Source organism: Rhodoferax sp., from assembly GCF_023700745.1.
In the GTDB taxonomy this organism is placed as follows: Bacteria; Pseudomonadota; Gammaproteobacteria; order Burkholderiales; family Burkholderiaceae_C; genus Rhodoferax.
This window is the reverse complement of sequence record NZ_JAMPYG010000020.1, coordinates 1-44,753: the sequence shown is the minus strand read 5'-3', so window position 1 is coordinate 44,753 and position 44,753 is coordinate 1. Positions and strand designations below refer to the sequence as shown.

The 44,753-nt window shown below is 62.3% G+C and carries 39 protein-coding genes and 1 pseudogene; 33 read left to right on the top strand and 7 right to left on the bottom strand.

Annotation, left to right across the window (positions count from 1 at the left end; translation table 11 throughout):
• The first annotated feature begins 78 nt into the window (after positions 1 to 78).
• From NDJ10_RS13670 to gspF, 33 genes are all read left to right on the top strand, one after another.
• The gene (locus NDJ10_RS13670) at positions 79 to 1,128 is read left to right on the top strand and encodes a GTP-binding protein (RefSeq protein ID WP_296163219.1); all 1,050 of its coding nucleotides are present in this window, start codon (positions 79 to 81) and stop codon (positions 1,126 to 1,128) included.
• Positions 1,129 to 1,303: 175 nt separating this feature from the next.
• The gene (dksA, locus tag NDJ10_RS13665; protein ID WP_296163218.1) at positions 1,304 to 2,119 is read left to right on the top strand and encodes an RNA polymerase-binding protein DksA; all 816 of its coding nucleotides are present in this window, start codon (positions 1,304 to 1,306) and stop codon (positions 2,117 to 2,119) included.
• A gap of 120 nt (positions 2,120 to 2,239) precedes the next feature.
• Complete coding sequence (locus NDJ10_RS13660) at positions 2,240 to 3,850, top strand: STAS domain-containing protein (RefSeq protein WP_296163215.1); 1,611 nt, start codon at positions 2,240 to 2,242, stop codon at positions 3,848 to 3,850.
• Between the two features lie 16 nt (positions 3,851 to 3,866).
• Entirely contained in the window at positions 3,867 to 4,412 is a 546-nt protein-coding gene (gene hslV, locus NDJ10_RS13655; protein ID WP_296163213.1) for an ATP-dependent protease subunit HslV, read from the top strand.
• 3 nt (positions 4,413 to 4,415) lie between these two features.
• Positions 4,416 to 5,747, top strand: coding sequence for an ATP-dependent protease ATPase subunit HslU (gene hslU, locus NDJ10_RS13650; RefSeq protein WP_296163211.1), 1,332 nt, complete (start codon positions 4,416 to 4,418; stop codon positions 5,745 to 5,747).
• A 380-nt stretch (positions 5,748 to 6,127) separates the two neighbouring features.
• Entirely contained in the window at positions 6,128 to 6,556 is a 429-nt protein-coding gene (gene mraZ, locus NDJ10_RS13645; protein WP_296163210.1) for a division/cell wall cluster transcriptional repressor MraZ, read from the top strand.
• A 9-nt stretch (positions 6,557 to 6,565) separates the two neighbouring features.
• Positions 6,566 to 7,540, top strand: coding sequence for a 16S rRNA (cytosine(1402)-N(4))-methyltransferase RsmH (gene rsmH, locus NDJ10_RS13640; RefSeq protein WP_296163208.1), 975 nt, complete (start codon positions 6,566 to 6,568; stop codon positions 7,538 to 7,540).
• Positions 7,537 to 7,872 (top strand): cell division protein FtsL, encoded by a 336-nt coding sequence (gene ftsL / locus NDJ10_RS13635; RefSeq protein ID WP_296163205.1) that lies wholly within the window; start codon positions 7,537 to 7,539, stop codon positions 7,870 to 7,872. Before rsmH ends, ftsL begins: the two co-directional genes overlap by 4 nt.
• A complete protein-coding gene (locus NDJ10_RS13630; RefSeq protein ID WP_296163203.1) occupies positions 7,869 to 9,602 on the top strand; it encodes a penicillin-binding protein 2 in 1,734 nt (577 codons plus the stop codon). The genes ftsL and NDJ10_RS13630 overlap by 4 nt, the downstream gene beginning before the upstream one ends.
• A complete protein-coding gene (locus tag NDJ10_RS13625; RefSeq protein ID WP_296163200.1) occupies positions 9,602 to 11,122 on the top strand; it encodes a UDP-N-acetylmuramoyl-L-alanyl-D-glutamate--2,6-diaminopimelate ligase in 1,521 nt (506 codons plus the stop codon). The genes NDJ10_RS13630 and NDJ10_RS13625 overlap by 1 nt, the downstream gene beginning before the upstream one ends.
• A 5-nt stretch (positions 11,123 to 11,127) precedes the next feature.
• The gene (gene murF, locus NDJ10_RS13620) at positions 11,128 to 12,549 is read left to right on the top strand and encodes a UDP-N-acetylmuramoyl-tripeptide--D-alanyl-D-alanine ligase (protein WP_296163198.1); all 1,422 of its coding nucleotides are present in this window, start codon (positions 11,128 to 11,130) and stop codon (positions 12,547 to 12,549) included.
• The gene (gene mraY / locus NDJ10_RS13615) at positions 12,543 to 13,721 is read left to right on the top strand and encodes a phospho-N-acetylmuramoyl-pentapeptide-transferase (protein ID WP_296163196.1); all 1,179 of its coding nucleotides are present in this window, start codon (positions 12,543 to 12,545) and stop codon (positions 13,719 to 13,721) included. Before murF ends, mraY begins: the two co-directional genes overlap by 7 nt.
• 2 nt (positions 13,722 to 13,723) lie before the next feature.
• A complete protein-coding gene (murD, locus tag NDJ10_RS13610) occupies positions 13,724 to 15,238 on the top strand; it encodes a UDP-N-acetylmuramoyl-L-alanine--D-glutamate ligase (protein ID WP_296163194.1) in 1,515 nt (504 codons plus the stop codon).
• A gap of 26 nt (positions 15,239 to 15,264) precedes the next feature.
• Positions 15,265 to 16,500, top strand: coding sequence for a putative lipid II flippase FtsW (gene ftsW / locus NDJ10_RS13605; protein ID WP_296163224.1), 1,236 nt, complete (start codon positions 15,265 to 15,267; stop codon positions 16,498 to 16,500).
• Complete coding sequence (gene murG, locus NDJ10_RS13600; protein WP_296163192.1) at positions 16,497 to 17,582, top strand: undecaprenyldiphospho-muramoylpentapeptide beta-N-acetylglucosaminyltransferase; 1,086 nt, start codon at positions 16,497 to 16,499, stop codon at positions 17,580 to 17,582. Before ftsW ends, murG begins: the two co-directional genes overlap by 4 nt.
• Complete coding sequence (murC, locus tag NDJ10_RS13595) at positions 17,579 to 19,021, top strand: UDP-N-acetylmuramate--L-alanine ligase (RefSeq protein ID WP_296163191.1); 1,443 nt, start codon at positions 17,579 to 17,581, stop codon at positions 19,019 to 19,021. The genes murG and murC overlap by 4 nt, the downstream gene beginning before the upstream one ends.
• The gene (locus NDJ10_RS13590) at positions 19,018 to 19,965 is read left to right on the top strand and encodes a D-alanine--D-alanine ligase (protein ID WP_296163189.1); all 948 of its coding nucleotides are present in this window, start codon (positions 19,018 to 19,020) and stop codon (positions 19,963 to 19,965) included. Before murC ends, NDJ10_RS13590 begins: the two co-directional genes overlap by 4 nt.
• Entirely contained in the window at positions 19,962 to 20,765 is an 804-nt protein-coding gene (locus NDJ10_RS13585; RefSeq protein WP_296163187.1) for a cell division protein FtsQ/DivIB, read from the top strand. The genes NDJ10_RS13590 and NDJ10_RS13585 overlap by 4 nt, the downstream gene beginning before the upstream one ends.
• Positions 20,766 to 20,769: 4 nt before the next feature.
• Positions 20,770 to 21,999 (top strand): cell division protein FtsA, encoded by a 1,230-nt coding sequence (ftsA, locus tag NDJ10_RS13580; RefSeq protein ID WP_296163185.1) that lies wholly within the window; start codon positions 20,770 to 20,772, stop codon positions 21,997 to 21,999.
• Between the two features lie 141 nt (positions 22,000 to 22,140).
• Entirely contained in the window at positions 22,141 to 23,394 is a 1,254-nt protein-coding gene (gene ftsZ / locus NDJ10_RS13575) for a cell division protein FtsZ (protein WP_296163183.1), read from the top strand.
• A gap of 69 nt (positions 23,395 to 23,463) precedes the next feature.
• Positions 23,464 to 24,387, top strand: a complete 924-nt coding sequence (lpxC, locus tag NDJ10_RS13570; RefSeq protein WP_296163181.1) for a UDP-3-O-acyl-N-acetylglucosamine deacetylase — start codon at positions 23,464 to 23,466, stop codon at positions 24,385 to 24,387.
• 12 nt (positions 24,388 to 24,399) lie between these two features.
• Positions 24,400 to 24,576, top strand: coding sequence for a hypothetical protein (locus NDJ10_RS13565; RefSeq protein ID WP_296163179.1), 177 nt, complete (start codon positions 24,400 to 24,402; stop codon positions 24,574 to 24,576).
• Positions 24,577 to 24,672: 96 nt separating this feature from the next.
• Positions 24,673 to 25,116 carry a type II secretion system major pseudopilin GspG gene (gene gspG, locus NDJ10_RS13560; RefSeq protein ID WP_296163177.1) on the top strand — a complete coding sequence of 148 codons (444 nt, stop codon included), beginning with the start codon at positions 24,673 to 24,675 and terminating at the stop codon, positions 25,114 to 25,116.
• Complete coding sequence (locus NDJ10_RS13555) at positions 25,088 to 25,624, top strand: prepilin-type N-terminal cleavage/methylation domain-containing protein (RefSeq protein WP_296163175.1); 537 nt, start codon at positions 25,088 to 25,090, stop codon at positions 25,622 to 25,624. The genes gspG and NDJ10_RS13555 overlap by 29 nt, the downstream gene beginning before the upstream one ends.
• Complete coding sequence (gene gspI / locus NDJ10_RS13550; RefSeq protein ID WP_296163174.1) at positions 25,621 to 25,980, top strand: type II secretion system minor pseudopilin GspI; 360 nt, start codon at positions 25,621 to 25,623, stop codon at positions 25,978 to 25,980. Before NDJ10_RS13555 ends, gspI begins: the two co-directional genes overlap by 4 nt.
• Entirely contained in the window at positions 25,980 to 26,702 is a 723-nt protein-coding gene (locus NDJ10_RS13545; RefSeq protein WP_296163172.1) for a prepilin-type N-terminal cleavage/methylation domain-containing protein, read from the top strand. Before gspI ends, NDJ10_RS13545 begins: the two co-directional genes overlap by 1 nt.
• Positions 26,699 to 27,664: a type II secretion system minor pseudopilin GspK gene (gene gspK / locus NDJ10_RS13540; RefSeq protein ID WP_296163169.1), complete on the top strand. Its 966-nt coding sequence runs from the start codon at positions 26,699 to 26,701 to the stop codon at positions 27,662 to 27,664. The genes NDJ10_RS13545 and gspK overlap by 4 nt, the downstream gene beginning before the upstream one ends.
• Before the next feature lie 16 nt (positions 27,665 to 27,680).
• Positions 27,681 to 28,913 (top strand): type II secretion system protein GspL, encoded by a 1,233-nt coding sequence (gene gspL, locus NDJ10_RS13535; RefSeq protein WP_296163166.1) that lies wholly within the window; start codon positions 27,681 to 27,683, stop codon positions 28,911 to 28,913.
• Positions 28,910 to 29,392: a type II secretion system protein GspM gene (gene gspM / locus NDJ10_RS13530; protein WP_296163163.1), complete on the top strand. Its 483-nt coding sequence runs from the start codon at positions 28,910 to 28,912 to the stop codon at positions 29,390 to 29,392. The genes gspL and gspM overlap by 4 nt, the downstream gene beginning before the upstream one ends.
• The gene (gene gspN / locus NDJ10_RS13525; protein WP_296163161.1) at positions 29,389 to 30,171 is read left to right on the top strand and encodes a type II secretion system protein N; all 783 of its coding nucleotides are present in this window, start codon (positions 29,389 to 29,391) and stop codon (positions 30,169 to 30,171) included. The genes gspM and gspN overlap by 4 nt, the downstream gene beginning before the upstream one ends.
• 75 nt (positions 30,172 to 30,246) lie before the next feature.
• Entirely contained in the window at positions 30,247 to 32,274 is a 2,028-nt protein-coding gene (gene gspD, locus NDJ10_RS13520) for a type II secretion system secretin GspD (RefSeq protein WP_296163222.1), read from the top strand.
• Positions 32,275 to 32,296: 22 nt separating this feature from the next.
• Positions 32,297 to 33,754, top strand: coding sequence for a type II secretion system ATPase GspE (gene gspE / locus NDJ10_RS13515; RefSeq protein WP_296163159.1), 1,458 nt, complete (start codon positions 32,297 to 32,299; stop codon positions 33,752 to 33,754).
• A gap of 23 nt (positions 33,755 to 33,777) precedes the next feature.
• Complete coding sequence (gene gspF, locus NDJ10_RS13510) at positions 33,778 to 35,010, top strand: type II secretion system inner membrane protein GspF (protein ID WP_296163156.1); 1,233 nt, start codon at positions 33,778 to 33,780, stop codon at positions 35,008 to 35,010.
• Between the two features lie 8 nt (positions 35,011 to 35,018).
• On the opposite strand, the gene NDJ10_RS13505 is transcribed toward gspF, so the two are convergent.
• The 7 genes and pseudogenes from NDJ10_RS13505 to NDJ10_RS13475 all read right to left on the bottom strand — a co-directional run.
• On the bottom strand, positions 35,019 to 36,155 hold the full coding sequence (locus NDJ10_RS13505) for a phospholipase A (protein ID WP_296163154.1): 1,137 nt from the start codon (positions 36,153 to 36,155) through the stop codon (positions 35,019 to 35,021).
• A gap of 145 nt (positions 36,156 to 36,300) precedes the next feature.
• A complete protein-coding gene (locus tag NDJ10_RS13500; protein WP_296163152.1) occupies positions 36,301 to 38,460 on the bottom strand; it encodes a UvrD-helicase domain-containing protein in 2,160 nt (719 codons plus the stop codon).
• A 112-nt stretch (positions 38,461 to 38,572) separates the two neighbouring features.
• A complete protein-coding gene (locus NDJ10_RS13495; protein WP_296163150.1) occupies positions 38,573 to 40,045 on the bottom strand; it encodes an RNB domain-containing ribonuclease in 1,473 nt (490 codons plus the stop codon).
• Between the two features lie 39 nt (positions 40,046 to 40,084).
• On the bottom strand, positions 40,085 to 41,050 hold the full coding sequence (gene gshB, locus NDJ10_RS13490) for a glutathione synthase (RefSeq protein ID WP_296163148.1): 966 nt from the start codon (positions 41,048 to 41,050) through the stop codon (positions 40,085 to 40,087).
• A gap of 122 nt (positions 41,051 to 41,172) precedes the next feature.
• Positions 41,173 to 43,041: a potassium transporter Kup gene (locus tag NDJ10_RS13485; RefSeq protein ID WP_296163146.1), complete on the bottom strand. Its 1,869-nt coding sequence runs from the start codon at positions 43,039 to 43,041 to the stop codon at positions 41,173 to 41,175.
• Positions 43,042 to 43,114: 73 nt separating this feature from the next.
• Positions 43,115 to 44,410, bottom strand: a complete 1,296-nt coding sequence (gshA, locus tag NDJ10_RS13480; RefSeq protein WP_296163144.1) for a glutamate--cysteine ligase — start codon at positions 44,408 to 44,410, stop codon at positions 43,115 to 43,117.
• 82 nt (positions 44,411 to 44,492) lie between these two features.
• Positions 44,493 to 44,753: pseudogene (locus NDJ10_RS13475) on the bottom strand (gamma-glutamyl-phosphate reductase); the annotation flags it as partial.

Sequence of the window (44,753 nt, the reverse complement as noted above, 5' to 3'; positions counted from 1 at the left end):
CTTAAGGGATTGGTGGTGATGCGCAAATGAGTTTCAGCCCGGGGTCGTTACACTCGCTCCCTTTCGATATGCCTTGCTATGAGCCTTATTCCTGCCACCATCCTCACCGGTTTTCTCGGCTCCGGTAAAACCACGCTGCTCAAACGTGTCCTGTCCGAGGCGCATGGCCAGAAGATTGCCATCATCGAAAACGAGTTTGGCGAAGAAAACATTGACAACGACATTCTGGTGACCGACTCCAAAGAGCAGATCATCCAGATGAGCAATGGCTGCATTTGCTGCACCATCCGCGAAGACCTGCGCGAAGCGCTGCAACTGCTGGCGGCCAAAAAACGCCAGGGCCTGCTCGATTTCGACCGCGTGGTGATCGAAACCACCGGGGTTGCCGACCCCGGTCCGGTGGCACAGACGTTTTTCATGGACGACGAAATTGCCGAGAGCTACCTGCTCGACTCGATCCTGACGCTGGTCGATGCCAAACATGCCGACCAGCAGCTCAATGACCGTCAGGAGGCACGCCGTCAGGTCGGTTTTGCCGACCAGATTTTCATCAGCAAGACGGATCTGGTGTCGGCCGAAGCCACCCAGGCACTGATGCACCGGCTCAAGCACATGAACCCGCGTGCGCCGCAACAAGCGGTGCATTTTGGCGAGGTGGCGCTCTCGGAAGTGTTTGACCTGCGCGGTTTCAACCTCAATTCCAAGCTCGACATTGACCCCGATTTCCTCAAGGAAGACGAGCATGCAGGGCATGACCATGCGCATGATCACGAACATGGCGAGCATTGCGACCATCCGTCCCACCAAAGCGGTCACCATCACCACCATGATGACGATGTCAAAAGCTTTGTGTTTCGCTCGGAACGGGCCTTTGACCCGGCCAAGCTGGAAGACTTTCTGGGCGCCATTGTCAATATTTACGGTCCGCGCATGTTGCGCTACAAAGGTGTGCTGTACATGAAGGGCACTGATCGTAAGGTCATTTTTCAGGGCGTTCACCAGTTGATGGGCAGCGATCTGGGGCCGGTGTGGGCCCAGGACGAGAAGCCGTGCAGCAAAATGGTATTCATTGGCATTGATCTACCCAAGGATATTTTTCTGCAGGGCATGGAGCAAAGCCTTGTGTGAGATTGTTTTTTAACCAGCAGTCGGGTGTGTCATGTTTGTCTCGCTTTTGCAACTGATGGGGTTTCCACTGGCCAAGCCTGTACACTCGCGCGCCAGTGAAAAACCCTTGCCTGAGCTTGCCAGCATGACAAATCAGACGCCAACCATTCAGGATAAACCTGTCAGGAGGTCACCCGTGAAAGCGCAAACTGTCAAATCAAAAGCGACTGCCAAAAAAGCCGCTGCCGTTGTTGAGGCTGTCAAACCTGTGGCTGTCAAGCAGCCAGCCGCCAAAGTGGCCAAGCCTGTTGTATCCGTACCCAAGAAAAAGCCTCAAGAAGTGACTACTCAAACCCCCGTATCCCCCAAAGCTGCCGCACCCGCCACCCAGATGACGCCCTCAGGCGTACCGGTGCGTACCGGTCGTCCTTCCTCTCGCCTGGCCCAACTCACGGTGCCCTCCATGGCCCAGACAGTGGCCTCTACGGCCGCCAAGGCCAGTTTTACCCAAATGACGAGCGTGGCGCCGATCGTGTCACCCTTGGCATCGTCTGTCAAAAAAGACAAGAAGCTGGCCAATAACTGGAAAACCAAGCCCGTCAACGAACTCTCCGATGCCGAGATCCTGGCCATGTCGGACGATGACTACATGAACGACACGCAGTTGGCGTATTTCCGGCTGAAATTGGTCAATCTCAAAAACGACATGCTCAACAATGCCGGTGAGACAACCGAGCATTTGCGCGAAGACACGGTGGTGGTGCCTGATCCCGCTGACCGGGCCACCATCGAAGAAGAGCATGCCCTGGAGTTGCGCACCCGGGACCGCGAGCGCAAACTGCTCAAGAAAATTGAACAGTCGATCACGCGTATCGATGCCGGTGACTATGGTTACTGTGATGAGACCGGTGAAGCCATCGGTGTTGGCCGGCTGCTGGCACGACCCACCGCGACGCTTTCCCTGGAGGCCCAGCAGCGCCGCGAGCTCAAGCAAAAAATGTTCGGTGACTGAGCATGTCGCCTGACGGTATCCCGCGTCGGTTGGACTGATATGGCCACGCTACCCAATAGTTCACGACTACTTGCCAAAGTTGCCAAGTTTGTTCGTAACCCAAGCGTTCATTGGGGCGATTTGGACAAAATCGAGACCCAAACCGGACCTGATTGGGATCGCGACCCTGACCCCCTGCTGGAGCCGACGCTGGCAAAAAACCGGCAAATGCTCAAGGACATGATCGATCGCAAACGTCGTGAAGATGCGATCCGCAAGTCCGAATTCAATCAACTGCGCCAATTGCGCCATCAGGCCGCGCTGGCCAAGCCTGATCTGAGCGACAAGTCATCCACCTTGGGTGCTGCCACGGGCATCACGGATCTGGATGATCGGGCCCAGACCATCCGCAAAATTGACGAGATTGAAGCCCAGATGTCAAAGCAATGGTGGAAGGGGCAAAAGCCAGCACCTCAGGCTGAGTCTGTGCCAGCTCCGCCCAGCGACCCTGTACCGGCCATTAGCACCAGTGACGACAGCCTCTTTGCCTCGACCCTGGTGAAAAACAGCCAGATTGATTTTGACGATTTTCCCACCATGATGGGGCAGGTGCCGACGCTTCAAATCAGCGCCTCCGGACATGAGGCTGACACCTCCGTCAGTGCCAGGCAGCAGCTCCCTTCGACCGATGACAGCCGCTTCGATTTCGCCACATTGCGGGCCCCGGAGCTCAGGGACAATTTGACCGATCCAGACCTGGAAGAGGCTGCAGTGCGCTTTGCCAACGGCGACGATGCGGGTGCGGAATCCGTTTTGCTGACCGCTTTGCGGACCCATGCCACGCTGACGGTCGTGGCGCAGGCGCAGGCCGAAGCCTTGTTCGATCTGTACCGAAGTTTGCGGATGCAAGCCAGTTTCGAGCGTGAAGCCTTGAACTTTTCGCAGCAATTTGGCGTTCCCGGACCGGTCTGGTTGCCCGCTGCAATGGCACCCGAGCCCCAGGCTGCGCTGGCGCAGGCCCGGGTCTGGTATTGCCCGGCACAACTTGATTTGCCAGCACTGGCGCCATTGCCAGACCATTTGCCCACGCAGGATTGCTTGACACTGGATTGGTCAAACCTGCAACAGATCACGCCGCCAGCGGCGCAGCAGTTGGCAACTTTGTTTGCCGCCTGGTGTGCCCAGCAGGGTTGCCTTGAATTTCAGGGTGAGCAGGTGCTGGTGCAGCTTGTGCGCGCAGCGACGCCCAGGGGGGGCCGTCAGACCGCTGAATTCTGGTGGTCCCTGCGCATGAACTTGTTGCGTGTCTTGCAATGGCAGGATGACTTCGAATTGGCTGCGTTCGAGTTTTGCTTGACCTACGAAACAGCCCCCAGTCCCTGGTCTGAGACAACGTGTGTGTTGCGCACGCAAGCGTCTTCTGGTGCGCCAAAGGCCAGTCCGGATGTAACGACGGGTGCACTGTCCGCAAGTCCGTTTGATGTGGCTTTGGCGGGTGAGCTTCAGGGTGATGTGGTCACCGGCTTGCCCGCGCTGGATGAGGCCCGCCAAAACAACCGGACGGTGGTCATTTCTTGCAGCGAGTTGATCCGGGTCGATTTCTCTGCTGCAGGCAGTATCTTGAATTGGGTGGCTCAGGGCCAGGCGCTCGGGTGCCAGATTGAATTCAGGGATGTGCCATTTTTGGTCGCAGCATTTTTCAATTTGATTGGCATCAATCAGCACGCGCAAGTGCTGACGCGAACCCATTAGTTAACAGAGGAATTTCATGGAGCAATTTCACGGCACCACCATCATCAGTGTGCGCCGCAAAACCCCACAGGGTGTGCAGGTCGCCATTGGCGGTGATGGCCAGGTGACGCTGGGCAACATCGTGGTCAAGGGCACGGCGCGCAAGGTGCGCAAGCTCTACCATGGCAAGGTGCTGGCCGGTTTTGCCGGCGCAACCGCCGATGCCTTCACGCTGTTTGAGCGTTTTGAGGCCAAGCTCGAAAAACACCAGGGTCATCTGGTGCGCGCCGCCATTGAACTCACCAAAGACTGGCGCACCGACCGGGTGCTGCGCCGTCTGGAAGCCATGCTGGCAGTGGCCGACCTGGACGCCTCGCTCATCATCACCGGCAACGGCGACGTGCTGGAACCCGAAAACGGCATCGTCGCCATTGGCTCTGGCGGCGCCTATGCGCAAGCCGCAGCCATTGCCCTGCTCAACCACACCGACCTGTCGGCCACCGACATGGTCAAAAAATCGCTTGAAATTGCGGGTGAAATCTGTATTTACACCAACATGAACCATACGATTGAATCGCTCTAACCTATGTCTTCTCTCACCCCCCAGGAAATCGTCGCCGAACTCGACAAACACATCGTCGGTCAGCAGCAGGCCAAGCGTGCGGTGGCGATTGCCTTGCGCAACCGCTGGCGCCGTCAACAGGTCGGCCTTGAGCTGCGCGGCGAGATCACGCCCAAGAACATTCTGATGATTGGGCCCACGGGCGTGGGCAAGACCGAAATCGCACGCCGTCTGGCGCGCCTGGCCGATGCCCCGTTCATCAAGGTTGAGGCCACCAAGTTCACCGAGGTGGGTTACGTCGGCAAAGACGTGGACGCGATCATCCGTGACCTGGCTGACATTGCGGTCAAGCAAACACGCCAGGCCGAGACCAGGAAAGTGCGCGCGCGGGCTGAAGATGCGGCCGAAGACCGGGTGCTCGACATTCTGATTCCGATGCCGCGCCAGGAGTTTGGCGTGGTCGCCGGCAATGAGCCCGAGAGCACGGCACGCCAGACCTTTCGCAAAAAACTGCGCGAAGGCCAGCTCGATGACCGCGACATCGAGCTCGATGTGGCACAAAATGTCCCGCAGCTTGAGATCATGGGACCCGCCGGCATGGAAGAAATGACCGAACAATTGCGCGGCATGTTTGGCCAGCTCAACCAGAACAAAACACAAAAACGCAAACTCAAGATTGCCGAGGCCCTCAAGCTGCTGGTTGAAGAGGAAGCCGCCAAACTGGTCAACGAGGATGAGATCAAGTTGCAGGCGCTACAGATGCTGGAGCAAAACGGCATCGTCTTCATTGACGAAATCGACAAGGTCACGTCGCGCTCGGAAGGCAGCGGCGCCGAGGTCTCGCGCCAAGGCGTGCAGCGCGACCTGCTGCCGCTGGTCGAAGGCACCACCGTCTCCACCAAGTACGGCATGGTCAAGACCGACCATATTTTGTTCATTGCCTCGGGCGCGTTTCACTTGAGCAAACCCAGCGACCTGATTCCCGAGTTGCAGGGGCGCTTCCCGATCCGGGTCGAGCTGCAATCGCTGTCGGTGGCAGATTTCGTCGCCATCCTGACGCAAACCACGGCTTCGCTGGTCAAGCAATACCAGGCGCTGCTGGCCACCGAGCAGGTGACGGTGGAATTTTCTGAGGCCGGTATCGGACGGCTCGCGCAGATTGCCTTTGACGTCAATGAACGCACCGAAAACATCGGCGCGCGCCGCCTGTCCACCGTGATGGAGCGCCTGCTTGATGAGGTCAGCTTCAATGCCGCCAACCTTGCTGGCCAGACCGTGCAGGTGGATGCCGCCTACGTCGATGCGCGCCTGGCCGAACTCAGCCAGAACGAAGACCTGAGCCGGTATATTCTTTAAACCTGAGACTTTGCGGGCCAGACCAAGATTTGCGCAGCAAATTTGCTCTGGCCCCAACTGATCAGAGGTGTTCTTCGGGGTCGGATCAAGAAACTTTTGCTTTTGCGTGGCAGACCAAGATTTGCGCTGACCCCAGCACCCTCATTTCCTCACGCATCACATTGACTTAGAACGCTAAGTACTTCATTTAGAACGATTTTTAGCCTGGAGCCAGGTTCGAAACCGCTTCTAAGTCTTTGATTTCATTGTAAAAATTTATTGCAAAGTAGTTTGCATGTGCTGTTTTTGCTGCTACAGTGCAAAAAAGTGCAATTTAGTGGTGAATTGTGCTTTTACACCACCATTTCCCGGTTTGTTTTGAAAATCAAAGGCTAGCTATCGTGTTTCAAGGGGCTTCCTCATTAAGTCTTGATGCAAAGGGTCGGCTGTCTGTGCCAACCCGGCATCGTGACGTCTTGAATGCGGTAGCTTCTGGCCAGATCACCATCACCAAGCACCCGCACGGCTGCCTGATGATTTTCCCCCGTCCCGAATGGGAAAAGTTCCGTGACCGTATTGCCGCGTTGCCGATGTCGGCGCAGTGGTGGAAGCGGATTTTTCTGGGCAACGCCATGGACGTCGAGCTCGATGGCACTGGCCGCGTGCTGATTTCGCCCGAACTGCGCGCCGCGGCGGGTATTGCCAAGGAATCTGTTTTGCTGGGCATGGGCAACTTTTTTGAGTTGTGGGACAAGGCCACCTACGATGCCCAGGAGGCACAGGCCATGCAGGGCGACATGCCCGATGTCTTCAAGGACTTCTCTTTCTGAAGGCCGACGGTGGAAACTGCATGGACTCACACTACCGTCTTATTGAGCGAAGCAGTCGATGCTTTGCTCGGTGCGACTGACGCTGCCGACCCGGCTGCCGACCCATGGCCCGCCAGCGCGGCACCGGTGTTTGTCGATGCCACTTTTGGCCGTGGCGGCCACAGCCGCCTGATGCTGTCCCGTCTGCCAGCGAATGCCCGTCTGATCGCGTTTGACAAGGACCCCGATGCGCTGACCGAGGCCGCCACCATCACTGACCCGCGCTTTTCCATTCGCCACCAGGGCTTCAGCCATTTGGGTGAGTTGCCGCCTGCCAGTGTGGCCGGGGTGTTGCTGGACCTGGGCATCAGTTCACCCCAGGTGGACAACCCGGCGCGCGGTTTCAGTTTCAGGGGCGAAGGCCCGCTGGACATGCGCATGGACACCACGCGCGGTCAAAGTGTGGCCGAGTGGCTTGCTCACGCCGAGCTTGATGAAATTCTGGAGGTGATTCGTGATTATGGTGAAGAACGGTTTGCTGGCGCCATTGCAAAGGCGATTGTTGCGCGCCGACAGGCAGGGTTCGCTATTTCAACCACCACTGAACTGGCCCGAATCGTGGCTGACGCGGTCAAAACCCGCGAGCCGGGCAAGGACCCTGCAACGCGCACATTTCAGGCTTTTCGGATTTACATCAATGCCGAACTTGAAGAGCTGCAACAGGCGCTAGCGGCCACACTCAAGGTGCTGCAGCCTGGCGGGCGCCTGGTGGTGATCAGTTTTCATTCGCTCGAAGACCGCATCGTCAAGCAGTTTCTGGCCAAACATTCGCGCGAGGTATTTGACCGCCGGGCGCCGTTTGCCGCGCCTCAGGTGATGCAGTTCAAGGTGCTGGCGCGCATCAGGCCCGGTGCGGCGGAAGTGGCTGCCAACCCGCGTTCGCGCAGCGCCATCATGCGGGTGGCCGAGCGCCTCGCGCCAGCGACCACGGAGCCACGCGCATGATGCGGCTCAATCTGATGCTGCTGCTGGGCGTGCTGCTTAGCGCGCTGTACCTGGTCAATGTGCAATATGAGTCGCGCCGGCTCTACTCGGAGCTCGATCGGGCCAAGTCGCAGGCGCTCAAGCTGGCCACCGAAAACGAGCGCTTGCAGGTCGAAAAGCGGGCTCAGGCCACTTCAGCAAGGGTTGAAAGCCTGGCCAGGTCGAAATTGCAAATGCGCGCGGCGACCCCGGCGGTGACCACCTATGTCAGCTACGCCAATCACACCGTTGTGCCAGAGGCCAGTCCTGGTGCGGCGCACCCGGCCAGCGCGGTCGAGGGACGCAAGCCATGAGCCGCAGCATTGCCTACACCTCCAGCCCCTTGCTGGCCAGCCCCACACCGGTGTGGCGCAGCAAGTTCATCGTGGCCGCCATTGCCTTGTCTTTTGCCGGACTGGTGGGGCGGGCGGTGTACATCCAGGTGATTGAAAACGAGTTTTTCCAAAGGCAGGGCGAGGTGCGTTTTGCCCGCACCCTGGCGCTGCCTGCCAGCCGCGGCCGCATACTGGACCGCAATGGCATCGTGCTGGCGTCGAGCATCCCGGTGCCCAGTATCTGGGCCATTCCGGAGGACGTGCCGCGCGACCCCGAGGGGCTGAAAAAGCTGGCCAGTCTGCTCGACATGCCGCTGGCCGAGCTCAACAAAAAGCTCGAAGATGAGGACAAGACTTTCGTCTGGCTCAAACGTCAGGTGGACGAGTCGGTGGGCAACGAGATTGCGGCGCTGGGCCTCAAGGGTATTTACCAGCGCAAGGAATACAAACGCCAGTACCCCGAGGGTGAAGCCGCCGCCCATGTGGTGGGCTTCACCAATGTGGAAGACCAGGGTCAGGAGGGGATGGAGCTGGCGTTCAACAAGGAGTTGGGTGGCCGCAATGGCTCAAGGCGCGTCATCAAGGACCGCATGGGTCGGGTGGTGGAAGATGTGCGCGAGCAGATTGCACCGGTGGATGGCCGTGACCTGCAACTCAGCATCGACAGCAAGGTGCAGTTCTTTGCCTATCAGACGCTCAAGGAAGCGGTGCTGCAGCACAAGGCCAAAGCCGGCAGTGTGGTGGTGCTGGATGTACAAACCGGCGAGGTGCTGGCACTCGCCAACTACCCCAGTTTTGTGCCCGACAAACGCCGCAACCTGAGTGGTGCCCAGTTGCGCAACCGGGCCTTGACCGACACCTTCGAGCCAGGCTCGACCATGAAACCCTTTGTCATTGCCACCGCGCTGAACCAAGGCATGGTGACGCCGGAAACAAAAATTCAAACCGCCCCGGGCCGCTTGAGCATTGGCAGCGCCACCATCAGCGATTCGCACCCCCAAGGCATGCTGAGTGTGACCGGCGTGATCCAGAAATCGAGCAACGTCGGTACCGTCAAGATCGCCATGCAAATGCCACCCCGAAAAATGTGGGAGATGTACACCCAGGTCGGTTTTGGCCAGAAACCCGAGTTGCCTTTTCCGGGTGCCGTGAGTGGCCGCCTGCGTCCTTACAAGAGCTGGCGTCCGATCGAGCAGGCCACCATGAGCTACGGTTATGGTGTCTCGGTGAGCCTGTTTCAGCTGGCCCATGCCTACACCATCTTTGGCCGTGATGGCGACCTGGCGCCAGTGACCATGTTCAAGATGAGCGAGCCTGCCGTGGGGGTCTCCGTCATTGAGGCCCGTCATGCCCGTGATGTGCGCCAGATGCTGCATCTGGTGACCCTTCCGGGGGGGACGGCACAGAAGGCGCAGACCATGGGTTACTCGGTGGGTGGCAAGACCGGCACCGCGCACAAGGTGGAGGGCAAGGGTTACGCTGACAAGAAGTACCGCGGTGTCTTTGCCGGTTTGGCGCCGATCGACGCCCCGCGCATTGCTGTGGCGGTGATGATTGACGAACCCAGCAATGGCAAGTATTTCGGCGGCGATACCGCGGCGCCTGTCTTCAGCCAGACGGTGCAGCAAACCCTGCGCGTGCTGGGCATTGCACCCGACCTGTCGGTGAAGCCGCAGGTGATCACTGATGCGGTGGAAGAAAGCTTCTGATGCTGCAACAATTTTTTACTCCACAGGATGCTGCCGGCTGGTTGCGTACGCGCGTCACCGGCACGCTGCGTACCGACAGTCGCCAGGTCCGGCCCGGCGATGGTTTTCTGGCCTGGCCCGGCGCGGCGGTGGACGCCCGTGCCCATGTGGCTGCGGCTCTGGCGGCGGGCGCTGCGGCCTGTCTGGTGGAACAGGACGGGGTGCAGGCCTTTGCCTTGAACGATGCACGTGTCGCCACCTATCCGGGCCTGAAAGCGGCCAGCGGCAGGGTGGCTGATGCCTGGTTTGGCGCACCCAGCCAGGACCTTGCGGTGCTGGCGGTGACCGGCACCAACGGCAAGACCTCCAGTACCTGGTGGCTGGCGCAGGCGCTTTCGAACCTGCCACAGGCACAAGCCATCCCCTGTGGCGTGGTGGGTACCCTGGGCGTGGGTGTGCCGCCGCACTTGGCCAGCACCGGCCTGACCACCCCCGACCCGGTTGCGCTGCAGGCGGCATTTGCCGAATTTGTCAAACAAGGCTTGCAAGCCTGTGCCATCGAGGCCTCGTCGATCGGCATCGAGGAGCAGCGACTCGCGGGCACCCGGATCCACACGGCGGTATTGACCAACGTGACGCAGGACCATCTGGATTACCACGGTGACATGGCCAGTTACTGGCAGGCCAAGGCCAGCCTGTTTGCCTGGCCGCACTTGCGCGCGGCCGTGGTCAATGTGGATGACCCTTATGGTGCCGATTTGGCCGGGCAGTTAGCGGCCAGCGCGCTGGACCTGTGGACTTTGTCGATCGCCCCCGGCTCGGCCAATCAGGCCCGTTTGCAGGCGCAGGACATTCGTTACGAAGCCCAGGGCGTGGCATTTGACGTGGTCGAAGGACCGCAACAACGGCGCTTGCAGACCCGGCTCATTGGTGCCTACAACGTAAGCAACCTGCTCGGCGTGATCGCGGCCATGCGCACCCTGGGTGTTACCTTGGCCGATGCGGTGCAAGCCTGTGCGCATTTGACGCCGGTGCCAGGCCGCATGGAATGTGTCAGCGTGCCAGGCCAGCCGCTGGTGGCGGTCGATTACGCCCACACGCCCGATGCGCTGGCCAAGGCGCTTGATGCCCTGCGGCCACAAGCGCAGGCCCGGGGTGGCCGTTTGTGGTGCGTGTTTGGTTGTGGCGGCAACCGCGACAACGCCAAGCGACCGCTGATGGGCGCTGTGGCGGGTGCGCATGCCGACCGCGTGGTGGTCACCAGCGACAACCCGCGCGCTGAGGCCATGGACGCCATCATCAGCCAGATTTTGCTGGGCCTGACAGGCGTGGCCGACGTGCAGGTGGAGCCTGACCGGGCCCGCGCCATTGCCCAGACCCTGGCGCAGGCCGGTCCGTCCGACGTGGTGTTGCTGGCCGGCAAGGGCCATGAGGACTACCAGGAAATTGCCGGTAAGCGCCTACCATTCTCGGACATCGAACAAGTGAAAAAAGCTTTTGCACAAGGTGCCGTCCCTCCAGCACAGGGGCCTGCCGCATGAGCGCCATGATGACCCTGCAGCAGGTTGCCATCTGGCTGGAACAGTCGCAGTGGGTGGGTAGAGGGCCGGAAACCCGCGCTGTGGCCATTCAACGTGTGCATACCGACACCCGCACGCTGGCGCCTGGTGACCTCTTTGTGGCGTTGCACGGCGAGCGCTTTGATGGCAACGACTTTTTGGCCGAAGCCCGGGCCAAGGGTGCGGTGGCGGCGATTTGTCAGGGTGACGCTGCCCTGGAAAAACTGCGCCAGGCCGGCTTGCCGGGTCTGGTGGTGCCGGATGCCAAACGGGCGCTGGCCAGCCTGGCCACGCACTGGCGCGCGCAATTCAGCCTGCCGCTGATCGCCGTGACCGGCTCCAACGGCAAGACCACCGTGACGCAGATGATCGCCAGCATCCTGCGCGCTGATCAGCCTGACGCTTGCCTGGCCACGCAGGGTAATCTGAACAACGACATCGGTGTGCCCCTGACCGTGCTGGGCTTGCGTGCCCACCACCGGATCGCCGTAGTCGAACTCGGCATGAACCACCCCGGCGAAATTGCAGTGCTTGCGGCCATTGCCCAGCCCACGGTGGCGCTGGTCAACAACGCCCAGCGCGAGCACCTTGAGTTCATGCAGACCGTCGAGGCCGTGGCGCAGGAAAACGGCGCGGTGATTGACGCCTTGCCGACCGACGGTGTGGCCGTGTTCCCGGCTGATGATGACTTCAGCGCGCTATGGGCTGACAAGGCCGGCGCGCGTGACCGTTTGTGTTTTGGTGCCACGCAGCAGGCCGGGGCGCAAGTTTGGGTCATACAGGCGCTGTGGTCAGGCGCGGCCTGGCAGGTCCTTGCCAGCACGCCGCAAGGTGAATTGCATTACGCCCTGCACATTGCGGGCGCCCACAACGTCAAAAATTCACTCGCCGCCGTGGCTTGCGCGCTGGCCGCCGGTGTGCCGCTGAGCGCCATTGCGGCCGGACTGGAAGCCTTCGAACCGGTCAAGGGCCGCTCGCGGGCACTGCTGGTACGCCACCGCGGTCATGACATGACGCTGGTTGACGATACCTACAACGCCAACCCCGACTCGGTGCGCGCCGCCATCGACGTGCTGGCGGCGCTGCCTGGGCCGCGCCTGCTGGTGCTCGGCGACATGGGCGAGGTGGGCGACCAGGGCCCGCAGTTTCATGCCGAGGCCCTGCGGTGGGCGCTGGCGCAGCAGATCGAAAAAATCATCGTTACCGGCGTGGCCTGTACCCAGGCTGCAACTGCCATGGACGCGATTGACGTGTATGCCGACATGGCGGCCGTGCAGATGGCCGTGCTGGCAGCGCTGCCTGAGGTGGCCAGCGTGCTGGTCAAGGGCTCGCGCTTCATGAAGATGGAGCGGGTGGTCGAGGCCATTGTGCAGGCCGCACAACAAGACAAGGAGAGCGCCCCATGCTGATCTGGTTGAGCCAATGGTTGCAGACACTGTCGCCTGATCTGGGTTTTTTGCGGGTCTTCCAATACCAGACCTTTCGCGCTGTGATGGCCGCGTTGACCGCGCTGCTGATGGGCCTGGCCGCCGGCCCCTGGGTGATCCGGCGTCTCACCGAGCTCAAGATTGGCCAGCCGATTCGCGGCTACGGCATGGACACGCACCATGTCAAAAGCGGCACGCCGACCATGGGTGGGGTGCTGATCCTGCTGTGCATTGCCCTGTCAACGCTGCTCTGGTTTGACTGGAGCAATCGTTTTGTCTGGATCGTGCTGCTGGTCACCTTGGGTTTTGGTGCGATTGGCTGGTCGGACGACTGGCGCAAGGTGGTCAACAAGGACCCCGAAGGCATGCCCTCGCGCGAGAAATACCTGTGGCAGTCGCTGATTGGCCTGCTCGCGGCGCTGTACCTGGTGTTCAGTATTTCCGAAAACACCAATTACCGCGTGCTGGAGTTGTTTTTTACCTGGGTGCAGTCCGGGTTCGATTTGAGCCTGCCGCCCAAGGCCGGGCTCATGGTGCCGTTTTTCAAGGAAGTCAGTTATCCGCTGGGGGTGCTGGGTTTTGTGCTGTTGACCTATCTGGTGATTGTGGGCTCCAGCAATGCGGTGAACCTGACCGACGGCCTTGACGGGCTGGCCATCATGCCAGTGGTGATGGTGGGCACCTGTCTGGGTGTCTTTGCCTATGTCACGGGTAACTCGGTGTTTGCCCGCTACCTGTTCCTGCCGCATATTCCGGGCGCAGGTGAGCTGATGGTGTTTTGTGCGGCCATGGCCGGTGCCGGCCTGGCCTTTTTGTGGTTCAACACGCACCCGGCGCAGGTCTTCATGGGCGACGTGGGCGCGCTGGCGCTGGGCGCGGCGCTGGGCACCATTGCCGTGATCGTGCGCCAGGAAATTGTGCTCGCCATCATGGGCGGCATCTTTGTGGTCGAGGCCCTGTCGGTGATGATGCAAGTGACGTATTTCAAATACACCAAGAAGCGCTTTGGCCAGGGGCGACGTGTCCTGAAGATGGCCCCGTTGCACCATCATTTTGAGAAAAGCGGCTGGAAAGAAACCCAGGTGGTGGTGCGTTTCTGGATCATCACCATGCTCTTGTGCCTGGTGGGTCTGTCCACCTTGAAGCTGCGTTGACCATGAACGTGCTGCAACATCACCATGTGCTGATCCTGGGCCTGGGCGCGTCCGGGCTGGCCATGGCGCGCTGGTGCGCGCGCGCTGGTGCCCAGGTGACGGTGGCCGACACGCGCAACGCGCCGCCGCAATTGGCGGTGCTGCAGCGTGACGTGCCGGCGGCACATTTTGTGACGGGGCCGCTGGATGCCGCGTTGTTGCAGGACGGCATCACGGCCGTGTTCAAAAGTCCGGGCCTGAGTCCGGCTGACATCGCGGTGCTTGCCGCAGCGGCCAAAGCCAGGGCCATTCCTGTGGCTGGTGAACTGGGCCTTTTTGGGCAAGCGCTGGCCGAACTGCGGGCCAGCCGGGACTATGTGCCCAAAGTGCTGGCCATCACCGGCACCAACGGCAAAACCACGGTGACTTCGCTTACCGGCCAGCTGGTCGAGCGGGCTGGCAAAAGCGTGGCGGTGGCAGGCAACATCGGCCCGACCCTGCTCGACACGTTGATGGCGCGGCTGGATGCCGATGCCCTGCCCGAGGTCTGGGTGCTGGAGCTGTCGAGCTTCCAGCTCGAAGGTGAGAAAAATTTTGAGCCGACCGCGGGCACGGTGCTCAACATAACGCAGGACCACCTGGACTGGCATGGCTCCATGGCCGCCTATGTGCAGGCCAAGACGGCCGTCTTTGGCAAGCAAGGATTGATGATCCTGAATCGGGAAGACGAGACGGTGATGGGGATGCTGCCCGCGCCGGTGAAAGTGAAATTGCAGAAACCCCGGCAGCGCGACCATGTCAGCTTTGGCGGCGACATGCCGCAGCGCCCTGGCGACTTCGGCATTGAGACGGTCAACGGCATGGCCTGGCTGGTGCGCGCGCTGGAGGCCGATGAAACCATCAAGCCGCGCAAGGGTGACGCGCCCGAGCTGTTCATCCAGCGCCTGATGCCCGCCGACGCGCTGCGCATTCGCGGTCGCCACAACGCCATCAACGCCTTGTCGGCGCTGGCGCTGGCCTGCGCCGCCGGTTGCGCGCTGGGCCCCATGTTGTACGGCCTGCGCGAGTACGCTGGCGAGCCGCACCGGGTGCAGCCGGTGGGCATCATCAACAGCGTCGAATTCTTTGACGACAGCAAGGGCACCAACGTCGGCGCCACGGTGGCTGCGCTGCAGGGCCTGGGTGCCGAGCGCAAGCTGGTGGTGATTCTGGGCGGCGAGGGCAAGGGCCAGGACTTCAGTCCGCTGGCTGATCCGGTACACCGTTTTTGCCGGGCCGTGGTGCTGATCGGGCGCGATGCGCCACTGATTCGCGCGGCGCTGGCGCCTGCCCAGGTGCCGATGTTCGAGGCGGTTTCGATGATGGATGCCGCAACGCAAGCGAGTGCACAGGCCCGGCCCGGCGATGCGGTGCTGATGTCGCCGGCTTGCGCCAGCTTTGACATGTTTGACAACTACGAGCACCGTGCCCGCCTGTTTGTGCAGGCGGTGGAAAACCTAGCGCTGGAAGCCGGCGTCATGCTGGAGGGCCATCTGTGAGCGCGCTTGCTGCCCGTTTTCAAGGCCTGCTGGGCTGGTTTGGCCGCGCGCGGGCCCCGTCGGGCGATGTGCTGCCGGTGCGTCTGGGCGGCTCGCGCCTGGCGTCCACGGCTACCAGCCCCTCGCGTGCCCAGGGCTTTGATCAGCCGCTGGTCTGGGTCACGGTGGCGCTGCTGCTGTGGGGTCTGGTGATGGTGTATTCGGCCTCCATCGCCATGCCGGAAAACCCGCGCTTTGCTAGATACACCCACACCTATTTTCTGGTGCGCCACGCGATGTGGCTGGTGATCGCCTTTGCGGTCGCGCTGCTGGCTTACCAGGTGCCGCTGTCGCGCTGGGAAAAAGCGGCCCGGCCCTTGTTCTTGCTGTCACTGGTGCTGTTGGTGGTGGTGCTGATTCCGCATGTGGGCAAGGTGGTTTATGGTGCACGCCGCTGGATCAGCCTGGGGCCGTTGAGTTTTCAGCCTTCCGAGCTGGCCAAGTTCACCGTGCTGCTCTATGCGGCTGATTACATGGTGCGCAAGATGGATGTCAAGGAGCGTTTTTTCCGCGCCGTGTTGCCGATGGGCGCCGCCGTGGCCGTGGTCGGTGTGCTGCTGCTGGCCGAGCCCGACATGGGCGCCTTCATGGTGATTGCCGTGATTGCCATGGGCATCCTGTTTTTGGGCGGCGTCAACGCCCGCATGTTCTTCCTGATTGCCGCGGTGCTGCTGGTCGCCTTCGGCTTGATGATCGCAGCCAGCGAATGGCGCCGCGAACGCATTTTTGCCTATCTTGACCCCTGGAGCGAGCAGAACGCGCTGGCCAAGGGTTACCAGCTCACCCATGCACTGATCGCCATTGGCCGTGGCGAAATTTTTGGTGTGGGTCTGGGTGGCAGCGTGGAAAAACTCAACTGGCTGCCCGAGGCGCATACCGACTTTTTGCTGGCGGTGATTGGCGAGGAGTTCGGCCTGATCGGCGTGGTCACCGTGATCTGCCTGTTTTTCTGGCTGGTGCGCCGGATGATGTACATCGGCCGGCAAGCTATTGCGCTGGACCGGGTGTTTGCCGGGCTGGTGGCTCAGGGCGTGGCAATCTGGGTGGGTTTTCAGGCCTTCATCAACATGGGTGTCAACCTGGGTGCCCTGCCCACCAAGGGCCTGACGCTGCCGCTCATGAGCTACGGCGGCTCGGCCATTCTCATCAACCTGGCGGCCATTGCCGTGGTGCTGCGCATTGACCAGGAAAACAGAGCGCTCATGCAGGGAGGTCGGGTATGAACGCCAAAAGCAAATGTGCATTGATCATGGCGGGCGGCACCGGAGGCCATATTTTTCCGGGCTTGGCGGTGGCGCAGGCTTTGCGTGACAAAGGTTGGCGCGTGCACTGGTTCGGTGGCACCGGTAGCGTCGGGCACCCCAGCATGGAAAGCCAGCTGGTGCCGCCTCAGGGTTTCGCCTTTGAAGCCATTGACTTTGGCGGTGTGCGCGGCAAGGGCCTGGTTACCGTGGCATTGCTGCCATTGCGACTGCTCAGGGCGTTCTGGCAAAGCATCCAGGTACTGCGACGCGTCAAGCCCGACGTGGTGCTGGGGCTGGGCGGCTACATCACGTTCCCGGGTGGCATGATGGCTGTGCTGCTGGGTAAACCGCTCGTGCTGCACGAGCAAAACTCGGTGGCCGGGCTGGCCAACAAGGTGCTGGCCAGCGTGGCCGACCGGGTGTTTACCGCATTTCCCAAGGTGTTCAAGGGTGCGCAATGGGTGGGCAATCCCTTGCGCTCGGCATTTTTGAAACAGCCTGACCCCGCGCAGCGCTTTGCCGGCCGCACCGGTCCACTGAAGCTGTTGATCGTGGGCGGCAGCCTGGGCGCCAAGGCACTCAACGACATCGTGCCGCAGGCGCTGGCCTTGCTGTCACCAGCCCAGCGTCCCGAAGTGGTTCACCAGAGCGGCGCCAAACAAATCGCGGCGCTGCGTGCCAACTATGCCGCTGCTGGTGTGGCGGCGCAGTTAACCCCCTTCATCGATGACACCGCGCAGGCCTTTGCCGAGGCCGACCTGGTGATCTGTCGTGCCGGGGCCAGCACCGTGACAGAAATTGCCGCCGTGGGTGCCGCCGCGCTGTTCGTGCCTTTCCCCTCGGCGGTGGACGACCACCAGACGGTCAATGCCCGATTTCTCGTGGACCAGGGTGCGGGCTGGCTGGTGCCTCAGGGTCAATTAACGCCGACATCGCTGGCTGAACTGCTGCAAAAGTTGGACCGCCCGATGTTGCTTGCAAAAGCTCTGGCGGCCAAAAAAATGCAAAAACTGGAAGCCACCGAAAGCATCGTGGCGGTCTGTGAGGAGCTTTCTCAATGAAACACGCCATTCAACACATCCACTTTGTCGGCATTGGCGGCGTCGGTATGTCCGGCATTGCCGAGGTGCTGTTCAACCTGGGCTACACCATCTCGGGCTCGGACCAGTCGGACAGCGCCACCCTGCAACGTCTTCATGCGCTTGGCATCCAGACCCATATCGGCCACGCCGCAGGCCATGTCAGCGGTGCCGATGCCGTGGTGATCTCCACGGCGGTGCAAGCCGACAATGCCGAGGTGATTGCCGCCCGCGCGATGCACATCCCGGTGGTGCCGCGCGCCCTCATGCTGGCCGAACTGATGCGCCTGAAGAAGGGCATTGCGATTGCCGGTACACATGGCAAAACTACCACCACCAGCCTGGTCGCCAGCGTGCTGGCCGAGGCTGGGCTGGACCCGACCTTTGTCATTGGTGGCCGCTTGAACAGTGCCGGGGCCAATGCGCGACTCGGGCAGGGCGAATACATCGTGGTGGAAGCCGACGAGTCGGATGCCTCGTTTCTGAATTTGTTGCCGGTGATGGCGGTGGTGACCAACATCGACGCCGACCACATGGAAACCTACGGCCACGACTTTGAGAACCTGAAAAAAGCCTTTGTCGACTTTTTGCACCGCATGCCGTTTTATGGTGCGGCCATCCTATGTACCGACGATGCCGCGGTGCGCGCCATTCAGCAGGAGGTGACCTGTCCTGTGACCAGTTATGGCTTTGACGAAGGCGCTGAAGTACGCGCCGTGAACGTGCGCGCGGTGGCCGGCCAGATGCACTTTACCGTGCAGCGCCGCAATGGTCTGGTACTGCCGGACCTGGACGTGGTGTTGAATTTGCCGGGCCGCCACAACGTGCTCAACGCCTTGTCTGCGATCGCGGTGGCTGTGGAACTGGGCATTGACGACGCTGCCGTGGTCCGTGCACTGGCCCAGTTCAAGGGCGTGGGGCGGCGCTTCCAGCGCTATGGTGAACTGCCCGTCAGCGCGGCCCATGGTGGCGGCAGCTTCACGCTGGTGGACGATTACGGACATCACCCGGTGGAAATGGCGGCCACGCTGGACGCAGCACGTGGTGCGTTTCCCGGACGGCGCCTGCTGCTGGCGTTCCAGCCGCATCGCTATACCCGCACGCGTGACTGTTTTGATGACTTCGTCAAGGTCATTGGGCAAGCCGATGCGGTGCTGCTGACCGAGGTCTATGCCGCCGGTGAGGCCCCCATCGTGGCAGCCGATGGCCGCAGCCTGGCGCGCGCCCTGCGTGTGGCCGGCCACATCGAGCCGGTCTTTGTCGATGACATTGCCGCCTTGCCGCAAGCCATTGTGGATGCGGTCCGTGACGGTGATGTGGTGCTGTGCATGGGCGCAGGATCAATCGGCGCCGTGCCGGCCAAAGTGGCCGCCCAACGGCAAGACCAACCCTTTGTTCCGAGTGAAAGACAGGTGGTATGAGTTCATTTGATTTGAAAACAGAAAAAGTGGCGGTGCTCATGGGGGGCACCTCTGCCGAGCGTGAGGTGTCGCTGATGTCGGGCAGCGGTGTGCTGCAGGCATTGCAAAGCCTGGGGGTGCAGGCCTTTGCGTTTGACACGGCCGAGCGTGAACTGCTTGATCTGAAAAAGGAAGGATTCACGCGCTGCTTTATTGCCCTGCATGGCCGCTTTGGTGAAGACGGCACGGTGCAGGGTGCGCTTGAACTGCTCGGCATTCCCTACACCGGTCCGGGTGTGATGGCCTCCAGCATTGCCATTGACAAGCTCATGACCAAGCAGATCTGGCGCGCAGACGGCCTGCCCACCCCGGCCTGGAAGAAGGTGGACAGCGCCGAGGCGACCCGGGCCGCGCTGGCCGAACTGGGCTGTCCCATGATCGTCAAGCCTGCGCGCGAAGGCTCCACGCTGGGCTTGTCCAAGGTCACCACCATCGACCAGTGCGAGGCCGCATTTGCGCTGGCTGCCGGCATGCATGACGAGGTGCTGTGCGAGCAGTTCATTGCCGGTGACGAGGTCACCATCGCGGTGCTGGGCAGCGGTGTGCAAGCCCGCGCGCTGCCGGTGATCCGCATCGTTGCGCCGGACGGCAACTACGACTACCAGAACAAATATTTCACCGACAGCACCCAGTACCTGGTGCCCTGTGGCCTGCCCGCAGGCGAAGAAGCCGCCATCCAGCAACTGGTGCTGAAGGCCTTCCACAGTCTGGGCTGCCGCGGCTGGGCGCGCGCTGACGTGATGATCGATGCCGATACGCGCCAACCCTATCTGCTGGAAATCAACACCTCGCCGGGCATGACCAGCCATTCGCTGGTGCCCATGGCGGCCAGGGCGGCAGGCATCGCTTACCCCGAGCTGTGCCTGCAAGTGCTGCAATCAGCCAGTCGCGACTACGCCTTATGACCAGCAACGCGCCCCTGCCGTTCGACATCAAGCTCATGAACCGGGTGGCTACCACCCTGTTTGCGCTGCTGGTGCTCATGCTGCTGGGCGCCGGGCTGGCTTATGTGCAGCAGTTGCCTCAGTTTGCCATTCGCGGGGTTACGGTGGTGGGCGATGTATCGCATTACAACGCGATCTCGCTGCGCGCCAATGTCATGCCACGCCTGAAAGGCACGTTCTTCACGCTCGACCTGCAGGCCACGCGCCAGGTCTTTGAGGCCATGCCGTGGGTGCGCCAGGCCGTGGTGCGGCGTGATTTTCCGAACCGGCTCAAGGTGCAGCTGGAAGAGCATCAGCCGGTGGCCTATTGGGGCGTGGAAGGGGACTCGCGCCTAGTCAACAGTTTCGGCGAAGTATTTGATGTCAATCTGGGCGAACTTGAGCAAGACGATTTGCCCCGACTGAATGGCCCGGAGGGGCAAAGCGCGAAGGTGCTGGCCACCTACCACACATTGCAGCCGCTGCTGACGCCGATGGACATGGCCTTGACGCAGCTTGAACTGACGCCGCGCGGCGGCTGGCGGGCACAGCTTGAGGCTGGCACCACGCTGGAGCTGGGTAGCGGCAGCACCGCTGAACTGGTGGCGCGCACCGAACGATTTTTAAAGACCGTGACACAGGCCACGGCGCACTACAACCGAAGCGTCGAACAGCTCGCTTCCGTGGATTTGCGCCATACCGACGGTTATGCCATCCGGTTGAACGGGGTGAGCACGGTTGAGGCAGATAACGTGAAAAAACTTATGCAAGTGAACAGGTGACGCAATGGCAAAAGAGTACAAGGATTTGGTCGTAGGTCTGGACATCGGTACCGCCAAGGTGATGGTGGTGGTGGCCGAGGTCATGCCGGGTGGCGAGCTCAAGCTGGCCGGCCTGGGGGTGGCGCCCAGCAATGGCCTGAAGCGCGGCGTGGTGGTCAACATCGACGCCACGGTGCAGAGCATCCAGCAGGCGCTCAAAGAGGCCGAACTGATGGCCGACTGCAAGATCCAACGCGTCTACACCGGCATCACCGGTAGCCACATCCGTGGCATGAATTCGCACGGCATGGTGGCCATCAAGGACCGCGAAGTCTCCGCCGCCGACGTGGCGCGGGTGGTTGAAACCGCCAAGGCCATCAACATCTCGACCGACCAGCGCCTGCTGCTGGTCGAGCCGCAGGAATTCATCATCGACGGCCAGGACGTGAAAGAGCCGATCGGCATGAGCGGCATCCGGCTGGAGGCCAAGGTGCACATCGTCACCGGCGCCCAGAGCGCGGCGGAAAACATCATCAAATGCGTGCGCCGCTGCGGCCTGGAGGTCGAGCAGCTCATGCTCAACCCGCTGGCCAGCAGCCTGTCGGTGCTGACCGAGGACGAGCGCGAACTGGGGGTGGCGCTGGTGGACATTGGCGCTGGCACCACCGACCTGGCCATTTTTACCAACGGCGCCATTCGTCATACCGCAGTGATCCCGATTGCCGGCGACCTGATCACCAGCGACATCGCCATGGCCTTGCGCACGCCGACCAAGGATGCCGAAGAAATCAAGGTGGAAAACGGCTACGCCAAGCAGCTGCTGGCCGACCCCGAGGCGCAGGTGGAGGTGCCCGGCCTGGGTGACCGCGGCCCGCGCATGCTGAGCCGCCAGGCGTTGGCCGGCGTGATCGAGCCGCGCGTTGAGGAAATCTTCTCGCTGGTGCACCAGGTCATGCGCGATTCGGGCTTTGAGGAAATGCTGTCCAGCGGCATCGTGCTCACCGGTGGCAGTTGCGTCATGCCCGGCATGGTCGAACTGGGTGAAGACATCTTTTTGAAGCCGGTGCGCCGCGGCCTGCCCAAATACACCGGGGTGCTGTCCGACATGGTGGCGCAGCCGCGCGCCGCCACCGTCATGGGTCTGCTCGAAGAAGCACGCCTGGCGCGCTTGCGCGGCATCAAGGTGGGGCAGAAAAACGGCTCCATGAAAACAGCGTTCGGCTCTGTCAAAGACTGGTTTGTGGGGAACTTCTGACCATGAAAACCATTCTGTGGCGCAGCCGCGCCAGCCCCAAACGACGATGGCGGTGCATGGACCCGCCAGTCGCATCCGCGAACGCATTACAGCAAGTTATGTCCAGTTATTTTTTATTCATTGAAACCCAAGGAGAGCACCATGCCCATTGAACTTATCGACGAAGAAGGCTTTAACCAAGGCACCCAGATCAAGGTGATCGGCGTCGGCGGTGGCGGCGGCAACGCGGTCGCGCACATGATTGCCAGCGCGGTCCAGGGTGTGGAATTCATCTGCGCCAACACGGATTCGCAGGCGCTTAGCACCAGCGACGCCCACCTCATCATCCAGCTCGGCAGCACCGGTCTGGGCGCTGGCAGCAAGCCCGACAAGGCGCGTGAAGCGGCCGAATTGGCCATTGAGCACATCCGCGAAGCCATCGACGGTGCCCACATGCTGTTCATCACCGCCGGCATGGGCGGCGGCACCGGCACCGGCGCAGCCCCCGTGATTGCCCGCATTGCGCGTGAAATGGGGATTTTGACCGTGGGTGTGGTGACCAAACCGTTCGAGTTTGAAGGCAAGCGCCGCATGGACAACGCCGAGAGCGGCCTGACCGAGCTCGAAGCCAATGTCGATTCGCTGATTGTGGTGCTGAACGAAAAACTGCTCGACGTGCTGGGCGACGACGCCACCCAGGACGAGGCCTTTGCCCACGCCAACGACGTGCTCAAAAACGCCGTTGGCGGCATCGCCGAAATCATCAACGTGCCCGGCCATGTGAACGTCGACTTTGAAGACGTGCGCACCGTGATGGGCGAACCCGGCAAAGCCATGATGGGCACCGCCGTGGCGGCCGGCCCGGACCGTGCCCGCATCGCCGCCGAGCAGGCTGTGGCCTGCCCGCTGCTCGAAGGCATTGACCTGTCCGGCGCCAAAGGTGTGCTGGTGCTGATCTCGGCCGCCAAAGGCAGCCTGAAACTGTCCGAGTCCAAAGTGGCCATGAACACCATCCGCGACTACGCCTCGCAGGACGCGCATGTGATCTATGGCACCGCCTATGACGACAACCTGGGTGACCATATTCGCGTCACGGTGGTGGCCACCGGCCTGAGCCGCCAGGCGCAGCGCCCGAAACTGGTGGTGACACAAACCCAGCCCGAGATGGGACTGCGCACCGGCACCCACGACGTGCCGTTCAACATCCCGACCCTGAACACGCCGCTGGGCATGGGCCAGGTGAACAACTCGATGGCGACCAGCAACGCGGGGCGCAACCAGACCGACTACGGCTCCATGGCCACCCCCAGCGTCTGGCGCAACCGCACCTCGGCCGCGGCCAAGGTCGACGCGCTGAGCAGCGGTGGTATGGATGACTTCGAGATCCCGGCGTTTTTGCGCAAGCAGGCGGATTAAAGGCTGCCACCTGAGGTCATCTTGCAGGTGGCCTGGCGCCATGGCGGCCGGGAAAAGTAAAATCAAGTCGTGCTGAAACAACGAACCCTCAAAACCTTGACGCGCGCCGTGGGCATGGGGCTGCACAGCGGCCAGCGGGTGGAAATCACCTTGCGCCCGGCGCCGCCTGACAGCGGCATTGTGTTCCGTCGTGTGGACCTGCCCGAGCCGGTGGATATTCCGGTGTCGGCGCTGGCTGTCACCGACACCCGCATGGCGTCCACCATTTCCACCGGCAATGCCAAGGTGCACACGGTCGAGCACCTGATGTCGGCTTGTGCCGGTCTGGGTGTGGACAATCTTTATGTGGACATCACCGCCGAAGAAGTGCCGATCCTGGATGGCTCGGCGGCATCGTTTGTGTTTTTGTTGCAAAGCGCCGGCATTGAATTGCAAAACGCGCCGAAACGCTTCGTTCGCCTGCTGTCGCCGGTGGAAGTGCGCCAGGGCGAGGGTGACAACGTCAAGTGGGCGCGGCTCGAGCCCTACCATGGTTACCGGCTCAGTTTCGAGATCGACTTCAGCCATCCGGCGGTGGACGCCACCGGCCAGCGTGTGCTGTTTGACATGAGCACCGGCTCGTATTCCAAAGACATTGCCCGCGCCCGCACCTTTGGCTTTACCAAAGACGTGGAGATGATGCGCGCCAATGGCCTGGCCCTGGGTGGCGGTCTGGACAACGCCATCGTGATGGACGACTACAAGGTGCTCAATGCCGGTGGCCTGCGTTATGACGACGAGTTTGTCAAACACAAAATCCTCGATGCCATGGGCGATCTGTACCTGCTGGGCAAACCGCTGCTGGCCAGCTACAGCGCGTTTCGATCTGGCCATGCGCTCAACAACCTGCTGTTGCGCGAGTTGCTGAACCACCGCGAGGCCTGGGATGTGGTGACGTTCGAGAACGAAAAGCTGGCGCCGACCGGCTTTGCCCAACTGGCGCGCGCCTGGTAGGAGCGGCTGACCATGCTGCTGTTTCGCTGGCTGGTTTTGTTGATGCTGTTGGGCGCCCTGGTGTCCTTTGCGTTTTATGCCGCCACTGGGGATCCGCGTTTCAAACGTTATGGCTGGCTGGTGCTGAAATGGGCCTTGCTGTCGGCGTTTGGCTTTTTTGCCGTGCTGATTCTGGAGCGGGTGGTGTGAACCCGGTGTGCGATCAGGCCCACAGCCCGCGTTTTTTCTGGCTAAATTTGTCTTAACGCAGCTTGCACGTCATTTTTAAATGGCAACATCGGCCCCATGAACAAAAAATCGTCCCTGTTTTTGCGCAGCCTCCAGCGCGGCTTTACCCTGATTGAGTTGATGGTGGTGTTGCTCATCATTGGTGTGCTTGCGGCCCTGATCGTGCCCAATGTGCTTGACCGCGCCGACGATGCGCGCGTCACCGCCGCCAAAACCGATGTCGCCAACCTGATGCAGGCCCTCAAACTTTACCGCCTCGACAACCAGCGCTACCCCAGCGCCGAGCAGGGCTTGCAGGCGCTGTTGGTCAAACCCACCACGACCCCGGTCCCCGCCAACTGGAAAAACTACCTTGACAAGCTGCCGCAAGACCCCTGGGGGCAGTCTTATGTTTATCTGAACCCGGGTATCAAGGGTGAAGTCGATGTGATGTCGTATGGCGCCGATGGCCAGTCAGGTGGCGAAGGCCGCAATGCAGATATCGGCAGCTGGCAGCCCTGAGTTGCCACGCCGTCGCCCCCGACCTGCGCCCGGCTTTACTTTGCTGGAGTTGCTGGTGGTGCTGGCGATTGTGGCCATGGCCTCTGTCGGCGTAGGTTTTGCCATGCGTGACGGCACCCAAACCCAACTGGAGCGTGAAGCGCTGCGCCTGTCGGCCTTGTTCGAGTCGGCGCGCGCGCGCGCGCAGGTCAGTGGTGTGCCCGTGCGCTGGCGGGTGACAACGCAGGGATTCCAGTTTGAGGGGCTGCCGCTGTCCGAGCTGCCAGAGGACGATTTGCCGCAAGCCTGGCTGGATGCGGACACCTCGGCCAGTGTGGATAGGCCCGTCATGGCGGGCGCAGCGCGGCAATCCCTGGTGCCAGTCGAGTCCGGCACCGTCTTATTGGGCCCCGATCCCATCATTGAGCCGCAGGGTGTGACGCTGTACTCACGTAGCGAGCCCGCCAAAAGTGTGCGGCTGGCGACCGACGGCGTGCGGCCGTTCTCGGCACAGGCGGGGGTACCGTGAGTCGTTTGGCCCGTGGCTTCACCCTGGTCGAAGTGCTGGTGGCGCTGGCCATTGTGGCCATTGCCCTGATGGCGGGTCTGCAGGCCACAGCAGCGCTGACCCAGCATGCGCAGCGCCAGTCGGACATGGTGCTGGCGCAGTTGTGCGCTGAAAACGAGCTGGTCAGGATCCGCCTGCTCAAACAGATGCCCGATGTCGGCGACAGCACGGTGGCTTGCGAGCAGGCCGGGCGCAGCCTGACGGTGGCGCTGGGGGTGCGCCCCACGCCCAACCCCAATTTCAGGCGCGTTGACGCCCGGGTGCTGGACGGCGAGACGCCGATCTGGCGCCTGACCACCGTGGTGGGGCGCTACTGATGCGGCGCGCCACGGGTTGCCGGGGCTTCACCCTGATTGAATTGTTGGTCGCGATCAGCCTGATGGCCTTGATGACGGTGTTGAGCTGGCGCGGCCTGGACGGTGTCAGCCGCGCGCAAACCCGCTTGCAACAGCAGTCCGATGACGTGCTGGCGCTGCAGGCCACGCTGGCGCAATGGGGTGCCGACCTGGAGGCCATGGCCGAGCAGCCCGATACCCCCAGCCTGGACTGGGACGGCCGGGCGCTGCGCATCGTTCGGCGCAGCAGTGCGGGGCCGGGTGAAGGCTTGCGCGTGGTGGCTTGGGCCCGGCGCAGCGAGGCCGGCCAGGGCCTGTGGCTGCGCTGGCAGTCGCCGCCCTTGCTGACGCGTAGCGAACTGGCGCTGGCCTGGCAAAAAGCGCAGGTCTGGGCGCAAACGCCCAGTGACGACGACCTGGTGCGCGAGGTGCGCACGGTGGCGCTCGACCAGTGGCAGATTTTTTATTACCGCGGCAACGCCTGGAGCAACCCGCTGTCCAGCGCCGACAGTGCGACCGCCGTCGGTGCGGCCAGTGGCGCGAGCGCCGCCGCTGAAGCGCCCGTGCCGCCGCCCACCGCCACGGGCGTCCTGGCCGCGGTGCCCGATGGGGTGCGGCTGGTGTTGACCCTGGCACCTGGCCAGGCCATCCATGGCACGCTGACGCGCGACTGGGTGCGCGGCGCGATGGGGGGCGGCAAATGAGGGCGCAACGCGGTGCGGCCATTCTGACCGCCATGCTCACCGTGGTGCTGGTGGCGACGCTGGCGTCCGCCATGCTGTGGCAGCAATGGCGCGCCATCGAGGTCGAATCAGCCCAGCGCACCCGCGTGCAGGCGACCTGGATCCTGTCCGGTGCCCTCGATTGGGCGCGTTTGATTTTGCGTGAAGACGCGCGCCAGGGTGGCCCCGACTACCTGTCCGAGCCCTGGGCGGTGGCGCTGGCGCCGGCGCGCCTGACCACTTTTTTGGCTGCCGAACGTGGCGAGGCGCTGGTCGGTGATGATGCCGATGGCGTGCAGGATGCTTTTCTGGCCGGCAACATGCAGGACCTGCAGGCGCGCCTGAATGTGAGCAACCTGATGGACAACGGCAAACTGCATGAGCCCAGTCTGGCGGCCTGGGCGCGCTTATTCAAACAATTGAACCTGCCTGAGGCCGAGTTGCTGACCTTGTCGCAGCAGCTGCTGCTGGCGTATGCCCCGGGTACCGACAAGGAGGCTGCGGCGCGCGCCCCCTTGCGTCCGCAGGTGGTTGCTGATCTGGTCTGGCTGGGCTTGTCGCCAGCCACCCTGCAGGTCTTGCAACCGTTTGTGACGCTGCTGCCGGCGCGCACCCCGGTCAATCTCAATACGGCAACGCCAGAGGTGCTGATGGCCTGCATTCCCAGGCTGGCCATGGCACAGGCGCGGTCCCTGGAGGCCGCACGCGACATCCAACACCTGACTACCCTGACCGATGCGGAGAAACGCGTCGGTGATGCCGGGATCAAACTGGATGCCGGGCTGCATGCCGTGTCCAGCCGTTTTTTCAGCGTGACCGGGCAGCTCCGGGTGGGTCAGGCCACGCTGCAGGAAACCTCGGTGCTGCAACGCGATGGCATGGAGGTAAAAATCCTGAGCCGCACGCGTGAAGTCGTCCAGGGGCGCTCGCCACTCTTACAATGATCCGAAACTGCGCACCATGATCTCTTTCATCATTTCCCTGCCTGCGGCCAGCGCCGACGCCACTGTGTTGTATGACTACGTGCTGAGCACCGACGGCAGCGCAGAGACCCGCTCCGCCAGTGTGCCGCTGTCCTTGTTGCCGCTGCCCCCGGATCGTCAGACCGAGGTGGTTGTGCTGCTGCCCATGTCCGCCCTGTCCTGGCATCAGGTGACCCTGCCCAAAGGTAGTCTGGCGCGTGGCCTGAGCGCTGAGCGGGGTGCCAGCCGCCTGCGCGCCATCCTGGATGGCTTGCTGGAAGACCGGCTGCTTGACGAACCGGCGCAGTTGCACCTGGCGCTGCAGCCCCAGCCGGTGGCCGAGGTGCCGGTGTGGGTGGTGGCCTGTGACCGGGCCTGGCTTCATGCCCATTTGCAGGCCCTGGCCCAGGCCGGTTTGGCGGCTGGCCGCATCGTGCCCGAGTTCACCCCCGAGGCATTGACGCAGACGCTCTACGTGGTGGGGGATGAACAGCAACCGGTCCTGGTGGGCGGGCGTATGTTGTCGTGCCCGCTCTCCGTCACCGCAGTGAACTGGCTGGGTGAACCAACGGCTGAAGGGGTGCTGCCGGCCGTGGTGGCCGAACCGGCCGTGGCTGCGCAGGCAGAAAGCCTTTTCAAGCGCCCGGTCACTTTGCAACAGCGGTCCCAGCGGCTGCTGCAGGCGGCGCAAACCTCCTGGGATCTGGCCCAGTTTGACCTGGTCAACGCCAATCGTGACCGGGCTTGGGCGCAACTGGCGCAGGGCGTCAAAAGTTTGCTGCATGCCCCGCCATGGCGCGCGGCGCGCCTGGCCCTGCTGGCGCTGGTGCTGGTCAATCTGGTGGGTTTGAATGCCTGGGCCTTGCGCGAGCAAATGGCGCTGCAGGGCAAACGCCAGGCCGTGCGCGCGGTGCTGGGCAGCACCTTCCCCAAAATACCGGTGGTGGTCGATGCGCCGCTGCAAATGGCACGCGAAGTGGCCGTTTTGCAGCGTGCCAGTGGTGCCGCAGCAAGCACCGACATGGAAGCCATGCTGGCCTCGTTGGGTGCTCAGCTACCCGGCGCACAAACATTGACGGCGATTGACTACCAAGCGCAGGAATTGCGTGTCAAAGCGCCGGCCGTTTCCGCTGCAGAGCAGGCACGGCTGGCCCTGGCGCTCAAGCAGCAGGGCCTGGCTGCCCGCTGGGATGGCACGCAGTGGGTGATTCAACCGGGGCCGACACCATGAACTTCTTGACGCAATTAAAAAACCACTGGCGCAGCGTGTCGCCGCGTGAACAGCGTCTGGTACTGCTGGCCGGCGTCTTGGTCAGTCTGGCCCTGTTGTGGTGGCTGGCGCTGGCACCGGCGTTGACGGTGCTCAAGGCGGCACCGGCGCAGCATCAGGCACTGGATGCCCAACTGCAATACATGCAGCGTTTGCAAGCCCAGGCCAAAGCCCTGCAGGCGCAACCCGTGCTCTCGGTCGACGCGACCCGCCAGGCGCTGGAAGCCGCCCTGAAACCACTCGGAACAGGCGCGCAAATGATGGTGCAAGCCGATCGTGTCACGGTCACGCTCAAGGCGGTCCCTGCCAGCGCCCTGGCACAGTGGCTCGCCACGGCCAGGCAAAACGCCCACACCGCACCACTGGAAGCGCACCTGGTGCGCAACCCGGCCGGCAGCTGGGATGGCACGCTGCAGCTGAGCCTGGGTGCGCGGCTGTGACGCACAGGCAAGGCAACACCCCCTGGCGCTGGGCGCTGGCAGGTGCGCTGCTGGGTCTGACGCTGAGCATGGTGCTTTTTGCCCCGGCACGCTGGCTGTCGTCGCTGGTCCGGCAGGCCAGTGGCGGCCAGGTGCTGTTGATGGAAGCTCGCGGCACGGTCTGGGCGGGATCGGCCCGTGTCACGCTCACGGGTGGCCAGGGCAGTCCGGCTGTGGCCATGTTGCCGGGCCGGCTGGACTGGGTTTTGACGCCCGCGCTGGGTGGCGCCAACGTGCAACTCAACGCCGGGTGCTGCATGCAGCAAGCATGGTCCATGCGCGTTCAGCCACGCTGGAATGGCCTGCAAGTCAAGCTGTCAGATGCCCAGTCGCAGTGGCCGGCCTGGCTGCTGGCGGGCTTGGGTACTCCCTGGAACACCATCCAGCCGCAGGGCGAGCTGCAACTGAGCACGCAGGGCCTGATGTTGGCCTGGGCAGCGGGGCGGCTGGTCATGACGGGTGCGGCGCAACTCGACGCCATGAACCTGTCATCGCACCTGTCGACACTGCGCCCCATGGGCAGCTACCGCTTCAGTTTGACCGGCGGCACGCCGGTCAAACTGGCGTTGACGACGCTGCAGGGTAGCCTGCAAATGTCGGGCAGCGGGCAGTGGGTGGGCGGGCAACTGCGTTTTAATGGCGAGGCCAGTGCCGCACCGGAACACCAGGCGGCTCTGTCGAATCTTCTGAATCTTATCGGACGGCGCAATGGTGCACGTTCCATCATCAAAGTGGGTTGAACCAGCATGACCAAATCGAACTCTGTCAAATCCCCTCATCCTGTTTACGCCCTTGCGGCGGGTAGCCTGTTGGCCATGACCCTGGCGATGCTCGCCCCCAATGCCATGGCGCAGACCAGTGGCCGGCCGGGCGATCCGGTGACCCTGAACTTCAACAACGCCGAGATCGATGCGGTGGCGCGCACCTTTGCCAGCATCACCGGACGCAATGTGGTGGTGGACCCGCGCGTCAAGGGAACGATCTCCCTGGTGACAGGTAAACCGGTGAGCCCTGCGGCGGCCATGGGCCAGTTTGTGGCGGCGCTGCGCCTGCAGGGCTTCACCCTGGTGGAGGCCGACGGCCTGTACAAGGTGGTGCCCGAGGCCGATGCCAAGCTGCAAAGCGCCGGCGTGAGCACGCTCGACGGCGAAGAAGGCCGCCTGCCCTCGGGCAACCAGATTGCCACGCAAATCTTCAAGCTCAATTTTGAGTCGGCCAACAACCTGGTGCCGGTGCTGCGGCCCCTGATCAGCCCCAACAACACCATCAACGCCAATCCGGGCAGCAACTCGCTGGTGATCACCGACTACGCCGACAACCTGCGTCGCATGGGGCGCATCATTGCCGCCATGGACACGGCCAACGCCACCGATGTCGAGGTGATTGCGTTACAACACGCCATTGCCTCTGATCTGGCGCCGCTCGTACTCAGGCTGCTGGGGTCGAATGCCTCGGGTGCCCCGGCGGGCCAGGCCGACACCTCGTTCAAAACCACGCTGATTGCCGAGCCCCGCGCCAACGCCCTGATCCTGCGTGCCGCCAACGGCGCGCAACTGGCGCTGGCGCGTTCGCTGGTGGCGCGGCTGGATCAGCCTGAAGCAGGTGGCAGCAACGGCATGGCCGGCAACATCCATGTGGTCTATCTGAAAAATGCCGACGCCACCAAAATGGCGGCCACCCTGCGTGCGGCCATCAGCGGGGGGGGCGCTACTGTCGCACCGGCAACGGTGGCCGCAACGGCACCCGGCGCGGCGGGGGGAGCTGCGGTCGCGCAGGCCACCACCGGTGGCCAGATCCAGGCCGATGTGGCCACCAATTCGCTCATCATCACGGCACCCGAGCCGCAATACCGGCAATTGCGCGCGGTCATCGACAAGCTCGATGGCCGACGCGCCCAGGTGTTCGTCGAGAGCCTGATTGCCGAGGTCAGCGCCGACCGGGCGGCTGAATTCGGCATCCAGTGGCAGGGCCCATTGGGCAAGGCCGGTGACGGTGTGATTGGCCTGCTGGGCAGCAACTTTGGCACTGGCGGCAAGAACATCATCAACCTGGCCACCGCCGGCGCAACCGGGACGGTGGCGCCGCCACGCGGGCTCAATTTTGGCGCAGTGCAGCAAACCAACGGGGTGTATGTGCTCGGTTTCCTGGCCCGATTCCTGGAAGACTCTGGCAGCGGCAATGTGCTTTCCACGCCCAACTTGCTGACGCTCGACAACGAGGAGGCCAAAATCGTGATTGGCCAGAATGTGCCTTTTGTCACCGGCCAGTTCACCAATACCGGCAGCAACAACGGCTCGGTCAACCCGTTTCAGACCATCGAGCGCAAGGATGTCGGCCTGACGCTCAAGGTCAAGCCGCAAATCAGCGAAAACGGCACCGTCAAGCTGGCGATTTACCAGGAAGTCTCCAATGTGCTGGCCTCCAGCGTCAACGCACCCAACGGCCCGACCACCAACAAGCGCACCATCGAATCCAATGTGCTGGTGGAAGACGGCGCCATTGTGGTGCTGGGCGGCTTGCTGCAGGACGAATACTCGGGCAACGAGGAAAAAGTACCCGGCCTGGGCGATGTGCCCTTGTTCGGCAACCTGTTCAAGAGCGAGGCCCGCAACCGCAAAAAAACCAACCTGATGGTGTTTTTGCGCCCGGTGGTGGTGCGCGATGCACAGGCGACCGACCAGTTGTCGCTGGACCGTTATGACCTGATGCGTGCCGGCCTGCAAACGGCCCAGCCCAAGCCGAGCAGCCTGGTGCCCATCAACGAGGCCCCGCTGTTGCCACCCGCGCCAGTCAAGGCGGCTGCGGGCAGCACACCAGCCCCGCTGGGCGCACCTGCACAATAAGCCATAGCAAACGAGCCGGCCCATGCGTTACCCACTGCCTTATGCCTTTGCCAGAACCCACCAGCTGTTGCTGGAAGAAGACGCGGGCGCCTGCACCCTGCTGGTGCATCCGGCGTCTGCACCCAGCGCCGTCGGCGAGGTGCTGCGCAAATACCCGCACAGCCAATTGCAGACGCACACCGCTGCGGCGCTGATCCAGCGCATCAGCGCCGCCTACGCCCAGGGCGAGTCGAGCGCTGCCGCGGTGGTCAGCGAGGTCGAAAGCGACGCCGACCTGTCGCGCATGATGCAGGAGCTGCCGGCCATTGAAGACCTGCTGGAAACCTCGGACGATGCGCCCATCATCCGCATGCTCAACGCGCTGTTGACGCAGGCCGCGCGCGACGGCGCCAGCGACATCCATATCGAACCCTACGAGCGCCATTCCAGCGTGCGCTTTCGCGTCGATGGCACGCTGCGCGAGGTGGTGCAGCCCAACCGGGCGCTGCATGCGGCGCTGATCTCACGCCTGAAAATCATGGCCGAGCTCGACATTGCCGAGCGTCGCCTGCCGCAAGACGGCCGTATCAGCCTGCGCATCGGCACCCGTGCCGTGGATGTGCGCGTGTCCACCCTGCCCAGTGCCCATGGCGAGCGCGCCGTGTTGCGCTTGCTCGACAAATCCGAAGGTCGCCTGAGCCTGGAAGCCCTGGGCATGCAAGGTGAAGTGTTGCGCCGCTTTGAGCAACTGGTGACGCAGCCGCACGGCATTGTGCTGGTGACCGGCCCCACCGGCTCGGGCAAGACCACCACGCTCTACGCCGCGCTGCAGCGGCTGGACTCAGGCAGCAACAACATCATGACGGTGGAAGACCCGATCGAGTACGAGCTGGCCGGTGTCGGCCAGACCCAGGTCAACGCCAAGATTGACCTGACCTTTGCCAAAGCCCTGCGCGCCATTTTGCGACAGGACCCCGACGTGATCATGATCGGTGAAATCCGCGACTTCGAGACTGCACAGATCGCGATCCAGGCCTCGCTCACCGGCCACCTGGTGCTGGCCACGCTGCACACCAACGACGCCGCCAGTGCCGTGACGCGCCTGACCGACATGGGCGTCGAGCCATTTTTGCTCAGCTCCAGCCTGCTGGGCGTGCTGGCCCAGCGCCTGGTGCGCAAACTCTGCCCGCATTGCAAGCAGGTCACTAAATTGGGGTCGGATTCCGATTTTGCGACGCAAAACTCGGGCTCTGACCCCAATTTCCATCCTGTCGGTTGTTCAAATTGCGGCCAAACCGGTTACAGCGGCCGCAGCGGTGTGTTTGAACTGCTGGTCACCGACGATGCCATTCGCGCCCAGATCCACAGCCAGGCCGCCGAGGCCGATATCCGCGCTGCGGCGATTGCCTCTGGCATGGTGCTGATGCGCGAAGATGGCGAACGTCTGGTGCGTGAAGGCATCACCTCGCGCGAAGAGTTGCTGCGCGTCACGCGCGACTAGGCCCACGAAGCCAGAGACACGCCATGCCCGTTTATTCTTTTGAAGCCATCAGCGCTGCTGGCGACACCCGCAAGGGTGTGATCGACGCGGACTCGGCCAAGGCCGCGCGCAGCCTGTTGCGCGCCCAGGCGCTGGTGCCGCTCAAGGTGGAGCCCGTCAGTGCCCAGGCGGGTGCCGCCGAAAAGGCCAACACGGGTGGCGTGGGCCGGTCTTATCGACGCGTCTTCGGTGCCACGGCACTGGCCATCTGGACGCGTCAACTCGCCGGCCTGGTGTCGTCGGGGTTGACGCTGGAGCGTGCTCTCGCATCGCTGTCGGACGAGGCCGAAAAAGCACCCGAGCGCGAACTGGTGGCCACCTTGCGCGCCGAGGTCAATGGCGGCGCGCCATTTGCCAAGGCGCTGGCGCAGCATCCGCGCGAGTTCTCGGATATTTTTGTGGCCGTGATCGGCGCCGGCGAGCAAAGCGGCAACCTCGGGCTGGTGCTGGAGCGCCTGGCCGACGATCTGGAGGAGCAGCACGCGCTCAAAGCCAAGCTGATTGGCGCGGCGTTGTACCCGGCCATCGTGTCGCTGGTGGCGATCGTCATCGTGCTGTTTCTGGTGACCTACGTGGTGCCGCAGGTGGCCAATGTGTTTGCTGGCAGCAAGCGTGCGCTGCCCCTGCTGACCGTGATCATGATCAATACCAGCGCCTTCCTGCGCAGCTACGGCTGGCTGCTGTTGCTGGCGCTGGCCGGAGGCGGTTTCGCCATGCGGCTGGCCCTGGCCAAAGCCAGCTTCCGTGAAAAGTTTGACGCCGCCTGGCTGAATCTGCCGATCCTGGGCAAGATGTCACGCAGCTACAACTCGGCACGTTTTGCCAGTACCCTGGCCATGCTGGCCGCAGCGGGCGTGCCCATCCTGAAAGCCTTGCAGGCCGCCGCCCAGACCCTGTCCAACCGGGCCATGCGCAGCGACGCGCTCGACGCCCTGGTGCTGGTGCGCGAAGGCGCGCCGCTGGCTTCCGCGCTGGCGCAAAAAAAGCGCTTTCCGGGCTTGCTGGCCATGTTTGCGCGTCTGGGCGAGCAAACCGGCACGCTGCCGCTGATGCTGCAGCGCGCGGCCAAACAACTCGGCACCGAAGTGCAGCGCCGCGCCCTGCAGCTCGCCACCCTGCTGGAGCCGCTGCTGATTGTGGCCATGGGGCTGGTGGTGATGCTGATCGTGCTGGCCGTGCTGATGCCGATCATCCAGCTCAATCAGCTGGTGAGGTAGGTGCGGGCTTACCAATCCACCAGGCTCAGGCCCACGCTCAGCACCGTGCGCCGGCGGTTGTAGTCGATCAGCGAGTCACCATAGCCACTGAACAACTGGGTGTGAAAACGCAGACCGCTGCGGTTGCCGGTCTGACCGTTGTCGCCCAGCTTGCGCAGCCACTCCAGGCGGAACGAGCCGTTGCTGTTGGCGCGCAGGGAATGGCGCAGTGTCAGTCCGAGCGTGTTGTCGGGGTTGACATTCCAGAAGCCTGCCACTTCGGCCCGGCCGATCAGGTCGCTGATGTCGGGGTTGTCATCATCTGCCGCTTCCTCGGGCATGCGGTACCAAAGTTTGCCAACGACGTTGAACTGCTGGCCTTTTTCCATGCCGGCCATCAAGATGGTGCGGTTCCAGCTGCGCGACAGCGGCAGGGGCTGACCGTTGGACTGGTGGTTGAAGCTGATGCCGCTGTAGCGCAGACGCCAGCCCCAAGGTAGGGGGGCATCGGTCGGAAAGATGTAGATCAGTTCGGGCTCGTGGTCGGTGGTCCGGAAAGGACGCGACAGGTCGCCACTGAAGAGTTGCCAGTTGGACTGCTGTGAGTAGCCAAACCACAGGGAGTCACGCATGAGTGGCTGGTTATGGGTCAGCAGACCCTTGGCAATCTTGGTCCGCACCGACAGTCCGATGCGCATTTCTGAATTGATAAAACCGGTGACGCTGGCCGCCGTATGGTCTGGTGACGGTGAGGTGGGCTGTTTGTTCACACTGTCCGAGCCGATCCACGACAGGCTGATAGGGTTGTAGCCGCGAATGCCAAAGGTGCCGCAATCGCTGCCCGCTTCCAGTTCCCAAAAGCGCGACAGTTCCGAGAATCTCGGGTTTTTGCAGTTGTGGACCTCCGGAGCCGTCATGGTGATGACGACGGGGGCTGGCGCCGGTGCCGGAGCAGGCCCGGCCACGGCTTGCGTGACGGGAGCCGCCTGCTGCTGGGCGGCCGCCCATTGGTCAAAACACGCCAGGCGTGCTCCGGCATCCTGGTGCAAGGTGCTGCACTGCTGCCAGCCCAGTGCATTGGCGCTTGCTGAGGTGGGCAGTGCATTTTGGGCATTAGCCCCATGGGAGGTTGCGCAGGATGCAACAAACAATAAAACAGAAAACATGCTCCTGGATCGCCGCATGTCGTTCGCAGTGACGAAGTCTTTGTTCAAGGACCGTGTGTGGTATCGGGCTGGGTACGGCTGGCTCGTGATGACGGTTTTCAATGGAATGCTTCCTTTCTTGTCGTTTGGCCCTGGCCTGTTGCGCCTATTTGACCAAAGCCCGCGCCGCAGCGCTGTCCAGTGCCTTTTGCGCAAACTCGGCGCGCAGGGCCTTGAGCTTTGCGCGCGGGTCTTCTTTCACCGTATTCTGGTCCAGCCCCATTTCGGCAATAAAACGGCTGGGCTGGGCGGCCACCATCTCGCGGCCTTTTTTGCGTTTGCGCGTCCAGCTCACTGCCAGGCTGCGCTGGGCGCGGGTGATACCCACATACATCAGGCGGCGTTCTTCCTGCAGGTGGGTGGTCAGGGTGGCGCTGGCGGCTTCTTGCGCGGCAGCGCGCAGCGCGCTTGATGCGTTGCTGGCGGGTGCCTCGTCGGGGTTGTCGCGCAGCTTGAATGGCAGCATGCCCTCGGTCACGCCGACCAGCATCACATGCGGCCACTCCAATCCTTTGGCAGCGTGCAGGGTCGACAGCGTGACCACGTTCTGGTCGGCCTCGCGCTCGCTGATGGTCGACAGCAGCGACACGGTTTGCGCCACTTCGAGCAGCGACTTGCGCTCGTCTGCCGTGCTGACGCCGGCCGCATCGTCAATCTGGCCGCCGCAGCGCCCGCTCATCCAGTCGCAAAAGTCCAGCACGTTGCTCCAGCGCGCGGCAGCCACTTTCTCGCTGTCTTCGCCATCGTAGAGGTATTTCTCAAAACCAATCGCCTTCAGCCAGTCGAGCAAGAATGTTTTGGCGGCTTCGGCACCCAGCGTGTGGCGGGCGCGGAATTCAAGGTCGTTGATCTCGCGGCCAAACTCGTGCAGGCTGCCCAGTGCCTTGCCCGAAATGACGGACCCCAGACTGCTGGAAAACAGCGCTTCGAACATGCTGACCCGGTATTTGCTGGCAAAGTCGCCCAGGTGCGCTAGGGTCTGGTGGCCGATGCCGCGCTTGGGTGTGGTCACAGCGCGCAAAAACGCCGGGTCGTCGTTGCTGTTGATCCACAAGCGGAACCAGGCGCACAGGTCCTTGATCTCGGCGCGGTCAAAAAAGCTGGTGCCGCCCGACACCTTGTACGGAATTGCCGCCTTGCGCAGCGCTTTCTCGAAGGCTTTGGCCTGGTGGTTGGCACGGTACAAAACGGCAAAGTCGCGGAATTCCTTGAACTGCGGTCCGGCCTGGTTCAGGCCGCTGGCGCGCAAAGATTGGATGCGCGCCACGGTGCGTTCAGCCTCGTGTTCCTCGGTGTCGGCATCGACCACCCGCACCGGTTCACCCTCGCCCAGGTCGCTCCACAGGTTTTTGGGGTAGAGCTTGGGGTTGGGGCCAATGACGTTGTTGGCGGCCCGCAAAATGGCGCTGGTGGAACGGTAGTTCTGCTCCAGCTTGATGACTTTCAGCGCCGGAAAATCGACCGGCAGTTTTTTGAGGTTGTCCAGCGTGGCGCCGCGCCAGCCGTAAATGGACTGGTCGTCGTCGCCCACCGCGGTAAACCGCGCCTGCGCCGGGTCCTTGCCGCCCACCAGCAGCTTCAGCAGCTCGTATTGGGTGGCGTTGGTGTCCTGGTATTCGTCCACCAGGATGTGCCCCACCTGCTTTTGCCATTTTTGCCGCACATGGTCGTGGTTTTGCAGCAACTTCAGCGGCAGGCTGATCAGGTCGTCAAAGTCCACGCTCTGGTAAGCCGTGAGCCGTTCCTCGTAATGCGCCATCACGCGGGCGATGATGCGCTCGCTGTCGTTGCTGGCCTGGGCTGCGGCCGCCGCGGCATTGAGCCCCTGGTTTTTCCACAGGCTGATGGTCCATTGCCATTGGCGCGCCGTGGCCGCATCGACGCTACCGCCAGCGTCTTTCAGGATGCTGGTGACGTCGTCGCTGTCCAGAATCGAAAATTGCGGTTTCAGGCCCAGCGCCGTGCCGTCCTCGCGCAGCAGGCGCACGCCCAAGGCATGAAAGGTGCAAATCACCGCGTCCTTGGCGGCCTTGCCAATCAGGCCGCGCGCACGTTCGCGCATTTCGGCAGCGGCCTTGTTGGTGAAGGTGATGGCAAAGATGTTTTTGGCCGCTACGCCCGACTTGATGAGTTGGCCGATCTTGTGCGTGATGACCCGGGTTTTGCCCGAACCGGCGCCCGCCAGCACCAGGCAGGGACCGTGCATGAAGTTCACGGCTTCTTGCTGGGCCTGATTCAGGCCGGTGGTGGGGGAGGGGGAAGACATCAGGGACAACTTTCGCGAAGGGGCGAATCATACCCAGTTGGGCTGTGGCACCCGAGCCACAAGGACACCCTGTTCCTGGTTGTCTTCAGACGGGTGGCGTGCGACAGCGTGATCAATCGATCGTCGCGAAGTCAATAAAACCACGTTCCACGTCGGTAGCCACCAGTTTGACATGGACTTTGTCGCCCACCTTGAGGCTGGTCTTGCCGCGCACCAGCTTGCCTTCGGCCGGTGGCGTGAAAATCCGGACCCAAATGCCATCGGTGGTACTGCCGGTCACGATCGCGTCGTAGCGCTGGCCGAGGTGCGACTCCAGCAACAGCGCCGCCTCTGACTTGCGCATGCGCCGTTCGACTTTCTGGGCGGCATCTTCCTGGCGAGTGCAGTGCAGGGCCAGGTCAGCCAGTTCAGCGTTCGAGTAAGGCGGTGCCTGGTCGGCCAGCGCCGCCTTGAGCAGACGCGAGGTAATCAGGTCGGGGAAGCGCCGATTGGGTGCCGTGGAGTGGGTGTAGTCCCGCACGGCCAGGCCAAAGTGGCCGGTGGGCGGCCCACCCGGCGTCTCCACCACGTACTCGCCCGAGCCCATGAGCCGCACGATGACCAGCGACAGGTCAGGAAAACGCAGCGGATCGGCCAGGCGGCGTTTGGCCAGAAAAGCCTCCAGTGCCTTGGAATCGGGCTCGGTTGGCAGGGTCTCGCCGTATTCTTCAGCCATAGCCACAATGCGCTGCCAGCGTTCGGGTGAACGTACCACGCGCCGTAACGAGGTGCCGCCCCGCCCGGCCAGGTAACGCGCGGTGCAGCCGTTGGTGGCAATCATCACTTCCTCGATCAGCTGCCGCGCGCGGTTTTGCACCTGCTGGCGGATATCAACCACCTGCTCGCCGTCAAACACAGCGCGTGGCTGGAACGTTTCCAGTTCCAGCGCGCCTTCGGCCCGCCGGCGTACCCGCAAGCGCTGGGCCAGGTCGTCCTGCGTGCGAAGTTGCGCTTCCATGCCTGGCACCGCCGCCGCTGCGGCTGGCAGGGCTGCGTCACCGTCAAGCCAGGCGCTGACCGCGTCATAGTCCAGTTGGGCCTGGTTGCGCACCCGAGCGCGGTACACCGTGGCGCCCGCCAGCGAGGCGTCCGCGTTGAAAACCATCTCGGTCACCAGTGCCAGCCGATCCTCGGCGAAGTTGAGCGAGGTCAGGTCGGTGGACAGGCGCTCGGGCAGCATCGGAAAAATGCGGGCCGAGGTGTAGACCGAGGTTGTGTTGGTCAGTGCGTGCTCATCAATGGCGCTGCCTTTTTTGACCAGCACGTCCACATCGGCAATCGCCACCCACAGTCTGATCACGCCCTGCTCCAGCGGCTCGCAAACCGTGAGCTGATCCAGATCGCGCGAATCCTCATTGTCAATGGAGCACCACAGCAGCGCCGTCAGGTCGTGGATATCCGGCCCGGTTTCGTGACCGGGCCCGGTGATGGTTGCCAATTCGCGTTCGACACGCGCCGTAAATTCAGGTTCAAGCCCGCGCTCGGCCATCGCGAGGGTGGCAATGCGGACGAGGTCTGAGCGGTGGTGCGGAGGGTTGGGGTTCATGGCGCCAATATACCTCGGGCGTCGATGTCTTCCCCCAGGTCAAAGAGGCTTTGCCACGGCTGCTTCGAGTGCCTGGACAAACATGGCGGCCACGTCAAAACCGGTCTGGTCGGCAATTTCCTGGAAACAGGTCGGGCTGGTGACGTTGATCTCGGTCAGGCTATCGCCAATCACGTCCAGCCCCATCAGCAACAAGCCGCGCTCGGCCAGCACCGGGCCAATGGCCTCGGCAATGGCCCGGTCACGCGTGCTCAAGGGCTGCGCCACGCCTTTGCCGCCCACCGCCAGGTTGCCGCGCACTTCGCCACCTTGCGGAATGCGCGCCAGGCAATAGGGCACGGGCTGACCACCAATGACCAGAATGCGTTTGTCACCTTCGGAAATGGCGGGCAGAAATTTTTGCACCATCACGGTTTGGGAGCCGTCCTGGTTGAGTGTCTCGATGATGGCGCCCAGGTTCAGCCCGTCTTCCCTGACCCGGAAAATACCCGTGCCGCCCATGCCGTCGAGCGGTTTCAGGATGATGTCCTGGTGCTCGGCATGAAAACGGCGGATGTCCTGCGGGTCGCGCGTGACCAGGGTCGGGCCAATGAACTGGGGCCATTCCATGATGGCCAGTTTTTCCGGGTGGTCACGCAAGGCGCTGGGCTTGTTGAACACCCTGGCCCCCTCGCGCTCGGCCTGTTCCAGCAGATGGGTGGCGTAGAAAAATTCGCTGTCGAAGGGGGGGTCCTTGCGCATCACCACCGCGTCGAAATCCATGAGGGCTTGCCTTTGCCCGCCGGGCTGGTGCTGCGCGGCGCTGAACCAGTGCACCGGATCACCGGTGAGCGTGATGTCGCGCACTGCGGCGGTCACGGCCGCGCCGCGCTGCCACATGATGTCTTTGGGCTCGCAGGCGCTGATTTTGTGACCACGGGCCTGCGCCTCGCGCATCATGGCGAAAGTGGTGTCCTTGTAAATCTTGAAAGATTCCAGCGGGTCGGCAACAAATAATAGGTTCATCCAGGAACATCCTTAATCAGTTGGGGACAGGGCTAAAGACCTGTCCCGCAAAATCCACGATTGGTTGAGGACAGAGCCAATTTGCTGCGCAAATCTTGGTCTGTCCCGCAAAGTATCAGGTTTCAAATTTCAATTTTGCTACCCAGCTCGACCACCGAGTTGCTGGGCAACTTGAGGAAATTGGCTGCGCCACTGGCATTCAGGTGCATCTGGGCAAACAGCTTCTCCCGCCACGGGGCCATGCCGCTGCCCAGCGTGGGTGCAATGGTGTCGCGGCTGAGGAAATAGCTGGTGCTCATCGGTTCAAGCTCGAACCCACGACCTTTCATCAACTGTAGCGCACGCGGCAAATCAGGGTCGTTCTTGAAACCATAGTTCACCACCACCTGCCAGCAATCGTGCCCCAGCGCTTCAATGCTCAGGCGCTTGTCCATCCCGATCCAGGGCACTTCATGGTTCACCACGGTGATGAACAGGTTGACCTCATGCAGCACCTTGTTGTGCTTGAGGTTGTGCAACATGGCGTTGGGCACGGTGCCGGGCGCTGCCGTCAAAAACACGGCTGTGCCTGCGACGCGGGTGGGTGGACTGACAAATACCGCTTCCAGAAAGCTGCTCAGATCAATGGCATCGGTGGCCAGTTTCTTGTTCAGCAGACGGCGGCCATCCTTCCAGGTGATCATCACCGTGAATACCCCTGCTGCAATCAGCAGGGGAAACCAGCCGCCATCGGTGAGTTTGAGCAGGTTGGAGCTGAAAAAGGCCAGATCGACCACAAAAAAGACGCTGGTGGCAGCCAGGCACAGCACCAGCGGGTAATGCCAGGCGTAGCGAATAACAAAAAACGTCAATACGGTGGTGATCAGCATGTCCAGTGTCACGGCAATGCCATAGGCGGCGGCCAGATTGCTGGACGACTTGAACAACAGCACCGCCAGCACAATCAGCACAAACAGGCCCCAATTGACAAACGGCATGTAGATTTGGCCGGTTTCCCTGACGTTGGTGTGCCACACCTGAAAGCGCGGTAAATAGCCCAACAGAACCACCTGTTTGGTGACAGAAAACGCCCCCGTTATCAGCGCTTGCGAGGCAATCACCGTGGCCATCGTGGCCAGCATAACTAGCGGAATCAGGGCCCAGGCGGGTGCCATCATGTAGAACGGGTTTTTAACGGCAGCCGGGTTGCTCAGCAACAAGGCACCCTGACCAAAATAGTTCAGGGTCAGGCACGGCATGACAATGAGGAACCAGGCCAGGCGTATCGGCTTTTTGCCAAAGTGCCCCATGTCGGCGTATAGCGCTTCGCCGCCGGTGACACACAGCACCACCGCGCCCAAAATGATGAACGTGGTGAGCGGATTGGCCCACATGAAAGCCAGCGCGTAATGCGGGCTGAGTGCAAACAGGATCTCGGGGTTGTGCACGATGTGCGATAGGCCCAGCACGGCAAGACAGGCAAACCAGGTCAGCGTGATCGGGCCAAAAAACTTGCCGATGTCGGCGGTACCGCGTTTTTGCACGGCAAACAAGCCAAACAAAATGACCAGCGTAAGGGGGATCACGGCTTTTTTGAAGGTAGGCGACACCACCTCCAGGCCCTCAACGGCAGAAAGCACCGAGATGGCCGGTGTGATGACACCGTCGCCATAAAACAGGCAGGTGCCAAAAATACCCACCAGCAGGAGCAGTTTGCGCAGGCGGGGTTTGTCTTTGACCGACTGCGAGGCCAGCGCCAGCATGGCCACCAGGCCGCCTTCGCCATTGTTGTCGGCGCGCAGCACCAGAGTGACATATTTCAGCGAAATGATGACGGTCAGCGTCCAGAAGAAGATCGACAGGATGCCCATCACGTTGTCGGTGGTAAAGGGGACATGGCCCGAACCGAAAACTTCCTTGACGGCGTAAAGCACACTGGTGCCGATGTCGCCATAGACCACACCAATGGCACCCAGGGTGAGGGCGCGCAGCGACGATTGAGATGTTGCCAAATAGTTAGCCGGAGGCGTCAGGCCGCCGGGCTCCGTGTCATGATGGGCCGCTATTTTGCGTCAAAAACGCCGTCTATTCGAAATCCTGTGCGTCGGGGTCGGTGGCCTCAAGCTCATAACTGGCGGCCAGCATGGCCAGTCGCCCCACTACACCGTACATGTAAAAGCGATTCGGCACACTGGCACCCGGTTTGACACCAGGCTGGGGCAATTGGGCGCTGTGCTCAAAAGCCAGCGGCACGAAACCGGCACCGGGTGCGTTGAGGTTTTCGTCGATGCCGCGACCGGCATGAATCCGGTAAAAGCCGCCCACCACGTAACGGTCCATCATGTAGACCACCGGTTCGGCCACGGCATCGTTGACGCGTTCCTGTGTCAGAACGCCTTCCTGCACCATGAAGTCATGCGGCAGGATGGGTGATTTGCGGCCCTTGTTCAGGGTCTGGATGCGTTCTTGCAGTGTCTGCAGGTCCTTGGCATCACGCACGGTGACGATGCCCAGCTCATGGGCACCGTGGTCGGATTTCACCACCACAAAGGGCTTTTCCTTGATGCCGTATTCTTTGTATTTGCGTTTGACGCGGGTCAGCACGCTGTCGACCTGGGTTTGCAGGGCATCGAACCCGCTGTCCTGGCCCAGGGTGAGGTTTTCGCAGCGGTCAAACAGCGGGTGGATCAACCAGGGGTCAACCCCCAGCAGTTTCCCGAGGCGCTTGGATACCTCTTCGTAGCATTTGAAATGGGTGCTCTTGCGCCGGGTGGTCCAACCTGCGTGCAGTGGTGGCAGCAGGTATTGCTCGTAGATCTCTTCCAGGATGCCCGGCGCCCCGGCGCTCAGGTCGTTGTTGAGCAAAATGGTGCAGGGGTCAAAATCTTTCAGGCCGAGGCGGCGCTTGTTGCGAATGACCGGCTCCAGCGTGACATGGTCGCCGTTCTGCAGCTCGAATGTGATGTTTTTCTTGACGGCCGGGTCAATCGAACCGAGTCGCACATTGAGGCCTGCCATATTGAAAATGCGCTGTAACTGGGCCAGGTTAGCCAGGTAGAAGCTGCTGGGCTGACCGTTTTCCGGGATCATCAGCAGGTTGCGCGCTTCCGGGCAAATTTTCTCGATGGCGGCCATGGCCGCCTGCACAGCCAGGGGCAGCATCTCGGTGGTCAGGTTGTTCCAGCCACGAGGGTACAGGTTGGTGTCCACAGGCGCCAACTTGAAGCCGGCGTTGCGCACGTCCACCGCGCTGTAAAACGGCGGGGTGTGCTCCATCCATTCCAGCCTGAACCAGCGTTCGATGGCCGGCATGGAGTCCAGTACGCGCTGCTCCAGTTCGTTGATGGGGCCCGTCAGGGCGGTGATCAGGTGCGGGACCATAGGAGACCTTGCATTGTGTGGGCTTTGATTTTAAGCGGTGGCGCCAGGGCCTCAAGTGCACCAGTCCGGGCTAAGCTGTTGCTTAGCGACGCACCTCGCCTTCGCCCAGCACCACGTATTTGAGCGAGGTCAGCCCCTCGATGCCGACCGGGCCGCGGGCATGAAACTTGTCGGTGCTGATACCGATCTCGGCTCCCAGGCCATATTCAAAACCATCGGCAAAGCGGGTGCTGGTGTTGACCATCACACTGGCCGAATCGACTTCGCGCAGGAACTGTTGCGCGTGCATGTGGTCACGCGTCAGGATGGCATCGGTGTGGTGGCTGGAGTACTGGTTGATGTG

What these genes read in the sequence shown, in the direction of transcription:
- NDJ10_RS13670 (WP_296163219.1), top strand. Translation starts at nt 79, where the DNA reads ATGAGCCTTATTCCTGCCACCATCCTCACCGGTTTTCTCGGCTCCGGT.
- hslV (WP_296163213.1), top strand. Translation starts at nt 3,867, where the DNA reads ATGGAGCAATTTCACGGCACCACCATCATCAGTGTGCGCCGCAAAACC.
- hslU (WP_296163211.1), top strand. Translation starts at nt 4,416, where the DNA reads ATGTCTTCTCTCACCCCCCAGGAAATCGTCGCCGAACTCGACAAACAC.
- ftsL (WP_296163205.1), top strand. Translation starts at nt 7,537, where the DNA reads ATGATGCGGCTCAATCTGATGCTGCTGCTGGGCGTGCTGCTTAGCGCG.
- NDJ10_RS13630 (WP_296163203.1), top strand. Translation starts at nt 7,869, where the DNA reads ATGAGCCGCAGCATTGCCTACACCTCCAGCCCCTTGCTGGCCAGCCCC.
- NDJ10_RS13625 (WP_296163200.1), top strand. Translation starts at nt 9,602, where the DNA reads ATGCTGCAACAATTTTTTACTCCACAGGATGCTGCCGGCTGGTTGCGT.
- murF (WP_296163198.1), top strand. Translation starts at nt 11,128, where the DNA reads ATGATGACCCTGCAGCAGGTTGCCATCTGGCTGGAACAGTCGCAGTGG.
- mraY (WP_296163196.1), top strand. Translation starts at nt 12,543, where the DNA reads ATGCTGATCTGGTTGAGCCAATGGTTGCAGACACTGTCGCCTGATCTG.
- murD (WP_296163194.1), top strand. Translation starts at nt 13,724, where the DNA reads ATGAACGTGCTGCAACATCACCATGTGCTGATCCTGGGCCTGGGCGCG.
- murG (WP_296163192.1), top strand. Translation starts at nt 16,497, where the DNA reads ATGAACGCCAAAAGCAAATGTGCATTGATCATGGCGGGCGGCACCGGA.
- murC (WP_296163191.1), top strand. Translation starts at nt 17,579, where the DNA reads ATGAAACACGCCATTCAACACATCCACTTTGTCGGCATTGGCGGCGTC.
- NDJ10_RS13590 (WP_296163189.1), top strand. Translation starts at nt 19,018, where the DNA reads ATGAGTTCATTTGATTTGAAAACAGAAAAAGTGGCGGTGCTCATGGGG.
- NDJ10_RS13585 (WP_296163187.1), top strand. Translation starts at nt 19,962, where the DNA reads ATGACCAGCAACGCGCCCCTGCCGTTCGACATCAAGCTCATGAACCGG.
- ftsA (WP_296163185.1), top strand. Translation starts at nt 20,770, where the DNA reads ATGGCAAAAGAGTACAAGGATTTGGTCGTAGGTCTGGACATCGGTACC.
- ftsZ (WP_296163183.1), top strand. Translation starts at nt 22,141, where the DNA reads ATGCCCATTGAACTTATCGACGAAGAAGGCTTTAACCAAGGCACCCAG.
- NDJ10_RS13565 (WP_296163179.1), top strand. Translation starts at nt 24,400, where the DNA reads ATGCTGCTGTTTCGCTGGCTGGTTTTGTTGATGCTGTTGGGCGCCCTG.
- gspG (WP_296163177.1), top strand. Translation starts at nt 24,673, where the DNA reads ATGAACAAAAAATCGTCCCTGTTTTTGCGCAGCCTCCAGCGCGGCTTT.
- NDJ10_RS13555 (WP_296163175.1), top strand. Translation starts at nt 25,088, where the DNA reads ATGCAGATATCGGCAGCTGGCAGCCCTGAGTTGCCACGCCGTCGCCCC.
- NDJ10_RS13545 (WP_296163172.1), top strand. Translation starts at nt 25,980, where the DNA reads ATGCGGCGCGCCACGGGTTGCCGGGGCTTCACCCTGATTGAATTGTTG.
- gspK (WP_296163169.1), top strand. Translation starts at nt 26,699, where the DNA reads ATGAGGGCGCAACGCGGTGCGGCCATTCTGACCGCCATGCTCACCGTG.
- gspL (WP_296163166.1), top strand. Translation starts at nt 27,681, where the DNA reads ATGATCTCTTTCATCATTTCCCTGCCTGCGGCCAGCGCCGACGCCACT.
- gspM (WP_296163163.1), top strand. Translation starts at nt 28,910, where the DNA reads ATGAACTTCTTGACGCAATTAAAAAACCACTGGCGCAGCGTGTCGCCG.
- gspD (WP_296163222.1), top strand. Translation starts at nt 30,247, where the DNA reads ATGACCCTGGCGATGCTCGCCCCCAATGCCATGGCGCAGACCAGTGGC.
- gspE (WP_296163159.1), top strand. Translation starts at nt 32,297, where the DNA reads ATGCGTTACCCACTGCCTTATGCCTTTGCCAGAACCCACCAGCTGTTG.
- gspF (WP_296163156.1), top strand. Translation starts at nt 33,778, where the DNA reads ATGCCCGTTTATTCTTTTGAAGCCATCAGCGCTGCTGGCGACACCCGC.
- NDJ10_RS13505 (WP_296163154.1), bottom strand. Translation starts at nt 36,155, where the DNA reads ATGTTTTCTGTTTTATTGTTTGTTGCATCCTGCGCAACCTCCCATGGG.
- NDJ10_RS13500 (WP_296163152.1), bottom strand. Translation starts at nt 38,460, where the DNA reads ATGTCTTCCCCCTCCCCCACCACCGGCCTGAATCAGGCCCAGCAAGAA.
- NDJ10_RS13495 (WP_296163150.1), bottom strand. Translation starts at nt 40,045, where the DNA reads ATGAACCCCAACCCTCCGCACCACCGCTCAGACCTCGTCCGCATTGCC.
- gshB (WP_296163148.1), bottom strand. Translation starts at nt 41,050, where the DNA reads ATGAACCTATTATTTGTTGCCGACCCGCTGGAATCTTTCAAGATTTAC.
- gshA (WP_296163144.1), bottom strand. Translation starts at nt 44,410, where the DNA reads ATGGTCCCGCACCTGATCACCGCCCTGACGGGCCCCATCAACGAACTG.